Source organism: Rhodohalobacter sp. SW132, from assembly GCF_003390325.1.
Taxonomy (GTDB): Bacteria; Bacteroidota; Rhodothermia; order Balneolales; family Balneolaceae; genus SW132.
On record NZ_QUOK01000009.1, the window covers coordinates 1 to 57671 of the forward strand.

The 57671-nt window shown below is 45.5% G+C and carries 48 protein-coding genes and 2 pseudogenes (1 of these 50 running past the window's edge); 25 read left to right on the forward strand and 25 right to left on the reverse strand.

Annotation, left to right across the window (positions count from 1 at the left end):
- Nucleotides 1-258 (reverse strand): transposase (locus tag DYD21_RS15390; RefSeq protein ID WP_147303612.1); only part of this gene is annotated, 258 nt, incomplete at its 3' end.
- A gap of 223 nt (nt 259-481) precedes the next feature.
- On the opposite strand from DYD21_RS15390, the gene DYD21_RS15395 reads away from it, so the two are divergent.
- Nucleotides 482-1384 (forward strand): 3-methyladenine DNA glycosylase, encoded by a 903-nt coding sequence (locus DYD21_RS15395; protein ID WP_199535565.1) that lies wholly within the window; start codon nt 482-484, stop codon nt 1382-1384.
- 487 nt (nt 1385-1871) lie between these two features.
- Here DYD21_RS15395 and DYD21_RS15400 read toward each other — a convergent pair whose 3' ends face one another.
- Nucleotides 1872-3098 carry an anhydro-N-acetylmuramic acid kinase gene (locus tag DYD21_RS15400; protein ID WP_116037898.1) on the reverse strand — a complete coding sequence of 409 codons (1227 nt, stop codon included), beginning with the start codon at nt 3096-3098 and terminating at the stop codon, nt 1872-1874.
- 66 nt (nt 3099-3164) lie between these two features.
- On the opposite strand from DYD21_RS15400, the gene DYD21_RS15405 reads away from it, so the two are divergent.
- The 6 genes from DYD21_RS15405 to DYD21_RS15430 all read left to right on the forward strand — a co-directional run bounded on the left by DYD21_RS15405 (nt 3165) and on the right by DYD21_RS15430 (nt 7938).
- Nucleotides 3165-3416: a hypothetical protein gene (locus DYD21_RS15405; protein ID WP_116037899.1), complete on the forward strand. Its 252-nt coding sequence runs from the start codon at nt 3165-3167 to the stop codon at nt 3414-3416.
- A 123-nt stretch (nt 3417-3539) separates the two neighbouring features.
- Entirely contained in the window at nt 3540-5243 is a 1704-nt protein-coding gene (gene thrC / locus DYD21_RS15410) for a threonine synthase (protein ID WP_116037900.1), read from the forward strand.
- 54 nt (nt 5244-5297) lie between these two features.
- Nucleotides 5298-5735, forward strand: a complete 438-nt coding sequence (locus DYD21_RS15415) for an antitoxin Xre/MbcA/ParS toxin-binding domain-containing protein (RefSeq protein ID WP_116037901.1) — start codon at nt 5298-5300, stop codon at nt 5733-5735.
- A gap of 108 nt (nt 5736-5843) precedes the next feature.
- Complete coding sequence (locus DYD21_RS15420) at nt 5844-6317, forward strand: RES family NAD+ phosphorylase (RefSeq protein WP_116037902.1); 474 nt, start codon at nt 5844-5846, stop codon at nt 6315-6317.
- A gap of 93 nt (nt 6318-6410) precedes the next feature.
- Nucleotides 6411-7007: a transferase hexapeptide repeat family protein gene (locus DYD21_RS15425; RefSeq protein ID WP_233505559.1), complete on the forward strand. Its 597-nt coding sequence runs from the start codon at nt 6411-6413 to the stop codon at nt 7005-7007.
- A gap of 16 nt (nt 7008-7023) precedes the next feature.
- The gene (locus DYD21_RS15430; RefSeq protein ID WP_116037904.1) at nt 7024-7938 is read left to right on the forward strand and encodes a glutaminase; all 915 of its coding nucleotides are present in this window, start codon (nt 7024-7026) and stop codon (nt 7936-7938) included.
- Between the two features lie 44 nt (nt 7939-7982).
- On the opposite strand, the gene DYD21_RS15435 is transcribed toward DYD21_RS15430, so the two are convergent.
- A complete protein-coding gene (locus DYD21_RS15435) occupies nt 7983-8597 on the reverse strand; it encodes a transposase (RefSeq protein ID WP_116037905.1) in 615 nt (204 codons plus the stop codon).
- A 216-nt stretch (nt 8598-8813) separates the two neighbouring features.
- On the opposite strand from DYD21_RS15435, the gene paaZ reads away from it, so the two are divergent.
- The gene (gene paaZ / locus DYD21_RS15440; protein WP_116037906.1) at nt 8814-10856 is read left to right on the forward strand and encodes a phenylacetic acid degradation bifunctional protein PaaZ; all 2043 of its coding nucleotides are present in this window, start codon (nt 8814-8816) and stop codon (nt 10854-10856) included.
- Between the two features lie 234 nt (nt 10857-11090).
- On the opposite strand, the gene DYD21_RS15445 is transcribed toward paaZ, so the two are convergent.
- On the reverse strand, nt 11091-11558 hold the full coding sequence (locus tag DYD21_RS15445) for a DoxX family membrane protein (RefSeq protein ID WP_116037907.1): 468 nt from the start codon (nt 11556-11558) through the stop codon (nt 11091-11093).
- Between the two features lie 275 nt (nt 11559-11833).
- Here DYD21_RS15445 and DYD21_RS15450 point away from each other — a divergent pair, with 275 nt between their 5' ends.
- From DYD21_RS15450 to pruA, 3 genes are all read left to right on the forward strand, one after another.
- A complete protein-coding gene (locus DYD21_RS15450; protein WP_116037908.1) occupies nt 11834-12595 on the forward strand; it encodes an enoyl-CoA hydratase/isomerase family protein in 762 nt (253 codons plus the stop codon).
- A gap of 121 nt (nt 12596-12716) precedes the next feature.
- Entirely contained in the window at nt 12717-14654 is a 1938-nt protein-coding gene (nagB, locus tag DYD21_RS15455; RefSeq protein ID WP_116037909.1) for a glucosamine-6-phosphate deaminase, read from the forward strand.
- Between the two features lie 385 nt (nt 14655-15039).
- Nucleotides 15040-16674 carry an L-glutamate gamma-semialdehyde dehydrogenase gene (pruA, locus tag DYD21_RS15460; RefSeq protein WP_116037910.1) on the forward strand — a complete coding sequence of 545 codons (1635 nt, stop codon included), beginning with the start codon at nt 15040-15042 and terminating at the stop codon, nt 16672-16674.
- Nucleotides 16675-16976: 302 nt separating this feature from the next.
- On the opposite strand, the gene DYD21_RS15465 is transcribed toward pruA, so the two are convergent.
- Nucleotides 16977-17417, reverse strand: coding sequence for a hypothetical protein (locus DYD21_RS15465; RefSeq protein ID WP_147303613.1), 441 nt, complete (start codon nt 17415-17417; stop codon nt 16977-16979).
- 329 nt (nt 17418-17746) lie between these two features.
- Nucleotides 17747-18505, reverse strand: coding sequence for a DUF1080 domain-containing protein (locus DYD21_RS15470; protein ID WP_116037912.1), 759 nt, complete (start codon nt 18503-18505; stop codon nt 17747-17749).
- Between the two features lie 619 nt (nt 18506-19124).
- Between DYD21_RS15470 and DYD21_RS15475 the strand changes: the two genes are divergently transcribed.
- A complete protein-coding gene (locus tag DYD21_RS15475; RefSeq protein ID WP_116037913.1) occupies nt 19125-20105 on the forward strand; it encodes a DUF1080 domain-containing protein in 981 nt (326 codons plus the stop codon).
- Between the two features lie 83 nt (nt 20106-20188).
- Here the strand turns inward: DYD21_RS15475 and DYD21_RS15480 are convergent, their stop codons facing one another.
- Together DYD21_RS15480 and DYD21_RS15490 are read right to left on the reverse strand one after the other, a co-directional pair.
- Complete coding sequence (locus tag DYD21_RS15480) at nt 20189-21598, reverse strand: Gfo/Idh/MocA family protein (protein WP_116037914.1); 1410 nt, start codon at nt 21596-21598, stop codon at nt 20189-20191.
- Nucleotides 21599-22025: 427 nt separating this feature from the next.
- Entirely contained in the window at nt 22026-24467 is a 2442-nt protein-coding gene (locus DYD21_RS15490) for a zinc-dependent metalloprotease (protein ID WP_116037916.1), read from the reverse strand.
- Between the two features lie 325 nt (nt 24468-24792).
- Between DYD21_RS15490 and DYD21_RS15500 the strand changes: the two genes are divergently transcribed.
- The 3 genes from DYD21_RS15500 (at nt 24793) to DYD21_RS15510 (ending at nt 27259) form a co-directional block, all read left to right on the forward strand.
- Complete coding sequence (locus DYD21_RS15500) at nt 24793-25341, forward strand: collagen-like protein (RefSeq protein WP_147303614.1); 549 nt, start codon at nt 24793-24795, stop codon at nt 25339-25341.
- Nucleotides 25342-25456: 115 nt separating this feature from the next.
- A complete protein-coding gene (locus DYD21_RS15505) occupies nt 25457-25888 on the forward strand; it encodes an OsmC family protein (protein ID WP_116037919.1) in 432 nt (143 codons plus the stop codon).
- A 198-nt stretch (nt 25889-26086) separates the two neighbouring features.
- Nucleotides 26087-27259: a PLP-dependent aspartate aminotransferase family protein gene (locus DYD21_RS15510; protein ID WP_116037920.1), complete on the forward strand. Its 1173-nt coding sequence runs from the start codon at nt 26087-26089 to the stop codon at nt 27257-27259.
- A gap of 329 nt (nt 27260-27588) precedes the next feature.
- Here DYD21_RS15510 and DYD21_RS15515 read toward each other — a convergent pair whose 3' ends face one another.
- Both DYD21_RS15515 and DYD21_RS15520 read right to left on the reverse strand, forming a co-directional pair.
- The gene (locus tag DYD21_RS15515) at nt 27589-28881 is read right to left on the reverse strand and encodes a hypothetical protein (protein ID WP_116037921.1); all 1293 of its coding nucleotides are present in this window, start codon (nt 28879-28881) and stop codon (nt 27589-27591) included.
- A 99-nt stretch (nt 28882-28980) separates the two neighbouring features.
- A complete protein-coding gene (locus DYD21_RS15520) occupies nt 28981-30009 on the reverse strand; it encodes a hypothetical protein (protein ID WP_158607325.1) in 1029 nt (342 codons plus the stop codon).
- 473 nt (nt 30010-30482) lie between these two features.
- On the opposite strand from DYD21_RS15520, the gene DYD21_RS15525 reads away from it, so the two are divergent.
- The 6 genes from DYD21_RS15525 to DYD21_RS15550 all read left to right on the forward strand — a co-directional run bounded on the left by DYD21_RS15525 (nt 30483) and on the right by DYD21_RS15550 (nt 35827).
- Nucleotides 30483-31784, forward strand: coding sequence for an amidohydrolase family protein (locus DYD21_RS15525; RefSeq protein WP_116037923.1), 1302 nt, complete (start codon nt 30483-30485; stop codon nt 31782-31784).
- Nucleotides 31785-31977: 193 nt separating this feature from the next.
- Nucleotides 31978-32427 carry a YtoQ family protein gene (locus DYD21_RS15530; RefSeq protein WP_116037924.1) on the forward strand — a complete coding sequence of 150 codons (450 nt, stop codon included), beginning with the start codon at nt 31978-31980 and terminating at the stop codon, nt 32425-32427.
- 368 nt (nt 32428-32795) lie between these two features.
- Entirely contained in the window at nt 32796-33260 is a 465-nt protein-coding gene (locus tag DYD21_RS15535) for an energy transducer TonB (protein ID WP_116037925.1), read from the forward strand.
- Nucleotides 33261-33577: 317 nt separating this feature from the next.
- Nucleotides 33578-34972, forward strand: coding sequence for a tyrosine phenol-lyase (locus DYD21_RS15540; RefSeq protein ID WP_199535566.1), 1395 nt, complete (start codon nt 33578-33580; stop codon nt 34970-34972).
- Nucleotides 34973-35187: 215 nt separating this feature from the next.
- The gene (locus DYD21_RS15545; protein ID WP_116037926.1) at nt 35188-35436 is read left to right on the forward strand and encodes a ribbon-helix-helix domain-containing protein; all 249 of its coding nucleotides are present in this window, start codon (nt 35188-35190) and stop codon (nt 35434-35436) included.
- Complete coding sequence (locus DYD21_RS15550) at nt 35417-35827, forward strand: type II toxin-antitoxin system VapC family toxin (RefSeq protein ID WP_116037927.1); 411 nt, start codon at nt 35417-35419, stop codon at nt 35825-35827. Before DYD21_RS15545 ends, DYD21_RS15550 begins: the two co-directional genes overlap by 20 nt.
- A 448-nt stretch (nt 35828-36275) precedes the next feature.
- On the opposite strand, the gene DYD21_RS15555 is transcribed toward DYD21_RS15550, so the two are convergent.
- From DYD21_RS15555 to DYD21_RS15620, 14 genes and pseudogenes are all read right to left on the reverse strand, one after another.
- On the reverse strand, nt 36276-36872 hold the full coding sequence (locus tag DYD21_RS15555) for a hypothetical protein (RefSeq protein ID WP_116037928.1): 597 nt from the start codon (nt 36870-36872) through the stop codon (nt 36276-36278).
- 20 nt (nt 36873-36892) lie between these two features.
- Nucleotides 36893-38074, reverse strand: coding sequence for a hypothetical protein (locus tag DYD21_RS15560; RefSeq protein ID WP_116037929.1), 1182 nt, complete (start codon nt 38072-38074; stop codon nt 36893-36895).
- Between the two features lie 479 nt (nt 38075-38553).
- Nucleotides 38554-38844 (reverse strand): annotated as a pseudogene (locus DYD21_RS15565) (hypothetical protein); the annotation flags it as partial.
- A 1067-nt stretch (nt 38845-39911) separates the two neighbouring features.
- Nucleotides 39912-41792, reverse strand: a complete 1881-nt coding sequence (locus DYD21_RS15570) for a glycoside hydrolase family 13 protein (RefSeq protein ID WP_199535567.1) — start codon at nt 41790-41792, stop codon at nt 39912-39914.
- Nucleotides 41793-41998: 206 nt separating this feature from the next.
- Nucleotides 41999-43165, reverse strand: coding sequence for a serine hydrolase (locus tag DYD21_RS15575; RefSeq protein ID WP_116037932.1), 1167 nt, complete (start codon nt 43163-43165; stop codon nt 41999-42001).
- A gap of 144 nt (nt 43166-43309) precedes the next feature.
- Complete coding sequence (gap, locus tag DYD21_RS15580; protein WP_116037933.1) at nt 43310-44308, reverse strand: type I glyceraldehyde-3-phosphate dehydrogenase; 999 nt, start codon at nt 44306-44308, stop codon at nt 43310-43312.
- 218 nt (nt 44309-44526) lie between these two features.
- The gene (locus DYD21_RS15585; RefSeq protein ID WP_116037934.1) at nt 44527-45240 is read right to left on the reverse strand and encodes an ankyrin repeat domain-containing protein; all 714 of its coding nucleotides are present in this window, start codon (nt 45238-45240) and stop codon (nt 44527-44529) included.
- Nucleotides 45241-45649: 409 nt separating this feature from the next.
- Entirely contained in the window at nt 45650-46579 is a 930-nt protein-coding gene (gene fmt / locus DYD21_RS15590; RefSeq protein ID WP_233505560.1) for a methionyl-tRNA formyltransferase, read from the reverse strand.
- A gap of 3 nt (nt 46580-46582) precedes the next feature.
- On the reverse strand, nt 46583-47149 hold the full coding sequence (def, locus tag DYD21_RS15595) for a peptide deformylase (protein WP_116037936.1): 567 nt from the start codon (nt 47147-47149) through the stop codon (nt 46583-46585).
- A 3-nt stretch (nt 47150-47152) separates the two neighbouring features.
- Nucleotides 47153-47587, reverse strand: coding sequence for a Holliday junction resolvase RuvX (gene ruvX, locus DYD21_RS15600; protein ID WP_116037937.1), 435 nt, complete (start codon nt 47585-47587; stop codon nt 47153-47155).
- Nucleotides 47588-47914, reverse strand: coding sequence for an HU family DNA-binding protein (locus DYD21_RS15605; protein WP_116037938.1), 327 nt, complete (start codon nt 47912-47914; stop codon nt 47588-47590).
- Between the two features lie 122 nt (nt 47915-48036).
- Nucleotides 48037-50280 carry a bifunctional (p)ppGpp synthetase/guanosine-3',5'-bis(diphosphate) 3'-pyrophosphohydrolase gene (locus DYD21_RS15610; protein ID WP_116037939.1) on the reverse strand — a complete coding sequence of 748 codons (2244 nt, stop codon included), beginning with the start codon at nt 50278-50280 and terminating at the stop codon, nt 48037-48039.
- 188 nt (nt 50281-50468) lie between these two features.
- Nucleotides 50469-51044 (reverse strand): outer membrane protein, encoded by a 576-nt coding sequence (locus DYD21_RS15615; protein ID WP_158607326.1) that lies wholly within the window; start codon nt 51042-51044, stop codon nt 50469-50471.
- A gap of 77 nt (nt 51045-51121) precedes the next feature.
- Nucleotides 51122-52357 carry an ROK family transcriptional regulator gene (locus tag DYD21_RS15620; RefSeq protein WP_116037941.1) on the reverse strand — a complete coding sequence of 412 codons (1236 nt, stop codon included), beginning with the start codon at nt 52355-52357 and terminating at the stop codon, nt 51122-51124.
- A 403-nt stretch (nt 52358-52760) separates the two neighbouring features.
- Here DYD21_RS15620 and DYD21_RS15625 point away from each other — a divergent pair, with 403 nt between their 5' ends.
- The gene (locus DYD21_RS15625) at nt 52761-55469 is read left to right on the forward strand and encodes a discoidin domain-containing protein (protein WP_116037942.1); all 2709 of its coding nucleotides are present in this window, start codon (nt 52761-52763) and stop codon (nt 55467-55469) included.
- A 312-nt stretch (nt 55470-55781) separates the two neighbouring features.
- Complete coding sequence (locus DYD21_RS15630; RefSeq protein WP_116037943.1) at nt 55782-56942, forward strand: glycoside hydrolase family 26 protein; 1161 nt, start codon at nt 55782-55784, stop codon at nt 56940-56942.
- Nucleotides 56943-57100: 158 nt separating this feature from the next.
- Here DYD21_RS15630 and DYD21_RS21540 read toward each other — a convergent pair.
- Nucleotides 57101-57178 (reverse strand): annotated as a pseudogene (locus DYD21_RS21540) (phosphoheptose isomerase); the annotation flags it as partial.
- A gap of 121 nt (nt 57179-57299) precedes the next feature.
- On the opposite strand from DYD21_RS21540, the gene DYD21_RS15640 reads away from it, so the two are divergent.
- Complete coding sequence (locus DYD21_RS15640) at nt 57300-57536, forward strand: addiction module protein (protein WP_116037944.1); 237 nt, start codon at nt 57300-57302, stop codon at nt 57534-57536.
- Nucleotides 57514-57671, forward strand: the 5' portion of a protein-coding gene (locus tag DYD21_RS15645) for a type II toxin-antitoxin system RelE/ParE family toxin (protein WP_116037945.1). Its footprint extends 142 nt past the window's final position; 158 of the gene's 300 nt are visible here — the first part of the coding sequence; it begins with the start codon at nt 57514-57516; its stop codon lies beyond the right edge, outside the window. Before DYD21_RS15640 ends, DYD21_RS15645 begins: the two co-directional genes overlap by 23 nt.

Sequence of the window (57671 nt, forward strand, 5' to 3'; positions counted from 1 at the left end):
TCGTTCCATACGAGTTTCCGCCAATTCATTCTTTAAGCGACGCAGTTCAGCCTGTTCAGAAGTTAACGACTCGACTCCTTTTCCAGGAAAACTTTCTGTGGAGCCGGCTCCATAGGCCGCTCTCCATTTATAGATCAGTGCTGGTTTTATCCCAAGCTCAGATGCAAGTTCACTGATGTTCTCCCGCTGATAACTCTGCTGGATTACATCAAGCTTGTATTGTTTAGTGTAGCTCTTACGTGTTTTCTTTTTACCCATTGGTTATTGTATGATTAAGACACCGCAATATACCTTAACTCCATGTCCACTCAAATGTAGAAACTCCAAATCTGATGAACATCCCCCTGTTTCCCCCTTTGTTAAGGGGGACTATTACGAAAATTATTTATTAATCGAACTTAGGTTAATACCTATTCTGTACATCATAATTGTACTGATTTCGTGATTTACATCGTAATTAAAAGAATCATATTTTAAGGGCATGATGCAGACAGATGTTGTTGAAGAAAAAATATCGCAGACAGTACCTCTTAATGAGTGGACTTCCCGGATGGAACGTCACGAGCAGGTATTGAGTGACATTCTCGATCCCTATCTCGAAAAGCGCTCGAAGCAGGAGAAAGATCCCGTGCTCGATTTTCTTTTCCAATATTATAAATTCCGCCCATCGCACCTGCGCAGATGGTCGCCGGGTGTGGATGTGGTTTTGGAGCACAACGGAAAAACAAACCGACTGCCGGAAGTAAGTGAACTGACGGTTGAACCTGAAACGGCTTTTCTTGATCCCGCTCTCTTCCCTGAAAAACGGCTCCGTGCCACGCGCTGGATTCATGAGCTGCTGGTAAAAACCAATGCGAGCAAACCGTTTTTCGGATGTTTTGGGATGCACGAATGGGCGATGGTCTACCGGGCGGAGGGAGTTCGCCACAACCAGGTTCCGCTGCGCTTTTCGGATGACAGAATTGCGGAGATCGTGGAATCGCGCCCGGTTCTCTGCACCCATTTTGACGCCTATCGTTTTTTCACCGATGCCGCCAGGCCGCTGAATAAGCACGATCTCACCCGGGATATATTTCAGGACATGGAGCAGCCGGGCTGTATCCACTCCAATATGGATATCTACAAATGGGCCTACAAACTCTACCCGTGGATTTCAAGTGATCTGATCCGTGAAGCCTTTCTGCTGGCGGTTGATGCGCGCACATTCGATATGAAAGCGAGCCCGTACGACCTGCGTGATCGCGGCCTGGAGCCGATCAAAATTGAAACCGAAGAGGGACGAAAAGTCTACCTGAAGCATCAAACCGAGATATGGGAGCGCGGCCTTCCGGTCCGCAAAAAGCTGATTGAGGCGTATCATAAATTGATTTCTTTGGTTGGGTGAACCCACCCCTCTCCTCCTGGGAGGAGACCGACTCCAAAGCGTCTGCCGAAGGCGGATAGCGACGAGTCAGAGGTGGGTACGTGGCCTCGGGCACCATGCAACAACGTGACCCACCCCTGACCACCAAAAGACCACGCAATTAGCGTGACTTTTGTCGGTCTGTCCCCTCCGTGGGATGGGAGAAGTATCAGATCGAAAATTACGTTGAAGTTTGCCACACATTTCACGTTTTCCTGCTGAATGATTTCTGATCTAACTACATAGCAATTTTTTAAGGTTACGAATCTGAAAGAAAATTCTCTCCTCCTGGGAGGAGACCGACTCCAAAGCGACTGCCGCAGGCAGGTCAGCGACGAGTCAGAGGTGGGTTGCTGGAGCATCCACCACGCGCATCGGATCCACCCATGCGGAATCGCTGGACGCGATTGCCCCTGTCCCTTCCCGAAAAATCGGGACCAAGTGTGGCCGATGGATGGAAAGGCATATATCACTCCGGAAATGATATTTTTCCGAAGTTAATTTTCTTCACGCCCGACTCTGTTTCCATCGGAAAACCCTCTCCGGCCAGCATTTCGTTTGCCAGAACAGCGAAAATCAGTCCCTCTTTTGCATCGGGATCAAAGCCCAGCTTTGAAAAGTTTTGCAGATCGGCATCGGGCAGTAACTCGCTCAGCCGTTTTATCAGAACGGGGTTATGCGCACCACCGCCACTCACATAAATACTGCTTTTTTGTGATGCAGCCGGATGCCGGGATAAGTTCTGAGTGATTGTAACCGCCGATAGTTCTGTAACGGTTGCCACCAGATCCTCCGGTGAGACCGATTGTAAATCAAGCCCTTCAGTTTTCAGTTGCCGTTCGATCCAGCCGAGGTTAAAATATTCAGGCCCTGTGGATTTGGATCCTTTTTCCTTGAACCAAAGGTCGTTCAGCATCGCCCTTAGCAGATCATACCTGACAGAACCGGAAGCTGCTATCAATCCATCTTTATCAAACGGCTGATCGAAAAATTTCTGTACGGTGTTGTCAATCAGGGTGTTACCCGGTCCTGTATCAGTGGTAAATCCTTTCTGATCCCTGCTGCTTTTCGCCGGAAGCAGTGTATAGTTCGCTATTCCGCCGATATTCAGCAGAACCCGGTCCTCCTTTTCATTTCCAAACAAAATCCGATCGACCAGCGCCGCCATCGGGGCACCTTCTCCGCCGTGTGCAATATGTTTTTGCCGGAAATCGCTGATGGTTAAAATACCCGTTTGTGCGGCGATCTGATCCCCATCCCCGATCTGCAGCGTGCTGTTAATCTGCTTTTCGCCATCAGTCTGCTTTTCGCCATCAGATTGTGCGCTTGCAGGATCGTGAAAAACCGTCTGTCCGTGACTTGCAATACAGTCCACATCACCGGGTTCCAAACCCCACTCTTTCAGAGCCGACCGAATCATTCCGGCATGAAGAATGCCGACCTGAGTGTGAAGATGGCAAAGCTCTTTTAGCGCCACTGCTTCCACCGAACTGACCGCCTTCAGCTTCAATTTCTGCGCCGGCGTGTATCCCACCGTCATAAAATGGGTGACGTTCGCTTCCGTATGATCCCCCGAACCGCTGATGGTGCAAAGCGCAATATCCAGCCCGTCAAGGGAGGTGCCGCTCATCAGGCCGATGATTTTACGTGATTTTTTCTCTGATACTTTCTGAAGCTGAATCAATGATTGGTTCATGATAATGGAATCGATATTTTTATATCTTTCAAAAATCGCAACAACATAATTTAAAGAAGGAAATTGATGGCTGATGAATCGGAACAGGAATATCAGGCATGGCAGGAAGATATCCAATACCTGGTAGATGTATTAAAAGAGAGTTTTGAATCCACAGACGCCTCTTATTACCAGGATGATTTAAATAACATTCTCTATGTAGAGCTGGAGGGGCTTGACGATTACTCTGATGAAGAAATTACGGAGATCGCCAAGCCGATCCTGGAAGAACTGGATCTCGATTTTGAGGATATTTTTCTGCTTCCAAAGAACGTTTGATTATAAAATGGGCGTGTTATTTGTGCGAATAAAAAAACTAAAAGCGCTTCCATTCGTGTTTCAGCTTTGCCGCATCAATTCGTATTTTCCACATCATAGAACATAAACAGAGCAACAATAGGAATGTCAGAAATTCATACCGGGTATAAAATGACCTGCATCATGTGCGGTGCAGAAAACAGTGAAAAGGAAACATCCACCTATTGTACTTCATGCGGTGGTGTGCTGCAGATTGAATATGATCAGGTCAGGAAAGAAATTCAGTATCCGCTTGCTTCCATGGCGGAAGATCCCCTGAAAAATCATCCCTCTGCCCTGCGGCGGCTGAATCGACTTTCTGATGAGTACGCCGCTGAACTCTACGCTAAACTTGAATTTGAGCATCCTACCGGCTGTTTCAAAGATCGCGGGAGCTATATTGAAGTTCAAAAAGCGCTGGAGCTGGGAGCAGATGCTATCTGCCTCGCCTCCACCGGGAACATGGCGGCATCGGTAGCGGCCTATGCCTGTTACTTTAAGATACCCTGTTATGTGTTTGTACCGGAGCGGACATCCGAAGCAAAACTTGCCCAGGCAACCATTTACGATGCTACCATCATCCGGATCCAGGGTGATTTCACCAAATGCGAAGCACTCTGCCGTGAGTTTGCAAAATCGGGCAATTACTATCTTGCAGGTGACTATGTATTCAGGGAAGAGGGGCAAAAATCGTTTTCGTATGAACTGGTTGATCAGCAAAATGAGCCGTTCGACTATATTTTTATCCCGGTGGGATGCGGCACCAATTTCGGCGCGATTTATAAAGGATTTAAAGAGATGAAAGAGGCCGGCCTCATCGATTCCATTCCGCATCTGGTGGCGGTTCAGCCGGAAAGCAGCTCGCCGGTAGTACAGGGAATTTTCAAGAGAGAGAAGGTGATTGACACCCAATCGAGCACCATGGCTTCGTCCGTGGCTGCATCCAACCCGATCGACTTTTACAAAGTGCTCCGCGGAATTGATGATACAAATGGAGAAGCCCTTACCGTAACAGAAGATGAAATTCTTGAATCTCTGCGGGAGATGGCTACCAAAGAAGGGCATTTTACAGAACCGGCTTGTGCCCTGCCGCTGGCATCCTTTAAAAACCATCCCGATCTGTTCAAAGGCAAACGATGCCTGTTTGTACTGACGGGATCCGGGCTGAAAGACACAAAAGTGGTTGCCACACACTCTCTCACTGCACCCGTTTTAAAACCCGATCTGGATCACATTCACACCTACATCAACTCCGGGTTTGTGGAGATACAGAAAAAAACGTTCGGTAAATCGAGGGATACCGCGCTTGCAAACCTGAAGATGGGCGAAAATCATGAACGGATGTACAAAGAGCATGTGGAGCGGATGAACAAGCGAGGTAAAACGCTCCGGAAAAATGAACTTGAGTACCTTCAGACGATGGTTCTGAACGAAGAAACCGGCCTGGAATTTCCTGCCGAAGTGCTGGACTATAAAGTAACCATGCGGAAAGAAGAACTGGTTGAGGCGGGAGTAAAACTGCTGATCGGCGGAAAAGAGATCATTTCAAAAGGAAAAGGTGTCGGTCCGATTGACGCTGTGCTGAACGCGATAAAATCAGAAACCGACAACCAGATTCCGCTGGAAGTCATAAACCATGAAGTTGAAATCCTGAGTCCGGATACCGACTCCCTGGTGATCGTAACTCTCACCCTTGGAAAAGACGGACAGCAGTGGAGAACCAACGGAGCATCCGCCGATACCATCGAAGCTGTGATTAAAGCATATGAAAAAGGACTGGCGATCGCACAAAAAGCAATACTTGCCTGACCGGGAAAAAAGTCTTAAATTTATAGACAAATTTCAAGAAGGTGCGGAGGCACGATGAGTCGATCCCCTAAAATAAATACGGTAAACGAGGCGGCCACTAAATATCAGGCCGCTCCAAACGAAGAATATCAGCTCGTAGAACAGGCGCATCGCGGAGTACCTGCCGGGGCTTTTTTTGATATTCTCGGGTTCTCCGGCCTCACCAAGGAGGAGCTCTCCGGTTTGCTCGATGTCTCTTTCAAAACCATTCAGCGCTATCAAAACGATGGAAAAAAACTAAACGCGCTAAACAGCGAGCAGCTTCTCAAAATGATCACTCTCTATCAAAAAGCAGAAGATGTATTTGGCGATCTTGTATCATTCAATCGCTGGCTGCGCAAACCGGCTATTGGCCTCGGCAATCAACATCCTCTCAAATATATGCAAACACCGGGCGGTATCGATCTAATTATGGATGAGTTGCGTCGCATCGAGTTTGGGGCGCTGGCGTAGTGCAAGGTACAGGGTTCAGGGTTCAGAAAAACCTTATTTGTTGATTATAATCAGGCGAATTGCGCATTGAATGAATCGAATCATATGATATCGATAAAGTAGTTTTTTATGATCGTTTACCGAATCACAACGGCAAAATGGGCTGATAAGCTGACCGGATCGGGGTTTCCGGCCCGTTGGAATCCGCGTCATGTTCATGTGGTCTACACGGCCGGAAGCATTGCGCTTGCGTGCCTCGAAAACCTGGTGCACCGCTCCGGGGAAGGGTTGAACCTGAATTTTCGACTGACTGAAATTGAAATTCCTGAATCTGCATCAGTTACAAGTATTTCTGTGCAAGAACTGCCGGAAAAGTGGCATACAATGAGCGGCTATCCGGCCTGTCAGCAGATTGGAAGAGATTGGGTGGATAATGGAAAAAGCTGCCTGCTGCGTGTTCCCTCTTCTATTATACCTGATGAGACGAATGTACTGATCAACCCAAATCATCCGGAATTTGAGAAGATCTTCATCAAGGAAATCCGGGAGTTTTCGTTTGATGAGAGGTTGATGAAAAGTGGTCACATTAGCACTGCTCAGTAAAAGAATTTCATTATATATTTACTGTATCGTCATCGGCTTACAACCACGTTCACTGCGCAAATTAGACCTTAACACCAATAACCCACACACATTTTGATCTACGAATTTAACGGATATAAACCCGTCATCCATGAAAGTGCCTTCATCCATCCGCAGGCAGCGGTGACTGGGAATGTGATAATTGGGAAGGATGTGTATATCGGTCCGGGAGCAGCAATCCGTGGCGACTGGGGCAAAATTGTGATTGAGGATGGCTGTAATGTTCAGGAAAACTGCACCATCCACATGTTTCCGGGCGTGACGGTGACGCTGCATAAATCGGCACATATCGGTCACGGAGCGATCATTCACGGATCAACAATTGGTAAAAATACCTTAGTGGGGATGAATGCCGTGGTGATGGACAACGTCACCATCGGTAAAGAGTGCATCATCGGGGCGCTGGCTTTTGTGAAAGAGGGAACCAACATTCCCGATCGAAAAGTGGTGGTGGGTAATCCCGCTAAAATTGTAAAAGATGTTACAGATGAGATGGCTAAATGGAAAACCGAAGGAACCGGATGGTATCAGCGGCTGCCGGGTCAAATGAAACAGAGCTGGAAAGAGTGCAAGCCTCTCAGAGAAGTTCCGGAAGATCGAAAAGACCAGGAGTCAGGGTATCAGACGTGGAACAAACAGAAACAGAGTTAATCATTAATGTAACTCCATGGACTACCAGGCAGCGATTTCTAAAATCTATAACGAAATAAAGAATATTGAAGATTCCGGTAAGGTTGCTACCTATATCCCGGAACTGGCAGGCATTGATCCCAACAAGTTTGGAGTTCACCTGACCACCCTTGAAGACAAGCACTTCTCAATGGGAGATTCAGATGAAAAATTCTCCATCCAGAGTATTGCCAAGGTGCTCTCTCTTACCCTCGCGTACAACCTGGAGGAGGATAACCTATGGAAACGAATGGGCGTTGAGCCTTCCGGGGCACCGTTTAATTCTCTCACGCTGCTTGAATACAATAATGGAGTTCCAAGAAACCCGATGATTAATTCAGGAGCGATTGTCGTGTGTGATATCCTGATCAATCATCTGAAAAATCCAAAGCAGGAGCTGATTGAATTTATACGCCATGTATCGGGAAATTCAGAAATCTCCTATTCAGAAAGAATTTCCAAATCAGAAAAATCTGTCGGCTACAGGAACGCATCTCTCATTCACCTGATGAAAGCATACGATAATATTCACAACGATATCGACGAAGTTCTGGATCTCTATTTCAGCCTCTGCTCTATTGAAATGACCTGTAAGGAGCTATCAAAAACGTTCCTTTACCTCGCCGGATACGGAGTGTGTCCCTATACTGAAAACAGGGTGGTTTCCGCAAGTAAATCGAAGCGCATCAACGCCATTATGCAGCTATGCGGAATGTATGACGAAGCGGGTGAATTCTCGTTTCGAACGGGGCTGCCGGGAAAAAGCGGCGTTGGAGGTGGAATTGTGGCCGTGCTCCCCAACCATTATAGTATTGCTGTCTGGAGCCCAAAACTGAATCCAAAGGGGAATTCGTTCAAGGGGATGGAATTTCTGGAGAGGTTTACAACAGAGACGGAGTCTTCTGTTTTTTAGGAATCAAAAACCCTCCAAGGGATACAAACCCTTGGAGGGTTGGACTACTCCTCGAACAAAGATATCGCCTTTACCATCACGATCTCCCGATGAACCCTCAAAAACTCATCTTTACCCCCAAACCAATTCATTCCTTCCTCTCGTTTAATTTTCGTAATCTTTTGCTGCAAATAAGCATGCCAGGAGCTATGCGGCCACTCCCCGGGCTTACCGGTAAATCCGTGGTGGACGGGATTGTTGTGAATGTATGCGATTAAGATTCCAAAATAGTTATCGGAATCGATGAGTTTTCGTTTGAACTGCCTTTCGAAAAGTGACCCTCTGCGATCATAAAGCTTGTTATATGCTTTCGAGTAGGCGTTAAAAAGATTACTAAATTGCTTCGAAACGAGACCTGACAGGTTTTCAAAACCTGTCAGGTCTTTGCCTTTGAGGGATTTCCTTTTTTTATCTTCCCCTTTCACCCTAACCATCAAATGCAAATGATTCGGCATTAGGCAATAGGCATACGTTTCGACCACCGGTTCTATATGATAGCTGTATTTCTCAAGAAAATAGGTGTAGTTCTGAGCTTCCCGAAACAGATTATCATCCCCGTTTGCATGCGTCCAGACGTGATACATTTGGCCGGGTTCCAACGGTATTCTATTTTGTGGCATTGGTTTCTCGTTTTTACTTGAACCCTCCAAGGGTTTGCAACCCTTGGAGGGTTGTAATGTGTGTTAGTAAGACCACCAATTCGCGAATCCCTTACACTTTTTTCTTTACTCCCTCCAAAACCTCCAAGGTTTTGCCCCGAAGGGATCGCTTTGCGAAAAACCTTGGAGGTTTATTCATATATTCCTCCAAAATCATATTCAATCTACCATACCATCATGAAAGTAACTTCCTACTCACAAGGCCACTGGATCACCGAAGGAACTGAAAAAGAGCTGAAAAGTGCCGTGGATGGCAAATCCATCGCTACCATGATCGAGGCCGATCTCGATTACAAAGCGATGTGCGAATACGCACGGGAAAAAGCCGGTCCGGTTTTGCGGGAGTTGTCGATTCATAAACGGGCATTCAAGATCAAGTTCATGGCCCAATACCTGATGGAGCGGAAGGAAAAATATTATGAGCTTTCCACTCAAACCGGTGCCACCAAACGTGATTCCTGGATTGATATTGAAGGCGGCATTATTACAGCATTTGGCATTTCGAGTCAGTCACGAAAAAGCTTATCGGATCTCCCCTGGCATGTTGAAGGCGGACAAGTCACACTTTCACGCAACGGCACCTTTACCGGGCAGCATATCTGCGTGCCGCGTCAAGGCGTCGCGGTGCAAATCAACGCGTTTAACTTTCCGATCTGGGGGATGCTCGAAAAACTGGCCCCGGCTTTTATTGCGGGTGTGCCGTCGATCATCAAACCGTCCCCTCTTGGAAGTTACCTGGCCCATGAAGTGTTTAAGGATATCATCGAGTCGGGATTTTTACCGGAAGGATCCGTTCAGTTTATCGCGGCCGATAAACCGGGAGATCTGCTCGATCATCTCACCAGCCAGGACAGCGTAGCGTTTACCGGCTCGGCGGAAACGGGAAAAAAGCTGAAAAGTCACCCGAATATTGTGGCCAACAACGTCCACTTCAACCTGGAAGCAGATTCGCTAAACTGCTCCATCCTCGGCGAAGATGTAACGCCTGATATGGATGAATTCGGCCTGTTTGTGAAAGAAGTGGCCAACGAAATGACCGTCAAAACCGGCCAGAAGTGTACAGCCATCCGACGCACCATTGTGCCGGAGAAACTGGTAGATGTAGTGATTGAGGAACTCAAAAATCGTCTTGATAAAACCTCAATCGGCGATCCGGCTGCGGAAGATACCCGGATGGGGCCGCTTGCAAGTTCCGAACAGGTGGTACGGTTTGATGAGCAGCTCCAAAAACTGACGGAAGTCACCGAAACGGTCTATGCCAGCGGAAATGGAAAAGCAAATGGCGCATTCAGCAGCGCCCGGGTTCTGCTCTGCCACAAACCAATGCAGGTGGATGAAGTGCACCGCCTGGAAGCGTTCGGCCCCATGACCACCATCATACCGTACAATTCTACTGACGAGGCGATCTCGCTGGCAAATAAAGCCGATGGATCTCTTGTCGGTTCGCTGTTTACTGCAGATGATGATCTTGCCAAAAAAGTGACGCTCGGCTGCGCTCCCTACCACGGACGTTTTATGGTGATCAACCGCCACAGCGCTGGGGAGTCAACCGGACACGGTTCACCGATTGCCTCACTGGTTCACGGCGGACCCGGACGCGCCGGCGGTGGTGAAGAACTTGGCGGCGCCCGATCCGTTCTGCACCACATGCAGCGGGTTGCCCTGCAGGGATCGCCCACTACACTGATGAACATCACCGGTCAGCATATCAAAGGCGCCGATACAAAAGAATCAGACCGACATCCATTCCGAAAATATTTTGAAGAGCTTGAAATCGGGGAACATCTCACAACCCATCGGCGTACGCTCACCGAAGCAGATATTGTGAATTTTGGCACACTCAGCGGCGATCACTTCTACGCCCATTTTGATGATGTAGCTGCAAAAGAGTCCATTTTCGGTAAACGGGTGGCTCACGGCTATCTTGTCCTTTCAGCCGCAGCGGGTATGTTTGTAGATCCGGCTCCCGGCCCCGTGATGCTCAACTACGGACTCGAAGAACTTCGGTTCCTCGCCCCTGTTTTTCCCGGCGACACCATCCGGGTAAAACTGATCGTGAAAAAGAAAACTGTTCGTCAGCAGCGCGAAACTGACCCCAAACCATTCGGTATGGTCTGGTTTGATGTGGAAGTGCGGAACCAGGAAAGCGATCTCGTAGCCGAGTATACGATTTTAACATTGGTGGAAAGGGAGCATAAACTGGACATGGATGTTAAGTGAGGGACAAGGGACAGGGTTCAGGGTTCAGGGTTCTGAAGTCAGGAATCACGAGCCAGTGTTAGGAGATCCAAAGCAAGAGAAATTCATTAAGCGAATAATTTTCATATAAAAACTGTAAGGAATTTGATGAAACTGGATCATAATAAAAGCAACCAAATTGCTGCACGCACCCCGAAAAACCATTCTCACGTCTGACTCCTGAATTCTGTCTCCTGACAACTGATTACTGAAAAATCACCCCGGTTCCGGGTCCAGCCTCCCTCCTCTTGCTGTGGCTCCAATCGTGATTGCCGCGCTGATCACCACAAAGTTTTTGAAGATATACTGCCCTTCTATGGTTAATGCGTAGGGAAAGGTTTCAAAAACTATTTCAGGAAAAAGGACTATGGGTGACATCGTGCCGATCATCTGGACAAGCAGCAACAGAATAGTCAGACGAAGCCAGCGGTCTGTTAAAATCAGGAGTCCGATCAGAACTTCGAAAAACGCAAGCATCGGAAGGGTTACTCCTGCCGGCAGAATTTCAAACGAGAGCACAGCAATTGCGTTTGTTGCCAGTTCTTCGGCCGGACTCATCCCTGGAAAGAATTTCAGGGCGCCAAACCAGATAAAAATAAATGCGATACTGTATCGCAGAAACCGAATGCCATTTCGCGCCATCCATCGGGTAATGAGCGGATCAAGAAAGGAGAGAATTTTCATAAAATGCAGAGTTCATTTTCGATTTGTCGAATGCCTGAATAGTACCCTATTGGAATTAAGAAATCATGAAGGCAATAGTTTATTTATGCTTTTAACTTAAAGATAAACTACGCTATATCGTTTCCCTCAGCTGGTATCTACTGAACCCAGATTATTTTATGCTTCGTGACACAGTTATCACCATCAAATCAAAAATCATCCTTTCTTATCACCCTGTATAAATTTAACTTTCGCCAGCGACGTCTGCCATATTCTACAATCAAATTTTATCATACATGCCTGAAAACGGAACGATTTCTCACACCGTCAATAATCAGATATCTACAATTGAATTTTTTCACCCCAAAGGAAATTCTCTGCCCGGCAAACTGCTGATGGAGCTTACACAAAAGATTGAAGAGGCTTCATTACATCCGGAATCACGCGTAATTGTCATTAAAAGTGGTGGTGACGGAGCTTTCTGTGCCGGCGCTTCATTTGATGAGCTTCTCGCCATTTCTAACCTTGATGAAGGAAAAGAGTTTTTTATGGGATTCGCCAACGTGATCAACGCCATGCGGCGATCCACCAAGTTTATCATCGCGAGAATTCATGGAAAAGTCGTTGGGGGAGGTGTGGGTATCGCCGCATCTGCCGATTTTGTATTTGCTCACACATCAGCATCTGTTAAACTAAGCGAACTTGCTGTGGGGCTCGGGCCATTTGTTGTGGGACCTGCCGTGGGAAGAAAAATCGGAGTGGGTGCTTTTACCAGCCTTTCCGTTGATGCGCGGTCGTGGTATGATGCCAGCTGGGCACTGACCAACAATCTCTACAGCAAAGTGCTGGACTCCCTCGAGGAGATGGATGAGGCAATCGCCAAACTTGCGGGCGAATTAGCTGCCAGCAATCCCCAGGCGATGAAGGAACTCAGGGAAATTCAATGGAACGGTACAGGTCACTGGGGCCCGACACTCGAGCAGCGTGCTGAAATCAGCGGACGTCTGGTTCTTTCTGATTTCACCCGTGAATTTATCGAAGAGTTCAAGAAGAAGTAGGATGTACACCTGACTATTTTTAATTGCAGCCTGACCTGCAGTTTTTCAGAGTAATGTAATGTTATGGGTAGCCAGGTTTTTTTGAATTCCAAAATTTCAGAAACCATCTAACCCTATTCCTATGAGTGATTTAAAACCTCGAATGGATTCTATAGATCCAAAACTTAGTTATTATGAGAAAATCCCCACTGTCGTTTACGAAGAGAGCTCTGATGCATCCGTCGCGGTGGCTAAAGAAATTGCTTCACTGATCCGTGACCGGGATAAACAAAACAGGAAGGCTGTATTGGGTTTGGCAACCGGATCAACCCCGGTCCGTGTCTATGACGAGCTTGTTCGCATTCACAAAGAAGAGGGACTATCGTTCAAAAACGTCATTACCTTTAATCTGGATGAATACTACCCGATTGAACCAAATTCTTTGCAGAGCTACGTTCGGTTTATGAACGAGCACCTGTTCGATCACATAGATATTCCTGAGGACCAGGTACACATCCCGGATGGAACGATCTCCGAGGAAAAAGTACATCAGTATTGCGAACAGTATGAGCAAAAAATCCGGGATGCGGGAGGTATTGATATTCAGTTGCTGGGTATCGGCCGCACCGGTCATATCGGGTTCAACGAACCGGGGTCACGCCCTGATTCACTCACTCGACTCATCACACTCGATAAAATAACGCGTAAAGATGCTGCCAGCGATTTTTTTGGTGAGGAGCATGTTCCGCGGCGAGCCATAACGATGGGTGTGGGCACTATCCTGGATGCTGAGAAAATTATCATGCTGGCCTGGGGTGAAGGCAAAGCTCCCATTATTAAAGAATCGGTAGAGGGTGAAATCAACGAAACGGTTCCGGCTACCTACCTGCAGAATCACGATAACACACTGGTTGTACTTGATGGAGCATCCTCTGAAAAACTGACGCGTATCCACACACCGTGGATTCTCACTTCTTGCGACTGGAACGATCAGCTGATTCGAAAAGCAGTTGTATGGCTCTGCCAAAAGCTTGACAAACCGATCCTTAAACTGACGGATGAGAACTACAATGAAAACGGAATGGGCGACCTGATCGCCACAAAAGGACCGGCTTATAACATCAACATCAAGGTTTTTAACGAGCTGCAGCACACCATCACGGGCTGGCCGGGTGGTAAACCTAATGAAGACGATAAGTACCGACCTGAGCGCGCTGAACCGTTTCCCAAGAGGGCACTCATCTTCAGCCCTCACCCGGATGATGACGTGATCTCCATGGGAGGAACGTTGATTCGTCTTGTAGATCATGGCCATGATGTACACGTAGCCTATCAAACCTCCGGCAACATTGCTGTTTTTGATGATGATGTGATTCGGTTTGCAGATTTTGTGACCGATTATGCCGGTACATTTGGTATGAAGGATGAAAAAGCGGAACACCTGTTTGATGAAATTACTGACTTCCTGAAGAACAAAGAGCCCGGACAAATTGATTCGCCTGAAATTAAAGAGATCAAAGGGTTGATACGGCGCGGCGAAGCCAAAGCTGCCGGACGGTATTGCGGTGTTCCTGATGAAAATCTTCATTTCCTCGACATGCCTTTTTATGAAACCGGGCGGGTGAAGAAAAAGCCATTGTCTGATGAGGACGTTCAAATTACCATCGACCTGTTACGAAAGATCCGGCCTCATCAGATTTATGCCGCCGGGGACCTTTCTGATCCGCACGGAACGCATCGGGTGTGTTTAAAGGCGATTTTTCTTGCCCTTGAACAGGTTAAAGATGAAGACTGGGCAAAAGACTGCTATGTATGGCTGTACCGCGGTGCATGGCAGGAGTGGGATGTAAATGAAATAGAAATGGCCGTTCCGCTGAGCCCTCATGAACTTACGCGTAAACGCAGGGCCATTTTTAAGCATCAGTCACAAAAAGACCGTCCGCTCTTTCCCGGATCTGATACTCGCGAATTCTGGCAGCGGTCAGAAGATCGAAACAGAGGCACCGCCATCACCTACGACGAGCTTGGACTTGCGGAGTATGAAGCAATAGAGGGCTTCGTGCGGTATCACTTTTTTTAAGGAGTTAAAAGTGAGAAGGGAAAAGCTGGTGCGGAGCGACAGTCCCGAAACATCGGGGTGAAAAGTGAAAAAGCAGTGGCCAAATCATTGCCGACTGAAATTGTTTTCAATTTTTTTGAAAAGATTGATAAAATCGAAGAACACTTTGGTTCTAATCGGGAAAGTGAATATCAAATTTGAGCGATTATAAAAATCATCTACACTGCATTGACATGATATTGCATTTCACTTCTCATTTTTCACTTTTCACTATTCCCTTTTTACATTTCCCTTTTTACATTTCCCTTTTCACATCTCCCATCTGTTAAGCTATTCCGCTCTATAGTTCCTATATTTGGGCAAAAGAATCATTCGATATTTAACCCAAAAAAAGTAGCTGTTTATTATGTCAAACGCTTATTTCCATATTGAAGAGCCGAAAAACGAACACTACCTCTCCTACGCGCCGGGAACTCCGGAACGTGACGAATTGAAAAAGACACTCACCGAACTGAAGAAAGACGAGCTTGAAATTCCGGCCGTCATCAACGGGAAGGAGATTAAGACCGATCGCACGATTGATCTGCACCCGCCCCACGACCTGAACCACAAACTGGGTACCGTTCATCTTTGCGGAGAAAAAGAGGTGAAGCAGGCGATTGAAGGCGCACTTGAAGCCCGTCAAAAATGGGCAGAAACTCCGTGGCAGGACCGTGCGGCGATTTTTCTCCGTGCTGCCGATATCATCACCGGTCCGTGGCGATCTAAAATGAATGCGGTTACGATGCTGGCTCAGTCCAAAACCCCGCATCAATCAGAAATTGAAAGTGTTGGCGAACTGGCCGACTTTCTCAGATTTAATGCATGGTATCTCACCAAAATCTATAAAGATCAGCCTTACTCCCCCGACGGAATGTGGAATCGTGTGGAGTATCGTCCGCTGGAAGGATTTGTTTTTGCCGTATCCCCCTTCAACTTCACCGCCATTGCCGGTAATCTGCCGGCCGCACCTGCTTTATGCGGAAACGTGGTGATCTGGAAACCATCCATCGAGTCGGTCTATTCGAGCTGGTTTGTGCTTCAGGCGCTGAAGGCAGCCGGACTCCCTGATGGCGTGATTCAGTTCCTTCCGGGTGAAGGCGCTGATGTAGGTGATCCCGCGCTGGAAAGCGAACATCTGTCCGGACTTCACTTTACCGGATCAGAAGGTACATTCAACCACCTCTGGAAAACGATTGGCAAGAATATTGACAAGTACCGCACCTACCCTCGCATTGTGGGCGAGACCGGTGGTAAGGATTTCATCTTTGCACACAACAGTGCCGATATCGACAGACTGGTTCCTGCTACAGTACGTGGTGCGTTTGAGTACCAGGGACAGAAATGCTCGGCAGCATCCCGCATGTACGTTCCCAAATCAATCTGGGACGATTTCAGCAAGAAGCTGAAAGCTGAAGTGAAGAACGTAAAAATGGGCGATGTTGAGGATTTCTCAAATTTCATGGGAGCCGTCATCAGCCGCAAGGCGTTCGATAAAATCTCTGAATACATCGACTACGTTAAAGAGTCTGATGATGCCGAGATCATCGCCGGAGGCGGATATGATGACAGCAAAGGTTACTTTATTGAGCCGACTGTTGTGGTAACCACCGACCCTAAATTCCGAACGATGAAAGAAGAGATCTTTGGCCCTGTTCTGACGATTTATGTTTATGAGGATGAGAAGTTTGAAGAGACACTCGACCTCTGCGACGGAACTTCAAAATACGCGCTCACCGGAGCCATTTGGGCGCGCGACCGGTATACCATCAACCATATGGCAAACCGACTGAAAAACAGCGCCGGCAACTTCTACATCAACGACAAGCCGACCGGGGCGGTGGTGAATCAGCAGCCGTTCGGAGGTGCACGAAAATCGGGCACTAACGACAAAGCCGGAAGCATGGTGAACCTCTACCGATGGATCTCCATGCGGTCGATCAAAGAGACCTACGCCGGACCGAAGGAATTTGAATATCCGTATATGGGTGAGGAGAAGTGAGCTGACCTGGCAGAGTTTCCGCGTGTATTTCGCGGAATCCTGCCAGAGTCGGGATCAGGGCGCAAGGTGCTGGGTTCAGAAAAGACCTGACAGCGTAGCTGGGCCTTTCCGTTTCCTTTCAGCGTCTCAAAAACTCAACGAAATTAAGCCGTCCAATTCATTTTTGGGCGGCTTTTTTTTATTCCCATAGAGCTTTGAAAAATTGCATGGTAAGAACCCTTTATCTATCCAAGCAAAAAATTTTTCTCACACAGAATTCCTGAGAAAGAGAAATACGAATCCACAATTTGAGATCTGATAGTTTAATCTTTTTCAGCTCTCTTTTCTGCCAGCCAGCTTGTAATAGTAAAAAGCAAAAAAAGTACCATCGCCAGAACTGTTGTATATGCAAACATCTCAGCTGAGCTGATCTCTAAATTACCAAGCGAAAAAGAATCGGAAGGTAACACTGTATCGGAAATAGCACGAAAACCGGTACTCATCGGTATTAAGAAGAGAACTTTGCTTCCGAGCTGGGTTGCCCGGTAGATCACCTCCGGAATGTGTTCAGCCTGTACAACAGACAATCCGAATGATATACCAAAACCAATTGCTACTGTGATCACGTGAGCTCCCATCCACATCTGCAGCATATCGCTGCCGGCTACAAACCACATCAGCGAAAACCAAAAAATAGCGGCAGTCACCACACTCAACAAAGCACCGATTGAGTAAAACAGAGTGTTGTATTTGGGGGTTGTCAAATTAGAATGCAGTTTCGTTCTTCGATGGTGATTTGTTAGAGAATCAAGATGTGTCGCATCAATCTTATAACTTACCCTTTCAATCACTCTTCATAAAGGATCAATTTCACTACATTTTTGGAATGGAATAACGACGATGGTGACATCTATGATGAGCTATAAAAAATGGGGCATCGTATAGGTGCCTTTTCCTTTTACAAATAAAATAGTTTTCAAAGTAAGTTTTATGTCACTAATTCAATACGTTTGGTTCACATTGAAAGAAAATCAGGTTGTGAATTCAGTTGTATTTATCAAGAAATCCATACCTGCCAGGCCAGTATTGTTAGTCAAAGTTCCTTGATATAGATATTTCGAAACTGAACAAGAGATGGTGAACTTGTCCATTCACCATCCACTTTGCTGCCGTGATGCTGAAGTGCAATGGGTCCGCGATCGTTTACGCCAGGAAGCTGTACATCATCAATGATTAATTGATCATTAAGAACAACAGTCAGTCGGTCTCCTATCATGGTAATTTCAAAAGCATTCCACTCACCGATGTGATTATCAGCAAATGTTGTGGGTGTAACTCCGGCAACCACCTCAGGAGGCATATCAGGATCCATCCTGTATCCATAAACTTCACCTGAACCGATTGGCCAGGTCCAGATATTAACCTGGGCTTTCGACATACCACGCAAATAGATACCTGAATCAGCATCAGGGACTGACATTCTTAAAATCTCACCGTTTGCATCCAGTTGATGAGAACCATCAGGCCGGATAATCGGAACATTCGGATTGATGAAGGGGGTATCTTTAAGCCGCCATTCGATACGAAGAACAAAATCTCCATATTCATCCTCTGTCCAGAGGTTTTTATCTCCTTCTGCCTCACTCATTGCATCGTAATCAATAACCCCGTCAATAACCTGCCAGTGACCGCCATCACCTTCAGGAATGATCCACCCGGAAAGGTTCTCTCCATTAAAAATCGATTTATAATCATCGTTCTGGGCATAAGCCGCCGTGCTCATCATGGCAAATACGACGAAAAGAAGCGTAAAGGATACAAGTTTGATTTTTGTAATATAGTCTCTATTCATAAGTCAAAATATCCGATTTGATTAGCTGAACAATAGACCAGCTTTGTTCTTAGTATATGCTGCTAAGATATATAAATGGTAGTGATAATCGAATGAAAAGAGACACATCACAATAAAAATAAATATATCAGATTAAAAAATACTGGCATAAGAGTTCGTATTCGATGATAAACCCGCCGTCTATCTATAAAAAGAGCCAAAACGGAGAACCACCATTACTGTTTGAATACGAAGGCACCGATGTTCCAGCAGGGATTGCACCCCGACTCTCCTGTTGAGTAGAAAATGTTTAACGTAGACCTGGAACATCCAGTCCTGGGTAGCAGGGCTGCCGACTGAATCCAGTGGTTGTTTGGGCAATTTCAAGTTGGCAATGAATTGAAAAATTCTCACCTTGGATTTGAGATTCAGGTGTGCAAGGTTATTCCCCTAACAGCCATAAAAAAACACGTTAACTTGCTGAAATTACACAATTCAAATTAGGTCTTTGATAGCCCTAATTTGATAAATACTGAATCAGTAGCTGAAATTTGCAAATCAACGATCAGAACGCAAAAATAGCCGGGGATCTGCAAAATCCTCGAATAATTATTTTCTGAAACATTAATTATCCATTCTCATGAAACACTTTTTACTCATATATGTGATTTTTCTTGTTCCTGCATTGGTCTTCGCTCAACCGACAGTTCCGGGATCAGAAGCCTTGGGAAGTTGGAATATCACTGTAACTATTGAAGATGAAGAGCTGGAAAATCTTGGACTTTTTCGGCATGGAGTGTATACCGACGAAGGTTTCCCGGCATGGCTCGAAGTAAAACTTTCAGGATTTTCAACTTTTGTCGGTTATTACGTGGGTTATGAGGGAAGTGCTCGTCCGATTTCTGAAATACACTTTGATGAAGAGGAACAGAAATACCATTTTTCTATTCCTCCGCAATGGATGGATATAAATGAAGATATTTACTTTGAATTCGCTCTTGAAAATGACACCCTGGAAGGGTTCAAAGTTCTTGATGGCAACACTCTGCATTTTACAGGAGTTAGAGCGCCAAGCCTTAAAAGAGAAGAACCACCCGTTTGGGGCTCACCCAAAAATCTGCTTGATGATAACATGTCCCGCTGGATCATCCCTCAAAATAACCAGTTCAGAATGGCGGACGGAGTTTTAGTGAATGAGGATATTGGAGGCAACCTGATAACGAACGAGAGGTTTGATGACTTCAAACTAAGCGTTGAATTCAGATATCCGGAAGGCAGCAACAGCGGTATTTATCTGCGCGGACGCTACGAAATTCAGATTGCCGATCATTATGGCATGGAGATCAATGATATGCTTATGGGCGGTATTTATGGATTTATTGAACCTTCAGTGAATGCGGCCAAACAGGCAGAAGAATGGCAGAAAATGGAAATTACACTGGTCGGACGACATGTCACCGTTGTGCTGAATGATATTGAAGTCATTTCAAATCGCCCGATTCCCGGTATAACGGGCGGATCACTGAATAGCAATGAAGGTGAACCCGGACCGATAATGCTTCAGGGCGATCACGGCCCTATTGATTTCAGAAAAATTGTTATAACGCCATCTGCCAATTAGTTCTCTTAGAGATTGTCTCTGCATTAAAACGTGCGCTTTTATACGAATGAGTAGAAACAGCTTATCAAAAATGATCAGGTATTTTACGATACCACTTCCATATTCTCTGGATCCCAGTGAATAACCCGCTGCTCACGTAGGCTTGTATTGGTCAGCAAGGCTGGGGCAGCGGCACGGAATCCAAATGTTGAATCTTCAAACTCAGATTCACCATTTCGAATGGAATCGAAGAAATTCACAAAATGATCAAGCCGGGAATCATATCCAACAGGTGCCCGAAACTCTTCTGTTTTTTCCATATCAGGCTGAAATACTGCCTGTTTGGAGCGCTCTTCCAATAGCCTTTCTTCAAACTCATTCCGAACATCTTCCGAGAACGTTGAAACAGAGTTATAGCCTCTCACAAGTTCATCTACAGAAGGTTCCCTGCGGGGAATGCGGGTCAGTTTTACGGATGAACCGGGGTTGACTTCAAGAGCTCCTTCATCCCCAATAAACTGAAAACGCGTTCCGGTCCCGCCGCCGTCTGCCAGGTTACTTTGTAAAACAAGCGTAAATTCAGGATGATTTTCGGTCTCAGGGTAATGATATTGACCATTTATCACATCATAGGCATCTCTGCCGTCCAGCCAGGACCGGAGTCCGCCAAAACTCGATATTTGAGTTGGTCCATTGGATCCTACTACGGTATGAATACCGGTAAAGAGGTGCACAAACAGGTCTCCGGGTACGCCGGTACCGTAATCGTCATAATTTCTCCAGCGGAAAAATCGCTTTGGATCCCAGGAACGCTGAGGGGCGTGTCCCAGAAACATATCCCAGTCTACATTGTCGGGAGAAGCACTTTCGGGAATGGAATATTGCCAGGCACCCAGCGAAGAATTACGGTTATAGGTGGCCACAATCTGATTCAATTCCCCTATTGCTCCCGATCTGAAAAGTTCAGCTGCCTTTAAGAAAATCATATCACTGGCAAACTGGCTTCCGACCTGCATTACCATGTTACTGCTTCTGTGTGCCTGGATAACCTGGTTACCTTCTTCTATTTTTTGAATCATTGGCTTTTCACAGAAAACATGTTTGCCGGCTTCAAAGGCATCGATTGACATGCGGGCGTGCCAGTGATCAGGCGTGCTAAGAATAACGGCGTCCACATCGGAGCGGTTTAATATTTCACGATAATCTTTAGTGGTAAATATGTCATCACCATAAACCTCTTTGGCACGTCCGAGCCGGGAATCGTAACAATCAGCGGCAGCAACAATTTCAACCCCCGGAACTTCCAGTGCGGTACGGACATTGTAATGAGAAATAATTCCCATTCCGATAGCGGCAACCTGAATTCGGTCGTTAGCTGAAAACTTCTCTTTCCAGTCTTGGATGTTTAGTTCTTTGTAGGATGCCCCCGCTTTACCTATCAGAGGCGACACGGTGAGACCTGCGATCCCGAGGGCACTGTTTTTTAGGAAATTCTTACGTGAAAATTTTTCCATTCTGTATCCGCTGTTTGATTAACATTTTTTACGTTCATCCAATAAAACCAGACACTTAATTGCATAACCAATTCCACAGTCTGATCTTTACTGACAGACATCTTTTTAACCTGAGTTCGATTCTTAAATTTTTCGTATATCAACAAAAACAGTCCAAAAAGGGCGTCATCTCGCATCCCGAAAGTGTTCGGGACGTGATCTCCCGTCCTTAACAAGGCAGGAGATGCCGGATCGGAGTCCGGCATGACATAATTGTTGACGAATTAACTTAACGAACGCCCTTTTTGGACTGTTTTTGACATTTTTAAATCGAACTCAGGTTTTAATATCATAAGATTATTCAAAGCAAAGGTTTAAATCAATATATTCCGTGAAGGGCTTGAAAATCCTTTGTAGTACTTTGATTTATTGGTCTGATGATAATTAACTAAATCAACCCCTCCACCCTCTTTTTCACATACTCCAGGTGAGTACGCGTATACCGGTCGCTCGCTCCGTTGATTGCTCTTTCCACGTCGCTGTGCAGTTCGCGGAGCTGTTCCATCACAAGCGGACGGATATCGGATTGCTGGATGTGGAAATCGGTCCGCAGGTTTTCCATTCCGATATCGGGGCGATAATCGCCCGGAGGGTTACCGGCTTCGGCGGAAGCTTCGTTCAGCAGGTACTCCATCCGATCGATATATGCCCGCTGTAGATTTCGGCGGTAGGTGTCCACGCGGTCACTGCCGTTGAGTTCATACCAGATACTGCCCCGAAGGTCATCCAGCATCTCGGCCGGACCGTAGGCGTCATCACCCAGCATGGCGTGCTGTTCCACAAGTCTCTCAAGACGGTGCGGCGAGAGCAGTGCATTCAAACCGGTGACTTGGTACCATCGAACGCGTTCCACGGTGCCCACATATTCAAACTTTCGGACCAGCTCTTTATCGAGCAGCCACTCAGGTGTGGCGAACAAGTGCTCATCGAGGAAGTTCATCGATCGCTGCTGGTCTTCTTTGGTCAGTGCCGTATAAACCGGCCCATCCTGACCAAATCGTTTGTGTTCCTCACGCGAGCCGCCAATCGCGGTAATCACGCGCTCGGTCATGCGTCCCCAGTGGACAAACATCTGCATGTAGCGCATCCGCACTTCATCGTAGGTTTCGCCCTCCTCGCCCATCCAGGTGAGAAGATTTGGAATCACGCGGTGAAGATTCTTCATGCCGAGCTCGCTGGCGCGCACCCAGTCGTCACCGATCGATTCAGTCGTCTGTGTGGGATCAAAATCACCTCGGCCGTAACCGAACTGCATCGCCGGGTTATCGGCCCGCTCGAGTACCCATTCGTTCAGCAGCTCCTGCTCCTCTTCGGGAGTGTCGAACTGCGGGAGGTAGGAGTAGGCCCACTTTACCGACCAGATGTCGTACTCGCCCACATTCCGGTGCACTTTTATATCACCATCTTCCGGCTGGGCGACATAGTTGAAGCGGGTTCGCCCCACCACGGAGGAGGAGTTGCCGTATCGGTTCGTGAAGTCGGGATCGCGAAGATCTTCAATGGAATAGGCGGTGTTGCCGCGCTGGTTGTGGGGATAGCCGAGCGCATGCGCCAGCTCGTGCGATACCACATATTGCAGATACTGTCCCATCTCCTCTGTTGAAAGATGCGGTTTTTGAACCTCCGGATTTCTCGGGCCGGTCTGGCTTTGCGACCACCAGTGCAGCCGCTTCATCACGTTATGGTACATGTTGATGTGGGCACGGATCGTCTCACCGGAACGCGGGTCGATCACGTCAGGTCCGGCGTTGGCGGAGTGGATCGGGTTGGCCACATAACGGATCACCGAGTAGCGTGCATCGAGCAGGCTGAAATCGGGATCATCCACCGGGGCCATCTCGGCGCGGATCGCATTTTTGAATCCGGCTTCCTCGAATGCAACTGTCCATTCGTTGATTCCTTCTTTAAAATAGGGCCTCCACTCTTCAGGCGTTGCCGGGTCGATATAGAATACAATCGGGTTTTTCGGTTCCACCAGCTCACCCCGCAGATAGGCCTCTTCATCCACCGGTTCGAGACGGAAGCGGGTCACGTATCGTTTCGTCCTGCTGTACTGGGCATCACTTCCGTAGTCGGTCTGCGATACGCTGATCATCGCCACGCGCTCATCAAAAAGGCGCGGACGCATCGGCTCTTCCGGGAGCAGAATCATGCTGTGATTCACCTCAATCGAAATCGATCCCGTTCGCTGCTGCGATGGAGGGTTGTCAGCGTTGTAGGTGAGCACGGTTCGCACTTCAATATTTTCTGGAAACGCCTTCACAAACTCCATAAATGAACGATTGCGGTCGAGGCTGCGAACCGTATACTGCTGACGATGACGGTTCTGAAGGCCAAAAAGCCGGGAATCTTTCAGATAAAGATCACTCACCTCGATCACCACTGATCCGTTACGCGACTCCACAATGTCAAAAGACTCAATAATGGTCGGAAAGTTTGAGTTCTGAACCGCTTCATATACCGGCAGATTTTCATCGGCGTTGTTGCTGTAAGATACCCCGCGAAGCAGAATTTTATCCCCGCGCCGGTCCCACTGCACCACCTGCTGTCCGGCCAGGCGATCGCCGCCCCAGCCAAGGCCTTCCGCGGTTTTTGCAATGCGGCTCATAATTGCCATATCTCGGCCGAGCATTTCTTCAGGGATTTCGTAAAAGATTTTGTCGCCTGATTGATAAACGGTAAATAGCCCTTCGCTCTGTTCAGCTTGGGATGGAATCGCAGAACGTTCTGAGGTATCCGTTGCGGTTTCGGTAGTCTGGCAGCCTGAAGCGAGAAATGAAAAGTGAAACGTGAAAAGGAGGAGCAGGAGAATGGTAGTGGGTCGTTGCATTGGACTCAGAATTTTGGTTAAAAATCATTGCTTTAGATAGGAAGATCAGAAGAGTATAGCAACGGTGTTTCAAAGTTTTACGACGGCCACCCGGACCCACCCATCTGTCAACTGAACGAGTGTTAAGATATCTCAGGAATTGGATTCAAGATATATACCACGCACAAACTATGTCCTCTGTAGCATCAATATGTGATAGGCACCATGCCAATCTATATTATTGTTAATATTAAGCTTAATATCTTTTTTCACACCGGAAACTCAACTCATCCGGATCCGTTAGAACTGCAAACGAACTACGAATACTCAACGAACGGAGACCACCATGAGAAAAACGATAAAATTCTTCTTCGCCGCGATATCTATCTTTTTATTGCTTCAGGGCTGCGGTGAGCGCGGACCGATGGGACCGGAAGGCCCGAGAGGTCCTCAAGGACCACAGGGACCCGAAATTCTTCCCACATCATTTGAGTTTGAGGTTGATCTGCTTCCATCTAATAATTTTGAATATATTCAGCCAATTCCTTCACAAATAGAGGTCTTTTCTTCTGATGTGATGCTCGCTTATGTGTTTGAAGAGTACATCGCCGAGGATGACCTCGAAGTTTGGAGAAAACTTCCCCTGAATGAATTCAACAGCAGCGGCACTCTCCTTATGGATTTTGACTTCACCACGATTGATGTCCGAATTTTCCTGGATGCCAACTACACCCTCAGCGGCGCTGACGAGTTTGAGGGATTACTAATCCGAGCGGTACACATTCCCGCAGATTTTCTTAGCACTTCCAAGGCTCAGCAGGCGATGCAGGCCGGCACGTTTAATGATCTGCAGCAGGTGATCGGCAGCGAAGTAAACCATTTAAAACTGGATTAACCGCTTTGGAATACCTAAACACCTGTTTTTAATAAGATTCTGATTAAAATCGATCTGTATAACTAAATTCGGTATTTTGTTTTTTTGATTACAATCGAAACAAATACCTGAATTCATGAAAATTACGATTGAACGTCTGAATGATGCCGTCCACATGGAAGCCAAAAACGAAGATGGTGTTACTCTCCAGATGGATGGAACGGGAGAAATCGGCGGCATCAACGGCGGTTTCCGGCCGATGCAGATGCTGCTCGCTGCGGCGGGCGGCTGCTCCGCAATTGACGTGGTGGGAATCCTGAAAAAACAGCGGCAAAATCCGGATAGCCTGCAGATTGAAGTCACCGGCGAGCGGGTAACTGTGGAGGGAGAACAGTACTCCGAGTTTAAATCGGTGCATATCCATTTCATTCTGAAAGGCGCACACCTGGATGAAAAAAAAGTAAGCCGCGCCATCGATCTCTCGATTAACAAGTACTGCTCGGTATCTAAAACACTTGAAAAAACTGCGAAGATTTCGAGTAGTTTTGAGATTAGTAGTGAGCAATGAGTTTAACATGTCCCCCTTTGAAGGGGGATATATAAACGCGTCAAGCGTTTATATTGGGGGGATGACTTTTAAAAGCAAGTAGTTTGTAATTTGACTGGCAGCAACAGCAACGTATGGGATTCCTCCCCCAGTTCAACCGCTGAACGCGTTTGAACCTCCCCCTCCGAAGGGGGACTTTATCACCCAAAAACAACCAACATGCCCGACAAAAAGAACCATTTCGAAACAGACGCCATCCGAACACAAACACCTACAACTGGGGAGCGGGAGCACTCTACGCCGCTGTATATGACTTCGAGCTTTACGTTTGATTCTGCAGAGCACGCCCGGGCGATGTTTGCGCGGGAGATTGAGGGAAATGTTTACAGCCGCTACTCCAATCCAAATACGGATGAATTTATTGAAAAAATGTGCCGGCTTGAGGGGGCAGAAATGGGTGTAGCCACCGCATCAGGAATGGCGGGTGTGTTTGGATGCCTGGCGGGATTGCTCGGTCAGGGCGATCATGTACTGGCATCGCGATCGCTGTTTGGATCATCCCACCAGATTCTGAGTCAGATTTTACCGCGATGGGGAATTAGCTTTACCTATGCTGATGTCGAATCACCGGAAAAGTGGGAGGAGCTTATCAAACCGAATACCAAAATGCTTTTCCTGGAAACACCCTCCAACCCGGGACTCGATTTGATCGACCTGAAGTGGGCCGGGAAGCTGGCAAAGGCCCACGATCTGATATATATAGTGGATAACTGTTTTGCCACACCCTACCTGCAGCGGCCGATTGAGTTCGGGGCCGACCTGGTTCAGCATTCGGCCACAAAATTTATCGATGGACAAGGCCGCGCAATTGGCGGAGTGATTGTGGGCAGTGAGAAGCACATGGAAGATATCCAGTTTTTTGCCCGCCACACCGGTCCGGCCCTCTCCCCTTTCAACGCATGGCTCTTCAGCAAAAGCCTGGAGACGCTGCCGGTTCGCATGGAGCGCCACTGCGATAATGCCGAAGTGCTGGCCAATTTTCTGGGCGATCACAAACACGTAAATTTCGTGAAATATCCCTTTCATAAAGATCACCCACAGCTTGAACTGGCAAAAAAACAAATGACACGGGGTGGCGGAGTGGTCTGTTTTGAGATTAAGGGCGGATATGAAAAAGCGAAATTATTCATCGACAAAACCAGTATGGTCTCCCGCTCGGCAAACCTGGGCGATACACGGACAATCGTCACACATCCCGCATCCACTACGCATTCAAAACTGACCGAAGAGGAGCGTCAGGCGGTAGGCATCACGCCGGGACTCATCCGGATCGCGGTGGGACTGGAAAACAGCAAGGATATTATTGGAGATGTGGAGCAGGCACTGGGGTAAGGGGCATCATACTCAAAAAAACAGAAATAAGAACGTCTGCCCTGTCAGTATATTCAGTGATCGTATTCACCAAATATCCGTATATTTGGTGATTATATTCACCAAATTACCGATATCCCGGATACAGAAAAGATCCGCAGTTGCCAAAAAGGACGGAAAATAAGAACATTCATCCTAACTATTCGTCATGCTTCACCTTGGCGTGGCATCTCCTGTCCTGTACTGGAGATGACGTCCTTTGTGGACAATCTCGGATCTGCCCTCCATAAAAAAACCCGAAGCCTTTTGCAGACACCGGGTTTTGATTCACTCCTATTACAATAATTGTATCAGGGATTTTGCGTGATGGTTGTGCTGTTATTTGCTCCATCCTGCATCACGTCCATGCTGTTTCCATCACCCAACTGGTTCAGAAACGCACTGTTGCTATCGCCCGTTTGCATGATATTCATAAAGTTGTTGTCTCCGTTCTGAAGATAGTCGCTGCCGTCAGCTGTGGTAATCAGATGACCGCCTTCGTCGCCGCTTTGAACAGAGTAGAACTCATTGAAGTTACCGTTTTGCTTCACGGTGCTAACCATATCGCCTGCAAATCCAACAGTATGCTCAGAAGTTCCAAACTGACGGATATCAACTGTATTTTCAATTCCGGAAATGGAGAACTGAATGTTATGGTTGTCGCCTTCCTGAACAATAACGGATGTATGATCGAAACCGCTAACGTTCATCACGCCAACATTTCCATCACCCACCTGTGAGAGAAACGCTTCGTTGCCTGAACCGCTCTGTGTGATGACTCCAATATTACTGTCACCATCCTGAATTACCCCGGGATTGCTCCACCAGTTTGATCCCGCGCTGTTATTTTCTCCGGTTTGCGTAACAACAAGTGTATTATCACTTCCCTGCTGGTCGGCTCCAATTGACTGGCTGGCACCTGTTTGTGTAGTAACGGCCAAACTTCCGCTCCCACCGGCCTGGCGAACTCGAGCATTGTGGTCACTGCCAGCCTGAGTCATCGTTGCAATAAAACCGCCTGACTGATTCAATTGAATATGGTTACCAGATCCTGCCTGTGACAATGTACTGGTATTGCTTCCGGCAAATGCACGAGCCTGGGCGAAGTTATCACTACCGAGCTGCGTGATGAAGTGCAAATCACTCCCGCTTTGCAGAAGTTCAGCACTGTTTCCGTACCCGTACTGTGCAATAACGCCGTATGAGTTGTTTTGCTGAGATGCATCAATGGAGTTATTTCCCCAGTATTGTGCGACTTGGAGCTCATTGGAATCGCCCGATTGATCCACATCCAGTGAACTTCCCATCGAATTCGCGTTAACAAATACAAGGCCACGAACGAGATTTCCATTTCCGGCCTGGCTGATCGAAGCATCTGAACCATTACTTTGATTTAAGTATACTTCGTTTTGTTCACCAATTTGAGAAATTTCCGCTTCCGAACCATCCTGCTGACTTAGGTTTGTCAGGTTCAACTGACCTATTTGCTCGATGTCTGCGGAATTATCGTCTCCCTGCTGATCCACGTCGGCGGAGTTGCTTTGTGCAAAAGCTGAGCCGGCGGAAAAAAGCAGTGCCAGTAGTAGTGTCGATTGTTTTTTCATGACTGTCTGATTTTAGTTTTTATAAATGTATATGTTTTTTTCCCTGCTTGATTGAAGAAAAACCCGGTACTGATTTGCACCGGGTTTTGTCTCATTCATTTAGTTGCTTTGGGTAATGGTAGAATTGTTGCCGTTTCCAAGGATTGTCATGGAAGCACTGTGACCAACACCACTCTGATCAATGAGTCCAACGTTATTATCTCCTTCAACTCTGAAACCATCAGCATCCCACATTCCGGAACCAACTGAGTTTCCGTCACCGAATTGAGTAATGGTAAGTGAATTATTATATCCACTCATTTCACCTGAAATCAGGTTATCACTTCCGCTCTGAACAGCATCAAAATCGGAGTTGTAAGCGAATGAGCTGTTTGAACCCGGGCCTGTGCCGCGTGAATTGATGTATAGCGCGTTTCCACTTCCGCCTTCCTGCAGAGTAGTATAGGTGTTACTGTCTCCAGTAATTTCTACTCTTTGACGATTATCATCACTTGTTTGTGTTTGAATCACTGTGTTATCGTCACCGGAAACCCATTGACCTGCACGGTTTCCACTTGTTGATGATTGTTCTACGAATCCGTAGTTGTCGCTTCCCCGTTGTGCAATATCTGCGCTGTTTCCAGATGCACCGCTCAATTGATTGATACGAGCTTCGTTGTCACTCCCTTCCTGGTAGATATCTAAATCATGACCACTACCGGCTTGGCGGCCGTTTGCATAGTTATCATTTCCAAGTTGTGTTACAGATCCTTCATTTCCACCATTAAATGTGGTTAAGAGTCCTGTGTTTCGTAATCCATCTTGTTCTACGGAATGGATACTCACGGCACTTCCGCCTGACCAGCCTTGTCGCTGGTTCACTGCAGCTTCGTTCTCACTGCCAACCTGGCTGATTGATGCTTCAGCATAATTGGATTGCACATTATTTGCACCAAATTCGCCTTGTTGTACAGTAGCCTCATTATTATCACCGTCCTGAGATACATCAGCTACATTGGAAATTCCAACTTGTTCAACAAGAGCATCGTTGTCATCACCGGTTTGAGTCGTTGAAGCATCATTGCTTTGCGCGAAAGCCATTCCTGCTGTAAAGAGGCTGGCTACGAATAGAGTTGTTACCTTTTTCATTGTCTTATCCTGTGTTTTTATTTTTGGTAGTTTTAGTCGGAAAGGAGTGCAAAATTTCAAGCCAACTGTAGTTGAGTTGTCGTTGCTGCTCTCTTTTAGCCACAGCATTACATTTGCGTTATCCGTCCCCGATTCGATTGATATCAGCGTACATGATTTTTTCTGATTTCAATCTGACGCCAAGTAAATCAAACTCCTGATCTGGTCAAAATTAGTAAAGCTTTAAGATTTCAGAGACTGAGCTTTCTAATGATTTATAAACCACTGGTTTTACAATTACTTATTTGATTAACTAATTTTAAAGATTGCCGTTTTCTCACAGAGGGTTAAATCTCTTTAATGACAAAAACATGGACAAATGATTAAGTATTCTCATCATGTAAACGGAGGAATAGCAGCTACGCCTTTTTTGAGAGAACCGTCTTTTTATGTAAACTGCGTTCTCACATCAACGTTCAACAAACCCTTCAGCTATGATCCGATCAGCCTCAATCACAACTTTTCTGCTCATACTGATCTCTGCCACTTTTTACGCCTGCGGGGATGATTACCCTGATGATATTCTGCTTTACACCAACGCTACAATTTGGGACGGCACTGAATCCACCGCTATCGAAAATGCAGCACTGGTAACACATAATGGAACCGTTCTTGAAATCATTGAAATGAACGATCCCGATTTCCCCGAAGAGGCCGAAACCGTGGATCTTGACGGACGATATATAGTTCCAGGACTCATCAATGCACACGGTCATGTGGGGATGGCGGACGGACTTCAAACCGGTTCTGATATACATTCAGAAGAGAACGTCATCGATCAGCTGAAACTCTATGCTGCTTATGGCATCACTACGGTTGTAAGTCTGGGTGATGAACCCGATGAAGCATTTGCGGTTCGTGATCGCGGTGAATTTTCTGAAAACGGAATGGCCCGTCTCTTTCTGGCCGGTTCTGTTTTGAATCCATCTTCAGCTGATGAAGCCCAAAGTGATGTGAATCAACTGATGGAACAAAATCCTGACTGGACAAAAATCCGGGTGGACGACGGACTGGGCACACGCGAGAAAATGCAGCCGGATGTGTACAGTGCCGTCATTGAGGCCTCCCACGGCCACAACACTCCGCTTGCCGCTCACATCGTACAGCTCGAAGATGCCGTTGGAGTTGTTGAAAACGGTGCCGACCTGGTTGCCCACAGTGTCCGGGATAATCCGATAGACCGTGAGCTGACTGACCTGATGCTTGATAGCGACATCTGCATCACCCCAACGCTTACCCGGGAGGTTTCAACATACATCTACCGGGACCGGCCCGATTTTTTTGATGATTCATTTTTCCTTGCAAAAGCAGATCCCAATGTCCTGGAAGAACTGCAGCAGCCGGATGTTCAGGAACGATATACAGGCGAAGCTGCGGATTACTACCGCGATCAACTACCATTGGCTCAAGAGAATATGATGGCTCTCCACAACTCCGGGGTACGCGTAGCGATGGGTACCGATAGTGGTCCTCCTGCGCGATTCCAGGGATATTTTGAACACATGGAGATGGAGTTGATGCAGGATGCGGGCATGACCCCGATCGAGGTGCTCACTTCCGCCACCCGGTACGCTGCCGAGTGCATGCAGATTGATGAGAACCTGGGCACGCTCGAACCGGGAAAAGCTGCAGATTTCTTAGTCGTGGAAAATAATCCTTTGGAAGATATCCGGAATCTGCGGGAGATTTATGGTGTTTATATTAGTGGTATTCAGGTTCCTGATGTGGTGAATTGAATGAAGAAGTATTAAGTATTGGGAATTGAGAAGCAAGATTGAAGTATAGACTAAATTGGTGAATATGAGCCATCGCGGATACCGATCCGGAATCTACCATCACAGGGATCGCAACTGCGATAAGATTCAGGACCCAGCAACTTTAATTACTTAATATTCAATCTGTATTTTTAAAAAAAAACCTATTCATATCATGAAAACATGGAATCTGTATCTGTCCGGCGAAATTCACTCCGACTGGAGAGAAGATATTAAACAGGGAATCGAGAAGGAGAACCTGTTCGTGAACTGTACAGCCCCGGTCACCGATCATCCCGCGAGTGATAACTGTGGAGTAGATATTCTGGGAGAAGAGGAAAAAGATTTCTGGAAAGATCACAAGGGCGCAAAAATCAACGCCATTCGCACACGAACTCATATTGAGAACGCTGATATTGTGGTTGTAAAGTTTGGCGACCAGTACAAACAGTGGAACGCAGCGTTTGATGCCGGATATGCCGCAGCCCTTGGCAAAAAGTTGATCATCCTCCATCCACCCGAACACACCCACGCCCTGAAAGAGGTAGACGCTGCCGCCCTGGCCGTCTGCGAAAAACCGGGTCAGGTTGTGGAGATTCTAAAATATGTGATTTTGAAGGAGTGAGAAGTCAAAAGTGAAAAGCTGGAGCGGAGCGACAGTCCCGAAACATCGGGGTGAAAAGTGAAAAGCTGGAGCGGAGCGAAAACCCCAATATTTTGGAGTATTAGTATACCCTTAAATATTTGTTTGAGACACTAAATTTTTATTTGAAATGAGTGATTGTACTCAAATCATGACATCATCTAAAAGAATGGGATCAATTCTTTGTAACAGTAAACCTTTTCGCAATTATGCTTATCTTTTTACCAATTTACAATTCTAAAGACAACATGCTGTCATCAAAATAACCATAGTTCAGCAAGCTCACTTCATGCCCGGCTGAATTACAATAATTTGTATCAAAATCAGATCGAGATCTTAAAACCTTTCCAATGAAATATATTCTTTTTTTCCTTTTTGTTTTTGTCTTGTTCAATACCGCTTGTTCTTCTTCGGAGGAGCTCGCTACGTCTGAGTGTATCGCAGAAGTTGAAGAGCTTACAGTGCCTGAAAACCTCAATTTCATATCCAATTCTGACATGCTTGAGCGAATCTCAGAAAGTAACCGTACTATGGAATACCAGTTCCCAACGGTTGAAGGCGGGATGTCGGCACTGGCAGAAAATCTCCACTATCCACCCTCTGCCAGAGGACGAAGCGACGCGCAGCGAGTAATGTTGCAGGCCCTTATAAGCGAGGAGGGAGAATTACTTGACCTTGTTCTGCTTCAAAATGCAGAATGCGATCTTGTCATGGCCGCAACTTACGCCGTCAGACAATCTGAGTTTACCCCAGCTTCCCTCGATTCTGAGGCGATTGCTACAACCATAAATATTCCCATTGTATTCAGACAATAGTGAAAGCTTGGGTTGGCTGATTGAGGCAAAGACTGCTGTCCTGGAACTCAGCGAAAAAGGTGCCAGATGACGAGGTTTAAAGGTATTAAAATTGAGAAGGGAAAAGGGAAAGGTGAAAAGCACACGTCTCAATTTAATTTATGAATCCCGTTTCATGTAAAATCAAAACAGGATATAGCCTCAATTTCATGATAGCTGCTTCTGACTTTTCACTTCTCACTTTTCCCTTTTCACTCCGGCTTTTCTAAGAAAGCGCTTTTCTGTATCATAACCTCCTATCATTCAATATCTTAAACTGAATAACAAACGGAGGATTTGTGGCTAAAAATTCATCAGATAAAAAACGATCGTGGGCGGAACCGTATAAAATTAAAATGGTTGAGCCAGTTCGTATCACAACTCATGAAGAGCGGAAAAGGGCACTCGAAGAAGCCGGTTATAACACTTTTTTACTGAAATCAGACGATGTGTACATCGATCTTCTTACAGACAGCGGAACGTCGGCGATGAGCGATCGCCAGTGGGCCGGCATGATGATGGGCGATGAAGCGTACGCCGGAAGCCGGAATTTCTACCATCTCGAAGACACGGTGCGAAAGTATTACGGCTACAAGCACCTGGTACCCACTCACCAGGGACGTGCAGCCGAACATATGATCTCGCAGATTCTGATTTCCGAAGGCGATATTATCCCCGGTAATATGTACTTCACCACCACAAAGCTGCACCAGGAGCTGGCGGGCGGTACATTTGTGGATATCATTATTGATGAGGCGCATGATCCGGCAGATCTTCATCCATTTAAGGGAAATGTGGATCTGAATAAACTGGAAGAGCTGATCAAAAAACATGGAGCGGATAAGATTCCCTACGTATCGATCGCCACTACGGTGAACATGGCGGGCGGACAGCCAATTTCGCTGAAAAACCTGAAAGAGCTTCGTAAACTATGCGACAAACACGACATCATGATTGTGCACGACATGACCCGCGTGGCTGAGAACGCCTACATGATTCAGAAAAACGAAGAAGAGTACAAAGAGTGGTCTGTTCCTGATATTGTCCTCGAAATCTGTAATCAAACCGATGCCGCAACGATGAGTGCCAAAAAGGACGCGCTCGTAAACATCGGCGGATTTTTAGCGGTAAATGATGATGAGATTTATAACCAGGCCCGAAACATGGTGGTCGTCTATGAAGGATTGCACACCTACGGTGGAATGGCCGGGCGTGATATGGAAGCCCTGGCGATCGGCATCACCGAGTCGGTGAATTATGATCACATCCGGGCGAGAGTCGGCCAGGTTCAGTATCTCGGTGAAAAGCTAATCAAAGCCGGTGTCCCGGTTGTGAAACCGATCGGCACGCATGGTGTCTTTTTGGATGCAAAAGCGATTCTGCCGCATCTTTCGCAGGATCAACTACCTGCCCAGTCGCTCGCCGCCGCCCTCTATCTCGATTCCGGAGTTCGTGCGATGGAACGCGGTGTGGTATCAGCCGGACGCAACCCCAAAACAGGAGATCACAACTACCCCAAACTGGAGCTGGTCCGCCTGACCATCCCCCGTCGTGTCTACACCCAGGCGCATATGGATGTGGTTGCCGAATCAGTGGAGGCTGTATACGAAAACCGAAAATCAGTTACCGGGCTTACATTTGTTTACGAACCGGAATACCTGCGGTTTTTCCAGTCGCGGTTTGAAAGATTATAAACAAAGACCTGTAAGCGTCCACGCCTAAAGCGTGGTCCTGACAGCGTCTGAACAACGACTCCGTGCTAAATACCTGACAGCTTTCTCCGAATGAAATTTCCAACAGAAACTCTGCCGTAACTCACTGTACATTATTAGCATGCATTTGATTGAGTTGATTTTTAATGCAAATCGCAATACATTTCGTATTACATACTAATCAATCAGCCTTAGCCATGAAATCTGTACGACTCCCAAAAGAACTTGAAGATCAGCTCGAGGCTCTCTCTTCTAAAACGGATAAATCTCACTCGGTCATCATCAGAGAGGCACTGGTAGAGTATATCGCAAAAGAGAAGAACTTCAGCAAACCATATGAAACCGGGAAAGAGTTTTTCGGTAAACACGGCAGCGGGGATAGAGATCGATCTGTAACCTACAAATCCAGAATAAAAGAGAAAATCCGTGATAAACACTCTGATTGATGCCGGGCCCATCATTGCACTGTTCGACAAGAGCGATCAACATCATGAGCGGGTCCTTGGCTTCATGAAAGCCTTCGAAGGAAAGCTCGTCTCAACCTGGCCGGTGCTTTCGGAAGTTTGCTATATGCTGGATTTCAACCGGGAAACCCAGCTCGATTTTCTTGAATGGGTGGTTCAAGGTGGAATAGATGTTCATAACCTTGAACAGTGGCAGCTCAACAGAATCCGGCATAGAATTGAGACCTATTCCGACCTGCCGGCAGATCTGGCTGATTGCACTTTGATAGATGTTGCAGAAACTGAACGATTGAACGCAATCATTACACTTGATCGTGATTTCACAGTCTACAAACTGGAGAACGGTCAGTTTTTGGAGAATTTGCTAAACTAAATTTCCAGCTTCTTATTAGCTGAGTGCAAATCTCATGAACTTTAAATTCTACATCAGTACAAAAATCTAAACAGTTAAGTATCAATGTTTTTGCAGATCATTTGGTGAAGCCAACACTTCAGGACGACTAAACCAAAATACACAAGTTGCGGGCCAGGATGACAAACTCATTTGCTTATCAGGGAGCAGCGTTTTGAGAATTTAGTTTTTCTTTGCTACTGTTTAATAATTGCACCATATAATCCTATTTATTCGTAGTTAATATGAATCAAACGGACCCAGCGTTTTTCTGTCCCCTATTTTTTCGTGGTCATTTTCGAAGAATCTGTAAAAATAAAAGGTTTCATTTTTACAAACGAAATCAGTTACCGGGTGTTTGACTCATTATGGGTATGTACAGTCGCTCTCATTAAGCCTACTTACCTACAATTCTATTAATCTTTACAATTTATATATTAACCTCCAAATAACTTAATACATCCATATCGGTTGCATTTTCTAAAAAATCATAGAGATCAAACAAATCTAATTGACCTATATATGTTTTTATCAATCTCTGTGAATTTTCTAAGTTCTTAATATTTAGACCATTTAAATCTGAATTATAGGTCTCTCGAAAGATTAAAATCGTGGGGGTAGCTGAACTACCAGATACATATTTTATTGCACCAAGATTAAATGCACCTGCTCCGACCAAGATTTCATCATACTTACCAGATTTGCTTAAATAGCTGATAGCAATTTCACTTGAAATATCGAACGATATCCCTGTTGAAATAAATTTTATATCGTTATTATTTAATACTGTATAGAGCTTCTTTTTTACGCCATTTACCGCATTATTCGTTTTTGTATTATTTGAAAAATAACAATCTGAAGAACCAATAAAGACCAACCTAACATATTCACCTCCCGAAAGATCTACTGTTTGTGATAAATTTTCGTATTTATTGATATTTACGTTGTAACTGAACACAATACCGGTCACAAACATAGCAATGCTTCCAATAATAATTATTGCTAATTGAGAGTTTTCAGATTTCATTGCGTGTATATCGTTGTTTATTAACGTGTTATATATTTCAATTTCCCATCATTATTTACCATAATTCCCTGGTCTAAAACGTGCAAGACCCTACTATCACCCGGAGTTGTTTTTATATCATCACCTAACTTGTATAACTCTCTTCGCTCCACGTTATAAGCAAGATAAGTATACCACTCGTCACCAGTAAAAGTGACATTGACATGATCAAAACCTATATTTCTTCTTTCATATAATCTTAGAAATAACCACTCATCGTCCACTCTCGTGGTTAAATCGATTACAGTTTTATTTCCATAAATTAATCCGGCACTAAAACCGCTGTGTAAACTTTCTTTTGATTCATAAATCGGCTGAACAAAATTATCAATTTGAAATATATTTGTTAAGTCACCTCCCGCTTCATACTCATACAAATAAGGGAAAAAGTCGAATGCAATTAATATTAATGACTTATTCGAATATGTTTTAATCATACCCCCTGAAGATAATCTATTTCTTACTAATGGAGACCTGTCATCATATGCAGGGTGAAAAGAGTTGAGCACATCTCCTTGATAATTTAAAATATGAAATAAATTATGATCTGAATTCAGAGGATCAGAATCTTGTGGATTACCAAATGGTGATATACCTAATACATATATTTGATCCTCAGTAGCATCTATCGAGTAGTTGTTAAAATCAGTGTTGATTGTTTTTTCGTATACACAAAGATCCATACTACAATCAAAAATTGATAACTGAAAACCCTGCATTCCTACAAATGCTTTATCATTAAAAGTTGATAACTCCTCAGCGAAATATAGATCACCGGGACCTCTTCCTTGATCTGAAATTATTTCATAGGAATTAATTTCAATATCATACTGGATTAATCTATTGTTTGAGGGTTCAAGAATTAAAATTGATGAATCATTTATTGTTGAAATTTGTACTTTATCCGTAGTTAAAACAGACAAGTCATTCGTAATAAATCCTGAAGTGGTTTCATTATTTAGATATTGATGAATAATCAATAAACTTTTCGGCATATGATGGTTCAATCCACTCACTTCATTTAATTCGAGCATTATAGTCTCGTGGTCAGCGTACGCCATTTTTTCCTGCATTGGATGTAAGGAAATCATCTCTTTGCCATCCCCACCACATGAGATTACTAATGCAAGAAATAGACAAATAAAAATGTTTCTCTTAAACATGCTTAAATGGAAGATTTAGATACGAGCATACTGGTAATTAGTATACTCGCATTCGAGATTAAAATTAAGGTAATGGTTCCTCGGATGGCGGTGTTGCTGAAGTAGTGCAACCGTTCCCACTCCATGTACAATCGGTAGCATTCCAATTCCTATCACATTTGCCCAAAGTGTCTTCATTGCATACCCACCCATTTGCAGTCCAATCACCTGATGCAAGTGCAACATTTTTCCCAACCTCTAATCCAACAATTTAGAAAGTTGCCATTATAACCAAGGATAGGATGTACTTTAACTTTTTCTTCATAATTAACCTCATTTATTTTCTAATAATTTTATGAATTTTTATTCATCAAATTTTTTGATGAATGCTTCCCTTTAACTAATTGCAATTATTCGAAACTTACAAGAATAATCTGTTCTCAATTTGTGTAATACTCCCCATATTTGAGTACTTACTTCCGTATTTGAGTATTTTATGTTCAGTTTCCAGAACCGTTTAACCATATAATATCGAACTCAACGCTCTCATTCAGTAAGTCTAATTTTAATTTTGTGAAAGTTGTATTATAAAAAGATGATAAAAATCGAGATACATTTTTCGCTTTTTCAAAACCAACATCTACGGCTACGCAAAAACAATTTGCCTCTATACCATCTTTACGAATAAGTAGAACCACTTTTTCAAATTTCATTTCCCTAAGTATAGTTTTGGGAGTCTTTCCGTAAACCGACTTCATCGATTTGCTTAACCAACTGCGAGATACCTTGGCTTCGGCAGCCCAACTTTATACATCCTTTATTTCAGTAATTTTTTCTTCTAAAATCCGGATAGCGTATTTACACTTGTACTCTGTTAGTGAGCTCCTTTGTTTGTCTGTTTGTTGTTACTCTCTTCTTCACGCATAATAGTTATGTATGGTTTTTTGCAGGGATGATTAGTGGGAGATGATCAAATTTATCTAAGTTTTACAGAATAGTATTTCAAATTTCTTTTAATCATTTGTTTCTCTTTCGGAATGGATTTGAATAGATGAATGTCGAGTTTCGGTTTTAAAGTCATTAATAATCTTGATCGAACGAAGAATTACATCATAAATTAGTGTTTTAAAAAATATGATATAATTATTTTAAAAAAATTCAAACTAATATTTTTCTGAATCAGTCTGAGATAATTTGGTAAAGAAATATTCACAAGTATTGATCAATTCGTCAACAGATTTTATAACTTCTAAATAGTCAGAATTCGGCACACAAAGGAAGCCGATGCCAATCCGGCTGATTGCACTTTGATAGAGGTTGCAGAAACTGAACGATTGAACTCTATCATTACACTTGATCGTGATTTCACAGTCTACAAACTGTAGAACGGTCAGTTTTTAAAGAATTTGCTCGATTAAATTTTCGAGTTTTTGTTTAGATGATATATTTTTTTTGACCACTGATAAGATCGTTTAGATCATCCATTATTAATGACTTGAACCGAGTGTTGGGGAAGTGGATTGATGAATGAGCACGACGGCGTAAATCAAAACGCTTCACAATTAGGATACCGATACGCCGGTTTGATTCAAAAGTACACTGTTATGTCGAATGAAGGCCCGTTTTTCGGGCCGTAACGGAGACATCACCTTGTTCTTAGAACCATCTAAAACAACGGCTTTGAGTAATGATACTCCATAGCCAGAAGATCTCTCCGCTCTGGCCGAAAAGCACGGCCGCCGGTCGAGATGACAGGTGTTGAGGAGTGGTTTAGGCGCGGCGCAACACACTCATCATTTGAACAACGGAAATTGCAGCGCCGCTAATGGGTTAGTATTTAAATCCTTCACAATTTGGGTCACTCCAGCTCAATCACCATCGATCCATACCCCTCAATATTCAGATACTCCCCAATTTGAACTGTCTCACCGCTAATCACTTCGTACCCGGTGGAAACTCCATCAAGGAGTTCTGAAAAACGGGCGAGGTCAAGGTTCTGCTCCTCTCCGCTGGCATTCAAAACAACCATCACGGCTTCTTCGTCGTTATGTCGAAAATAAACGTAAACGTTATCCTCAGGGACAAAGTGAGTCAGCTGACCGTTATGGATCACATCTTTATCTTTCCGCCAATTGGCAAGGGTGGTCATAAATTCGTGCGCTTCCACAACGGGAAATCCGGTATCTTCTGCCAGCTGCTCCCGACCCTCAGGTGTAAACGCGTTGATTGGATCTTCCTCCCATCCGCCGGGAAAATCTTTACGCTTCAGACCGTCCGGGCCACCGCCGGTCATCAGGATTTCATCCCCGTAATAGAGCTGAGGGATGCCGCGGGTGGTCATAACAAAGGTATTTGCAATCTTAAACTTCCCGAAGTTCTCTCCAACTACACTAAAGATACGGTCCAGATCGTGGTTGCCGGGGAAGATGACGTTCAGGTTGGCATCCGGAAAAAGAAAATCCTGGCTGAGCGTAAAATAGAGCCGTGAGATTCCGCTTTCCCATCCCGGTTCTTCATTCAGCCCGGCTGCAATCGAGTTATACAACGGGAAATCTGTCACACTTGGCAGATAGCTTTCATAACCATCGGGGCTATCAAACCCAGTCTGCCAATAGGCTGTAGTTGGGCTGCTTGACATCCATGCTTCGCCCACCATGTTGAAATCAGGAAACTCTTCCAGCACCCTTCGCGACCATTCAGCCATGTACTCTTTGTATGGATAGGGATGTGTATCCATCCGGATGCCGTCAATCCCGGAATACTCAATCCACCAGAGCGTATTTTGAATCAGGTAGTTCGCCACCAGCTCATTTCGCTGGTCGAGGTCGGGCATATCCACCACAAACCATCCTTTTACGGTCGCGTTAAAATCGTATTCGGATGCGTAAGGGTCCATTACGGTGGAGGTTCGATAATTGGTGGTTCCTACCTCATCCAGATCATGCACCCAATCGGAGGTCGGCTGATCCTTGATGAACCAGTGCTCCAATCCAACATGATTGTGGATCATATCCATGATGACCTTCATTCCGCGATCGTGGGCTTTGTCAATCAGCTCAAGGTACTTTTCGTTGGTTCCAAACCGACGGTCGACTCTGTACATATCGGTAGCCGCGTAACCGTGGTAGGCACCGTACGCAGGTGGCATATCGTTTTCAAAAATCGGTGTAAACCAGACGGCGGTCATCCCAAGCTCATCCAGGTAGTCCAGGTTATCAATCACGCCCTGGATATCCCCGCCGTGCCGGGCATTTATATCATCACGGTCGACGCCCTCAAGCATTCCGTCAATTTCATCTATGGAGGGATCGCCGTTGGCAAACCGGTCGGGCATCAGCAGGTAGATCAGGTCTGTGGAATCGAAACCCTGGTTACGGTTGGTATCAGTGCTTCGCTCTTTTATTTCGTAATCAACAATGTGCGAATAATCCTCCCTTTCAAATTGGATCTGCACGGTTCCTGGTTCGGCATCTTCATGAATCCGAAGCGTGAGGAACTGGTAGTTGGGATTTTCAACGAGTGTTCTGCGTTCCAGCGTAACTCCGGGATAATCCACAGATGGTTTGGCAGACTGGATATTTTCGCCGTAAATCAGAACTTGAACATCCGGTTCGTGAAAACCGGTCCACCAGTTTTCCGGCTCAACCCGGTCGATTTGAATGGGCTGGGCATAAAGTGATACAGGTACAAATAGTAAAAGTAGTAGAAGGGATGGCAGGGTGTGATGTTTTCTTTTCACGATCTTATCCATTGAATTGAGTGTGACAACACCTGGTAAATCAGCTCCGGATTTATCTCTTCAGGCGATTCGGATGCGCGATAGTATAAAAATGTAAGCGCTTACTTTTTAATATAAAAAAAGTTCTGATCAGTTCAGAGTAAAGTCTGGAAAATGGAACCCATCATCTCATTAGATTCCGAAAAATCAGGTTAATTCCGCTCTCTCTACTTGTATAATGTGAAAAGATGTTCAAAAACATACCGGCTCATTTCGTTTCTAAAACGATGCATATCATACAATCCATCTGTATTGGTTACTGAAATTACGGCCGTGCCGGATTCAGGGTGGACATAGAACCAGGAATAATTGGACCACTGAGTGCCGGTGTGTCCTATGACTCGCATTCCATCAAACTCTTCCACAAAAAACGAAAGGCCGACGGATAATTTCACTCCATCATTCTCATCAACCGGGAGTTCAATCTCCCACAACTCCTCGAGTGATGAACGTTCAAGAACGGGGTGATCTGTATCTGAACGGCCCAGCAAAAAGTTCAGATATTTTATCATATCAGTCACGGGGGCATTCAACCCACCGTTGGATGTAGTGATTCCGGTATGAAAATCGAGGCCGCGGGGCTCGGGATTTCCGTTTTTAATCTGGTAGCTGTTTACCCGGTACGGCAAAAGATGCTCCGGTGTATGGTTAAAATAAGACCGGTTCATCCCAAGGGGATTCAGTATATGTTTGTGTACGTATGATTCCCAGGAATCGCCTGAACTCTGTTCAATAATTTTTCCCAGGAAAATAATGGCCGGGTTTGAATAGCTGTGGCGGCTGCCAGGTTCGAATTCTACTTTTGTGTACGGGAACATGGCCACAAGCTGGCTCCATTCTGTGGGTTCAAACGGGTGCCAGTCTTCATTACCACCCCACGGCCAGGTAGGGTTTCGCAACCCTGTTGAATGGTTCAGCGCCATTCGAATGGTCAGTTTCTCCATACTGCCATAGGGATTATGGATTTTAAAAAGTTCTGGAAGATAGTCGGTCAGGGGATCATCGAGCGAAAGCTTGTCCCGGTCCCTAAACTGCATAATTGCTATTGCGGTTAGAGTTTTTGTGATGGATGCCCAGTGAAAGATCGTATTTTCATCCACCTCTACTCTCTTTTGCAAATCAGCGTAGCCATTCAAACTGCTTTTTTTAGCCCCATTTTCATCTAAAAAAAGCAGGGCACCTCCCACCACCTCGTTTTCATTCATTTTTTGGGTGAAATGATCCTGAACCCGGCTCCAGGCTTCGTCTGTTTTTGGGGATTGACTGAATGTTTCCATAACAGTAAGAAGTGAAATGACCAGCAGCGTACCGGCTGCCCGTGTAAAATATGACATGTTTAATGTATTTTGATTTCAAACGGAATATGTAAAAATCAAAAAGATAAAACCAAGCAATTAAAACCCATCAAACATAAAAAATCCCGCCCGAAAATATCGGGGCGGGATTGATAAATTCAACCACTAAGTAAGTAAGTCAGATTACAAGATCTTATTTACCAGTTCAGCAGTTCGCGCTGAATAACCGGCTTCGTTATCGTACCATCCGATCACTTTCACAACATTGCCGTCAACTTTGGTCATCTTGCTGTCGAAAATGCAGGAGTGCGGGTTTCCGATAATATCGCTGGATACCAGCTCTTCTTCGCTGTACTCAAGAATACCTTTCATATCTCCTTTGGCAGCTTTCTTGAATGCGTCCAGAACGTCTGATTCCGAAACTTCTTTGTTGAGAACAACGGTGAAGTCGGTGAGTGATCCGTCTGGTACCGGCACGCGAACAGCGCCTCCGTCCAGCTTGCCATCGAGATGTGGAAGCACAAGACCAACTGCAGCAGCAGCGCCGGTTGTTGTCGGCACGATGTTGGCGGCAGCAGCGCGGGCTCTTCTCAGATCCTTGTGCGGTCCGTCAACAATCGCCTGATCTCCTGTGTAGGCGTGAATTGTAGTCATGAAGCCCTGCTTTACACCAAAAGCGTCATCGAGCACTTTCACCATCGGCGCAAGGCAGTTGGTTGTACAGCTGGCATTGGAAAAAACGGTGTTATTTTTATCAATTTCGTCATCATTTACGCCAAGCACGATTGTCTGAATATCGCCGCTTCCCGGAGCGGAAATAATGACTTTTTTAGCGCCTGCCTCGATGTGTTTTGAAGCTCCTTTATCATCCCGGAAAATACCAGTGGATTCAATGATAACCTCAGCTCCGCGCTCGCCCCATTTCAGATTTGCCGGATCTCTTTCAGATGTAATTCCAATTTTGGTTCCGTTGATGACCAAATTGTCTCCATCAGTGGAAACTTCACCGTCAAAGGTGCCGTGGACAGAATCATATTTAAACAGGTGAGCCAGAGTTTTGGCATCGGTAAGATCATTAATACCCACCACTTCAATTTCATCACTCTGATATTTGAGAACAGATCGCATCACAAGGCGGCCAATGCGTCCGAATCCATTAATTCCAACTTTTACTTTTGCCATAAAATAGTGCTCCTTTTCTAATTAAAATTAGCTGTAATACAGTAGTTTCTATATCTGATTTAAAATAACGGATTAACTTCTTTCAATCCATTATTAAACGTGTTTATTCTATAATAATCAATAATTTCCGCCTGAAAGCGCTTCTAATTTAGCACTAAATTTTCATATCCTATTTTGTGCATATATTCGGATAGATTTCGCTCAGTTTTTAAGTAAAATCAGCGGTCATCATCCTCATCATCGAGATCGATATCGTCTCCCAGGTCGTCATCACCAATCAATTCATCCACGCCCTCTTCGGAATCACCCGGCAGATCATCTTCGTCATCATCTTCATCGATTGCAGGACTTGGCGTAGGTTTTTTCACTGGAGCTTTGGCACCCGCTCTCTTCAGGCGTATTGCAATATCCAGGTTTTCATTATCGTTTGCGATATTGAGTGCCGTATCTCCGTTTTTATCTTTAGCAGCGACATTTGCCCCGTTATCAAGCAGTATATTCACCACCCTGTCGTGCCCTTCTCTTGCAGCAAGCATCAGGGCGGTTTGCCCCCAACGCTGCCGTGCGTTTACATCAGCCCCGGCTTCAATTAAAAGCTTAACTCCTTCAACATTTCCTTCCCGGGCAGCAACAATCAGCGCCATCTCCCCGATTGGGGTTCCCGAATCGAGAAGATACCTGAGAATTTCCGTGTTTTCTTGCTCAGCCGCACGACTAAGTGCGGTTCCGCCCATTCTTGTCTGTACACCAGGATCGGCTCCGTTTTCAATCAGGTACTGAACAACATCCAGATGGCCGTTTTCGGCTGCAAAAATAAGCGCGCTCGAACCGTTCTTGTGAGTTTCGTTAAGATCGGCACCTTCGAGATGCAGATTCTTTACGGTTTCGAGATTTCCATCTTTAGCGGCTTGTAATAAGGGAGATGACTCCATGATGGCAAAATATTTTGTTTAAAAGTGAGGTCTTTATTTTTCAGAAAAATTCTGACGGTATATCTCAAATAAATTGATCTTAATCAACCGGTATCTGTAAAACTGCAAAATTTCTGCAATCAAACTGCAGTATAATCAGAATGCCGGAAACTATCATAACCAACAGATCTACTTTCTGAGGCAGTCAAAAAAGGGCGGTCAAGAAGAATATTCATCATCAATTCCGTCATGCCAAGTCCCGTCGATAGCATCTACTGCCTGTAACAGGGATAAGATACCTTCCGGCGGGCGATGTATTGATGGATTCAAAAAATGAGCGTATCCATCCACATAAAAGATTCCATAATGGAAATTGCAGGATACTCCTCTTTCGGACAGCCTCGTTGTTTTGGAACCGGATTTTAGTGAATCAACTTTCGTTAAGTATGATATTTGTTTCGAATCCGCGGCCAAACTCCGCTCCGCTGATCCGTTTCCCGCCCGGAAGCTGAACTTCTTTCAATTCAATCGACCCATCCCCGGTTCCGGCAAGGAGTTTTTCATCTTCAAACTTCAACTCCCCCTGTTTCAATCCGGCTTCCTGGTCAATAGCTGATTGGTAAACATTCATTTTCTTACCTTTATAGGTGCACCATGCAACTGGGAAAGGATTCAGACCGCGAATCAGGTTATGAATTTCTTGTGCAGGTTTTGCAAAATCAATTCTGGTGTTCTCTTTAAACAGTTTTGGGGCAGGGGTGGCTTTACTATGATCCTGAGCGTACGTCTCAAACTCGCCTTCTGCAATCAGGTTGGCGGACTGGACAATCAAATCTGCACCGTTTTGCATCAGTTTATTGTAGACATCCCCGGTGGTATCATTTTCGGAGATAACAACCCGGCTCTGCTTTAGAATTTCTCCGGTATCCACCTGCTGATCGAGGAAAAACACCGTACAGCCGGTCTCTTTTTCTCCATTGATCACCGCCCAGTGAATCGGTGCGGCGCCACGGTATGCCGGCAACAGCGAAGCGTGAAGATTAATAGATCCGATTGCGGGGATTTCCAGGAGGCGTTTCGGGAGTATCTTAAATGCAACCACCACAAAAAGATCGGGTTTGAGTGTTCGAAGGTCATCAGCGAGCTTCTCACTCTTCATATCATCGGCGTCGAGTGTTGGCAGGCCGAGCTCCTGTGCCCTTTTTTTGACAGCCGTTGGTTCGGGATCTCCCCTTCGGCGACGGCGCTTATCGCTTCCGCTAACCACGGTTAGAATATTATGACTCGATTTATGAAGCGCCTCAAGAGAAGGAACTGCGAAATCCGGCGATCCCATAAATATAATTCGCAATGGTTTCATCAACTACGCTTTGCTCATTTTCGAAACCAGAGGGTACTCCGTGGGCATCTCTCCGTTCTCTATTTTTTTTAACGCTGAGCGATGCAGGCGGGTTCGAAAACCACTCAGATAATCCAGGAACAGTACACCATCAAGATGGTCAAACTCATGCTGAATGATCCGTGACACCCATCCGCCAAAATCTTCCGTGTGCGACTCAAAATCACGGTCAAGATATTGAACTTTGATATCAACCGGACGTTTTACATCATCGCGAACGTCGGGAATGCTCAGGCACCCCTCTTCCATTTTCACTTTCTCCGGTGAAGTTTCAAGTATAACCGGGTTTATAAATACTTTTGGTCCGCGATCCGGCTCATCAAGTTCTTCGGTGATCACATCAGCATCCATTACAAAAAGCCGGTGAAGGAGTCCTACCTGAGGAGCGGCAAGCCCTACCCCGTTCGAATTGTACATCGTTTCAAACATATCACTGATCAGCTGCTGAAGCTCATCGCTGTTTTCTTGCAATTCTTTGGTTTTCTGGCGCAGCAGGGGGTCGTTGTAGGTAACGATTGGTAAAATCGACATATATCAGATATTCGGGTTTGAGTCTAAAAATTCCTGTAAAAGATAAGCAGCAGCTGCCTGATCCACACGTCCTTTTTCTTCCCTTTTCTTTTTTGGAACACCCGACTCGACCAGAATTTTGCGGGCTTTGCGTGAGGAATACCGTTCATCTTCCCGATGAATTTTGATATCCGGAAACTTCCTGCCCAGTTCCTTAATATACTCCTTCACCAATTCAGTGGAGTGTGTGGGGTCACCCTGGGGCGTGAGCGGCCAACCGACAACGATGCCTTCAATCGGTCCTTCCGACTCAACCTGCCGCCGCACCTCCTGAAAGCTCTCTTCTGGAGAAAAGGTACCGACAGGTGATGCAAAAGATTTAAACAGGTCAGATCTGGCAATTCCAACCCGTTTGCTGCCTACATCAATTCCAAGATATCTACCGTATGCGGCAGTCATTTAGTCATTGCTGCTCTCAAGTTCTTCGAGAGGAGTTTTCAGGAATTTCTTCAACCGTTTACTCGGCTTAAAATGAGTTTTTCTGTGAGCAGGCACATAGATTTCCTCATTGGTTTTCGGATTTCTGGCCCGGGGTTTAGCCTTGGTTTCTTTTACCTCAAAGACTCCAAAATCCCGTAACTCAATCCTGCATGTTGGATCTGCATCCATCATCTTTCCTCTTAGTGCGCCAATTACAGTATCTACCCATGGCTCGGCCTGATTTAAAGGCACATCCATTTCGTCTGCTACAGCTCGTACGATATCACGCTTTGTGTATGTCACCATCTTAATTTATTTAATTTTAAAACAAATACCTTTCTAACCTAAGCACTTTAAAAATAAAGACTTCGCATTAGAAAATTTATTAAATTTTTTTGATTAGGCTTATAGCCAACGTAAGAATTGTGTTATTCGTACCGCATTACATTTTTAACACCTTCAACCCTCTCCAGACGCTGTATAACACGTTCCAGATGATCCAGATCATTAATATAGACGGCAAGTATACCTTCAAACATACCACCTTCACTGCTTACGTTAATGCTTTTCATATTCGTTTGCAGAGATTTTGAGAGTATTTCAGTGAGATCATTCACCAAACCAACCCTGTCTTCACCAATCACTTTCACCCCTCCGAGGAATTGTGTATCGATATTCTTAGACCAGGATACATCAACAATTCGTTCCCCGTCGGTATTCATCAGGTGGTGCGCATTTTTACAGTTCGAGCGGTGAATTTTCACATCCCCGTTCCGGCTGATAAACCCGATCACCTGGTCGCCCGGAATTGGATTGCAGCAATTTGCATATGAGTATTTAACATTACTCAATTCGCCTTCAACCAGCAGTGCTTTATCTTCGCCGACTGATCGGGCTGTTGAAATGTATTCTTCCTGGATCTCTTCTTCAGAGAGCTCTTTATCTTCCGGGTACTCTTTTTCGATCCGGCCTTTACTCTTATACTCTTTTACCTTTTCAAACGGTTTTCCAACGTCAAACGCACCGCTTCCGATCTCATAGAACATATCCTGGGTGGTATCAAACCCAAAAATTTTAGCAACTTTCGTGAGTTCCTGGTCAGTGATTTCAACTTTCCCTTTTTTCGCCCGTTTATCCCAGAGCTCACGACCTTTGTTTGCAACTTTTCGCTCTTTCTGTTTGATGAACTGCCGCAGCCTCGCTTTGGCCTTGTGGGTAACTACATCTTCCATCCAGTCTGGGTTGAGGTTGATCTTGTTCCCCGTGATGATCTCAACCTGGTCACCAATCTTCAGTTTTTGACGAAGCGGAACCATTTTTCCGTTCACTTTCGAAGCGATAGCCCGTTCCCCGATCTCGCTGTGAATCTCAAATGCAAAATCGATGCAGGACGCCCCTTTCGGCAATGTTTTCAGTTCCCCATCCGGGGTAAATACATAAATCTCATCCTGGTAGAGATTCAGCTGGAAATCTTTGACAAATTCCGTTGCCGCATCCGGACGCGGGTTGTCGAGTACATCGCGGACCCACGTCACGAATTTATCAAGCTCACTGCTGCCCCTTTCTTCTCCCTCTTTATATTTCCAGTGAGCGGCAAGGCCGTGTTCGGCAATATCATCCATCTTTCGGGTACGAATCTGCACTTCAACCTTTCGCCCTTTTTTGGTGATCACCGTAGTGTGCAGTGATTGATATCCGTTCGCTTTCGGGACGGAGATAAAGTCTCTGAAACGTTTGGGAATCGGAGTGTACCAGTCGGTAATAATGGAGTAGACGCGCCAGCAATCTTCTTTGGAATGCGGACTCTCAAGAATAACACGAATCGCAAACAGATCGTAGATCTCTTCAAACGGTTTCTGCTGATTCTGCATTTTCCGATAGATAGAGTAGATATGTTTCGGCCGCCCTTTGATTTCGAAATTGAAATTAAAGTTTGAAAGCTCTTCCCGGATCGGCTTCATAAACTCTTCAATGAACTCCTCTCGCGCTTCTTTCTTCTCTTTTAGTTTGCGCGCGATAAATTTGTAGGAATTTGGGTCGATCACTTTAAAACAGAGATCTTCAAACTCATTTTTCATTTTGAACAGACCAAAACGATGGGCAAGCGGCGCATAGAGCTCCATCGTCTCCGTTGCCTTTTTGAACTGTTTTTGCCGGGGCAGGTGGCTGATCGTCCGCATGTTGTGCAGCCGATCAGCAAATTTAATCAGTACCACACGAATATCTTCTGCCATTGAGAGCAGAAGTTTCATAAAGGTTTCAGCCTGTTTTGAATCGCGATTTTCAAAAACACCGGTAATTTTTGTAACACCGTCGATCAGGTGCCCCACCACATCACCAAAAACTTCACGTATATCCTGCAGTTTGATCGAGGTATCTTCAACCGTATCGTGGAGAAGTGCAGCTGCAACCGATTCGTCATCTATCGTAAATTCTGCTGCCATAATTTTGGCAACCTCAACGGGATGAAGGTAGTAAGGTTCGCCTGATGCACGTTTAACATCTTTATGAGAATGGTAGCAGAGTTTAAACGCACGGGTAATCAGCTCATCATCCGTTTCATCGAGATGGGTGTGGCACAGCTTCAGAAGTTCATGGAGCGTACTTTGCTCAAGCTTGCCCAGCTCAAGCTTCTCAATTACATCGCTGATATCAGTGTCAACATTAGCCATTCTTGGTATTCTGTTTATGTCTTTCCGGATTAACGGATTTCCTGAGCAAATCGTTTTCGATCTTCATTGTGCAAAATCGTACGGCTTACCATCTATTATCGGTGTAAACGATGCTATGGTAAACATTTAAATTAAAAAAGGCGACCAAATTTTATTTGACCGCCTATCAACAAGATTCATTTATGTGATCAGAAACGCAAGGAAACCCCAAGCGCCAGCCTGTTGATGTTATCGAGGTTCACATCCTCCCGCCCGGAAACCTGAGAAAACCGGTATTCAATGAACGGGCTCACCATCGGAATAATCGATACACGCGCACCGACAAATGCGTTCCAGTAAAAATCGGTAGTATCAAATTCCTCTCTCACATCAAATGATGACTCACTGATATTTTCAGAATATTCCAGGCTCGAGTTATCCCAGCCAATTCCAAGCCCAACATAAGGACTCACAAGACCTACAGAGACTTCTCCTGTTCCGGCAAAACCAAAATCAAGAGATTCAAAATCTCTTTCAATGGTAGCACCGCTTGTAGTTAGCGAATTGGTTTCATTAAAATAACTGAAGTGAGCCCGTATACCGAGATCTACAATTGGTACAGATGAAAGGACCGATCGTTCCAGCCGGACACCAAATCCATTGGTGGGATCTTCATCCCTTACTTCATACGAGGCTCCGATCGACCATTGTGCGTCTGCCGTATCGGTTAAAAAAAGGGGTAAAAACAGAATTCCGGAGAATAGAACAAATAGTGTGCGTTTCATGATATTCATTTGCATTGAAGTTTTTTTTATTTGCCCTTAAAAGTAAGGGTTTATGCGCCAAAGGTTTAGAAAAAATCTTAGTTTTTCGATTTCGTGAAATTTCTGATTTTATCCACGCTTTGGTCCATTACAAACTTCGGTATCGGTGCAAATGTTGCATAAAGAGGTAAAGTTGCTACGCCAAGGGCTCCGGCATCCAGACCAGCTGTTGATTTTCGGATGTCGGGATTCCCGAGTTTACCGGCAATTCTCAATTCAGGCAGTTTTTCAGATATGATTTCCAGTAGATCTACAAGGATTATTTCGGGTAGCCGTCCTCCTATAAAAATAACCTCCGGATCGATCAGGTATTCAATGGAGAGCAGAACCGGCAGGAGTTGTTCCGCCGCGAGTTCAAACCATTGTATGATCGTTTGATTCCCGGCTTCATAGAGGTTTTTAAGGTCGTCGAGCGACTGAATATCAATCCCTTCTTTTTCAAGTTTTTCATACAGAAGTGCAAGGTTATAATACTCCCCAAGGTGTGGTTTATAATCCTTCCCGTTTTCAATGCCATTACGATCGATCGGGTAATACCCGATTTCGCCGGCATTTCCCGTAAAACCAGAATGGAGCTGGCCGTTAATAAAAAGCCCGCCGCCAAGTCCCGCACCGATATAAATATAAAAAAAGTTGTTGATATGTTTCCCGGCACCGTACCACCGCTCCCCAATCGCTGCAGCGGATGCATTATTTTCGAGATATACGGGAAGTTCGAGTTTCTCCTGCAACATTTTCACAACCGGAACATTATCCCACCCGGGCAGAAATTGCGGATTAACAACACTTTTAAGAATCGTCCCTTCACTGATTACCATCGGGCCGGGCAAACCCACGCCAACACCCCAGATCTTTTCCCTGGCAACTCCTTCTTTCTCCAATAACTCATTTACAATTTCCTCCATCATTGCCATCCCCTCATCTGATTTTGGAAATTTCAGATTTCGCACGGTACGCTGACGCATATTACCATCCAGATCTATCAAAACTCCCGTGAGGTGATCTTTATCAAGATCCAGGCCGATCGAGAATGCCGCATCTTTATTCAGGCTCAGCAATATAGATGGTGCTCCGCGCCCCTCCTGCACACGGTCTCCCTCCACAATCAGGTTACCCTTCATTAGCTTTTTTGTGATATTGGTAACCGTCTGTGCCGTAAGCCGTGTTCGCTTTGCCACTTCTCCGCGGCTGACCGGGCCATATAACCGGATCGCCTCGATAACAATCCGAATATTGAATGAGTTTGCATACTGTAAATTGGTTCCCTGGAGCATATCTATTTACACCTGATTCATTTTTCGTTTCTGCCCATGCTGCTATCTTCAGCAGTTTTCATGAACTGAATTAGTTAATGCCGACATTCGATTCTGTTTCTAAACATTGTAATCCGGTCTACCCAGTCAGCCAACTCAGATCAGAAGAGCACATAGGCAAAAAGGATAATCTTATAAAATATTAAATCCCGCCCCCAATCTGAAGTCGCACACCCTATTAAGTGTACAAATGACACAAAAACAGCCAACAAACTGCTCTCTGCACAGTTTAAGGTCAAAACATTTTAATCAATCAATTTGATTTATTACATAATATCTTATAATATAATATTTGAATCAACATGAAAACGCTTTTTCCTAAAACTGCCGCGCTAAAACGCCAAATTCAAAGATCCGATGTCATATGAGAAAACTTCTACTATCTTTTGTGATTGTACTCTCTTCTTCCATGAATTTCCTTTTGGCTCAGTCCATCGACCGGGTTTCGATTGGAGGTGAACAAAAATTTGCGAGTGGCGGCAATATTGCCTGGGTGAATTTTGCCCGGGATATCGGGCCCGGTGAAACCCGTCTCGATCTGTTTGAAGAGATATTCCGTGAAGTGAATGAAAACGGCGGTAATATGATGCGGATCTGGCTTCATACAAACGGAACCAACACACCGCAGTTCAACGGAATGGATGTTTCAGGGCCCGGAGAAGGTGCAATCGAGGACCTGCGTGACATTCTTGATCTCGCTTACTTCTACGACGTTAGCCTGATGCTCTGCCTCTGGAGTTTCGATATGCTTCAGGCGGGACAGATGAACGATCAACAGCTCGAGAGAAACAGGGGGCTTCTTACCGATAACGACAGACTGCAAACCTATATCGACAACTCTCTTATCCCGATGGTTGACTCCCTCCACGGGCATCCCGCTATTTCCAGCTGGGAGATTTTCAATGAGCCGGAAGGGATGAGCACACAATTTGGCTGGACGCCATCACGCGTCGATATGTCCGACATCCAAAATTTCGTCAACCGTACAGCCGGAGCGATCAAACGAACCGCACCCGATGCTTTTGTTACCAATGGTTCCTGGAATATTCGTGCGTCAAGCGACATCGGCTCCTGGACCAACTACTACCGTGATGATCGACTGATTGCGGCCGGCGGTGATGAGGACGGTGTACTCGATTTTTATGGAATTCACTACTACAAACATTTCCCGCAGTCGCAATCCCCCTTTCACAACGATGCATCTCACTGGGAGCTTGATAAGCCGATTGTAGTGGGCGAATTTTACATGAGTGACCCCCGGCGTGATGGCGATGCAGACAGTATGTATGGCGTACACTGGTCTGATCTATTCGAAGAACTCTACGATCGCGGCTATGCTGGTGCACTCGGGTGGCAGTGGTTCGACTGGTGGGCCGAACGGACCGATATGGAGGGCGTTGACGGTACTCTCAGCTGGCCGCGAATGCTCGAGAACATGAATACCATGCGCGATCTCTACCCTGATGATATCCTCATTTCTTTTGATGGGATCCGCATGATATTTAACGCTTTTCCGGAGGGAATTGAAGAGGGCGGCAGCAGCACACTTTCCTGGGAGGTACGCGGTGCAGAAAGTGTAACGCTGAACGGAGATCCGGTTCAGCCGATCGATTCACTTGTAGCATCACCGGAAGTAACAACTGAATACACGCTGATCGCAACGGATGAGCATGGTGAAACTGAAGCGAAAACTGTTACCATTACCGTTCTTGATCCCGAAGCGGTAAACCGTGCTTTCCAGAAACCCGCCTCGGCATCCAGTATTGAAAACAACCAGCACCTGGCAGACTATGCAACTGATGGAGATTATTCCACCCGGTGGAGCAGCCTTTATCAGGATAATGAATGGCTGATGGTAGACTTACAGGTATCTTACGATATCCATAATATCAAACTCTATTGGGAAGCAGCACATGCCGCCTCTTACACTATCGATGTATCATTCGATGGATTTAACTGGCAGACCATTTTTGAGGAAAACAACAGCGACGGAGGGCTCGACTCTCTTTTTTTTGAGCAGCCCGCTCCGGCCCGTTTTGTACGGATGAACGGAGTGGAGCGGGCAACGGAATGGGGATTCTCACTGTACGAACTTGAAGTATACGGACTCGAATCAGAACATCAGCCCCCGCAAATTGCAATCTCCTCACCTCTTGAAGAGGACTACCTTGAAGCCGGCTTAGTAACACAACTAACGGCTGACCTCCAGCCCGGCACATCCGATGAAATCTCTGTTGCTTTTTATATCAATGATGAACTGTTTGATACGGTTACCGAACCTCCCTTCACCACCGAGTGGACTCCATCTGAGGATGGAATCGCATCACTGCATGCCGTTGCTACTGATGAGCAGTTTAACATCCGATCTGAATCGGTTGAACTCACGATAAGTCCGGAATCGGAGTTTATTTTACTGGAAGCAGAGAATAGTACTTTGGCAGGTGATACAGAAATAATGTCCCACAGCGAGGCGAGCAGCGGAGAATTTGTTCGGCTTGAAGCGGACGGGTCCCTCACCTGGAGTGATATTGAAGTAAATGAAAATGGTAATTACCGTCTTGAGATCGGGTTTCGCCTGCCATTTGAATCGCCAAAAAGCCAGGTTCTTTTTGTGAATGATAGCGAAATCGGAGAAATCGAGTTTGCGGGACAGGAGAATGCCTGGCTTACAGAAGACATGAATATCAACCTTGAAAGCGGCCTGAACACTATCCGGATCGAAAGCAGCTGGGGCTACATGGATTTTGATTACATCGAAATTCGCGGTCAGAATTTGCTCACCAGTGCGGGCAACAACGAAGAACTCGCGGCAGAATATCACCTTGGTCAGAACTACCCCAACCCGTTCAACCCCTCCACCGTCATACCATTTTCAATCGCCAACCCATCACACGTGCAGCTTGATGTTTTTGACATCGTTGGGCGCAGAGTTGCCACCCTTCTGAATGAGCCGCTTTCATCAGGTTCGCATGAAGTCCGGTTTGATGCGGGAAGCTTTTCAAGCGGTGTCTACTTTTTCCGAATTCAAGCGGGCAGTTTTACCAAGGTGAACCGTATGGTTTTGTTGAAGTAGATTGTTGGTGAAGGGGAAAAGTGAAAGCTGAAAAGCTGGAGCGAAGCGACAGTGCCGAACCATCGGTGGTGAAAAGCTGGAGCCACAGTCCCGAACCATTGAAGTGAAAAAATGAGATGACATTCCCCACCAAAGTTTCGGTACCAAGTGTGGTTCGAGGGGAGATCACAATCATCGTTCATATGATAGTGCGAGGGGTGTCCTGATAAACTCTGGTACAATCACGAATAATACTTGCTAACTCCCTATTCAAAAAATCGAAACCAAGAAACATTCAATACCAATAACTTAATAACTACACCATCCAGCCCAATGAAACAGATTACACTGCTGCTTTTCTTATTTCTTCTTTCATCCTGTGCAATGGAAGGCGAAGCGCCATTAACCACATTCACGCCGACAGATCACAACGCTACTGAAGAAACCCGCACCCTGTTTACAAGCCTCGATGCGATCCGTCATCAGCATGTTCTGTTTGGGCACCAGGATGATCTTGCCTACGGCTACAGCTGGATCAATGAGCCGGGCCGTTCGGATGTGCTGGAAACTGCCGGATCCTACCCTGCCGTATATGGCTGGGAACTGGGCGACCTGGAGTATGGTAACCAGGAAAATCTGGACGGGGTGAACTTTGAAAATATGAAGCAGTGGATTAAAGAGGGATACAGCCGGGGCGGTGTCATTACAATCGGTTGGCACATGAACAACCCCGTTACCGGCGGCGATGCGTGGGATACTGAAGGAGATGCTGTTCCAACTATTCTGCCCGGCGGTGAAAACCACGAAATGTTTAAAGGGTGGCTCGACACGTTTGCCGACTTCTTGAATGACCTTACCGTGACAGCTGAGAACGGAGAGTCTCATCCTGTGCCGATCCTGTTCCGCCCTTTTCACGAACACAACGGTAGCTGGTTCTGGTGGGGACAAGATCTGACCACAACCGAAGATTTTGTCGCACTTTGGAGATTTACTGTAGAGTATCTCCGGGATGAAAAAGGACTAAACAACCTGCTCTACAGCTACTCCCCTGATGTTTTTGATTCAAAAGAAGCGTACCTGGAGCGGTACCCGGGAGATGATTACGTCGATATTTTTGGGTACGACGACTACCACAGCATTCGCTCAGCGGATACGCAGGAGACATTTATTAACCGACTTGAGATGCTGGTGGAAATGGCTGAAGAGCGAAACAAAATTCCCGCGATGACCGAAACCGGCTATGAAGCGATACCGGACCCCGACTGGTGGACCGAAACGCTGCTTGCCGGTATCAACGCAAATGAAACCACCCGGAGAATTGCGTACGTGCTGGTCTGGAGAAACGCCAACCACGAGCATGACCGTCCCGATCACTACTACGCACCATATTCGGGCCATCCGAGCGAGGGAAATTTCCGAGAGTTCCGCGAGCATGATCTGATTCTGTTTGAAGATGATCTGCCCAATCTCTATTCATTGGAGATGGAGCGTTGAGAGTGAGGAGGCAAAGATGAAAAGAATTCTCCCATGGAAGAGAGCTCTCCTTCATCGTCCAAATGATGGTGCGAGGGGTGTTTTTGAAGTTTAGATATTTTTGCAACCCTCCAAGGGTTTCAAACCCTTGGAGGGTTATAAATAGTCCAACGAGAATATCACCGCCCAAAATCATCTTCAACCCGCACAATATCCTCTTCATCGGAAGGATTTTCCGGATCGGTGTGATTCCAGATGTCTAACATAAGTAAAATGCTTAGTTATACAGATTTATGAGTGAATGATTTTGTTAATATTCTCGAAGACTTCAAACCCTCAACTACTTTTATTTCACTTCCTTTCCTTCTATATTTAAATATGATTACTAATAAAGATATAGAAAAGATGAGCACTTCTGAGCGCTTAAAGGCGATCGAGATGATTTGGGAGACGATCTCCACACCATCTGACTCTGTTCATTCACCGGCCTGGCATAAGGAGATTCTGAAGTCAAGAGAAGATAAAGTGTCCTCAGGCAATGCAACTTTTCTTAACATGGACGAAGTAAGAGAACGTCTGAAAAAAAAGTCAGATGAAAAAAGTCATCATTCTTGAGGAAGCAGCCCGGGATTTGGAAGAGGCTTTTGACTTTTACGAAAATCAGGAAACTGGTGCGGGTAATTATTTTACTTCAAATATTCTACTCGATATTGAAAAGCTTACCACGACATCCGGTATTCACCCATCAGA

Excerpts from the sequence above, each read along its gene's own strand:
- DYD21_RS15395 (WP_199535565.1), top strand. The coding sequence starts at position 482 with ATGATGCAGACAGATGTTGTTGAAGAAAAAATATCGCAGACAGTACCT.
- DYD21_RS15400 (WP_116037898.1), bottom strand. The coding sequence starts at position 3,098 with ATGAACCAATCATTGATTCAGCTTCAGAAAGTATCAGAGAAAAAATCA.
- DYD21_RS15405 (WP_116037899.1), top strand. The coding sequence starts at position 3,165 with ATGGCTGATGAATCGGAACAGGAATATCAGGCATGGCAGGAAGATATC.
- thrC (WP_116037900.1), top strand. The coding sequence starts at position 3,540 with ATGTCAGAAATTCATACCGGGTATAAAATGACCTGCATCATGTGCGGT.
- DYD21_RS15415 (WP_116037901.1), top strand. The coding sequence starts at position 5,298 with ATGAGTCGATCCCCTAAAATAAATACGGTAAACGAGGCGGCCACTAAA.
- DYD21_RS15420 (WP_116037902.1), top strand. The coding sequence starts at position 5,844 with ATGATCGTTTACCGAATCACAACGGCAAAATGGGCTGATAAGCTGACC.
- DYD21_RS15430 (WP_116037904.1), top strand. The coding sequence starts at position 7,024 with ATGGACTACCAGGCAGCGATTTCTAAAATCTATAACGAAATAAAGAAT.
- DYD21_RS15435 (WP_116037905.1), bottom strand. The coding sequence starts at position 8,597 with ATGCCACAAAATAGAATACCGTTGGAACCCGGCCAAATGTATCACGTC.
- paaZ (WP_116037906.1), top strand. The coding sequence starts at position 8,814 with ATGAAAGTAACTTCCTACTCACAAGGCCACTGGATCACCGAAGGAACT.
- DYD21_RS15445 (WP_116037907.1), bottom strand. The coding sequence starts at position 11,558 with ATGAAAATTCTCTCCTTTCTTGATCCGCTCATTACCCGATGGATGGCG.
- DYD21_RS15450 (WP_116037908.1), top strand. The coding sequence starts at position 11,834 with ATGCCTGAAAACGGAACGATTTCTCACACCGTCAATAATCAGATATCT.
- nagB (WP_116037909.1), top strand. The coding sequence starts at position 12,717 with ATGAGTGATTTAAAACCTCGAATGGATTCTATAGATCCAAAACTTAGT.
- pruA (WP_116037910.1), top strand. The coding sequence starts at position 15,040 with ATGTCAAACGCTTATTTCCATATTGAAGAGCCGAAAAACGAACACTAC.
- DYD21_RS15470 (WP_116037912.1), bottom strand. The coding sequence starts at position 18,505 with ATGAATAGAGACTATATTACAAAAATCAAACTTGTATCCTTTACGCTT.
- DYD21_RS15475 (WP_116037913.1), top strand. The coding sequence starts at position 19,125 with ATGAAACACTTTTTACTCATATATGTGATTTTTCTTGTTCCTGCATTG.
- DYD21_RS15480 (WP_116037914.1), bottom strand. The coding sequence starts at position 21,598 with ATGGAAAAATTTTCACGTAAGAATTTCCTAAAAAACAGTGCCCTCGGG.
- DYD21_RS15490 (WP_116037916.1), bottom strand. The coding sequence starts at position 24,467 with ATGCAACGACCCACTACCATTCTCCTGCTCCTCCTTTTCACGTTTCAC.
- DYD21_RS15500 (WP_147303614.1), top strand. The coding sequence starts at position 24,793 with ATGAGAAAAACGATAAAATTCTTCTTCGCCGCGATATCTATCTTTTTA.
- DYD21_RS15505 (WP_116037919.1), top strand. The coding sequence starts at position 25,457 with ATGAAAATTACGATTGAACGTCTGAATGATGCCGTCCACATGGAAGCC.
- DYD21_RS15510 (WP_116037920.1), top strand. The coding sequence starts at position 26,087 with ATGCCCGACAAAAAGAACCATTTCGAAACAGACGCCATCCGAACACAA.
- DYD21_RS15515 (WP_116037921.1), bottom strand. The coding sequence starts at position 28,881 with ATGAAAAAACAATCGACACTACTACTGGCACTGCTTTTTTCCGCCGGC.
- DYD21_RS15520 (WP_158607325.1), bottom strand. The coding sequence starts at position 30,009 with ATGAAAAAGGTAACAACTCTATTCGTAGCCAGCCTCTTTACAGCAGGA.
- DYD21_RS15525 (WP_116037923.1), top strand. The coding sequence starts at position 30,483 with ATGATCCGATCAGCCTCAATCACAACTTTTCTGCTCATACTGATCTCT.
- DYD21_RS15530 (WP_116037924.1), top strand. The coding sequence starts at position 31,978 with ATGAAAACATGGAATCTGTATCTGTCCGGCGAAATTCACTCCGACTGG.
- DYD21_RS15535 (WP_116037925.1), top strand. The coding sequence starts at position 32,796 with ATGAAATATATTCTTTTTTTCCTTTTTGTTTTTGTCTTGTTCAATACC.
- DYD21_RS15545 (WP_116037926.1), top strand. The coding sequence starts at position 35,188 with ATGAAATCTGTACGACTCCCAAAAGAACTTGAAGATCAGCTCGAGGCT.
- DYD21_RS15555 (WP_116037928.1), bottom strand. The coding sequence starts at position 36,872 with ATGAAATCTGAAAACTCTCAATTAGCAATAATTATTATTGGAAGCATT.
- DYD21_RS15560 (WP_116037929.1), bottom strand. The coding sequence starts at position 38,074 with ATGTTTAAGAGAAACATTTTTATTTGTCTATTTCTTGCATTAGTAATC.
- DYD21_RS15575 (WP_116037932.1), bottom strand. The coding sequence starts at position 43,165 with ATGTCATATTTTACACGGGCAGCCGGTACGCTGCTGGTCATTTCACTT.
- gap (WP_116037933.1), bottom strand. The coding sequence starts at position 44,308 with ATGGCAAAAGTAAAAGTTGGAATTAATGGATTCGGACGCATTGGCCGC.
- DYD21_RS15585 (WP_116037934.1), bottom strand. The coding sequence starts at position 45,240 with ATGGAGTCATCTCCCTTATTACAAGCCGCTAAAGATGGAAATCTCGAA.
- fmt (WP_233505560.1), bottom strand. The coding sequence starts at position 46,579 with ATGAAACCATTGCGAATTATATTTATGGGATCGCCGGATTTCGCAGTT.
- def (WP_116037936.1), bottom strand. The coding sequence starts at position 47,149 with ATGTCGATTTTACCAATCGTTACCTACAACGACCCCCTGCTGCGCCAG.
- ruvX (WP_116037937.1), bottom strand. The coding sequence starts at position 47,587 with ATGACTGCCGCATACGGTAGATATCTTGGAATTGATGTAGGCAGCAAA.
- DYD21_RS15605 (WP_116037938.1), bottom strand. The coding sequence starts at position 47,914 with ATGGTGACATACACAAAGCGTGATATCGTACGAGCTGTAGCAGACGAA.
- DYD21_RS15610 (WP_116037939.1), bottom strand. The coding sequence starts at position 50,280 with ATGGCTAATGTTGACACTGATATCAGCGATGTAATTGAGAAGCTTGAG.
- DYD21_RS15615 (WP_158607326.1), bottom strand. The coding sequence starts at position 51,044 with ATGAAACGCACACTATTTGTTCTATTCTCCGGAATTCTGTTTTTACCC.
- DYD21_RS15620 (WP_116037941.1), bottom strand. The coding sequence starts at position 52,357 with ATGCTCCAGGGAACCAATTTACAGTATGCAAACTCATTCAATATTCGG.
- DYD21_RS15625 (WP_116037942.1), top strand. The coding sequence starts at position 52,761 with ATGAGAAAACTTCTACTATCTTTTGTGATTGTACTCTCTTCTTCCATG.
- DYD21_RS15630 (WP_116037943.1), top strand. The coding sequence starts at position 55,782 with ATGAAACAGATTACACTGCTGCTTTTCTTATTTCTTCTTTCATCCTGT.
- DYD21_RS15640 (WP_116037944.1), top strand. The coding sequence starts at position 57,300 with ATGATTACTAATAAAGATATAGAAAAGATGAGCACTTCTGAGCGCTTA.